A 57318-nucleotide genomic window follows, 5' to 3' on the forward strand; every position below is an offset into this window, starting at 1 on the left:
TGGCGCGCCACCTGTTCGAAGTGGCTCTGCGGCGTCGGGGCCGAGATTACGGTGCCGCCTTCCAGGAACTGAACGATCTGCAGTGGGGCGAACTGGGCGGTGAGTTGCAGCAGGAATACGTCAGGGTGGTCGGCACGGACAGTGCCAATGGATGGGACAAGTTCCGACACTTCACCTTCACCGCTTACCTGCAGTATCGCAGTGGAGGCTTCCTGCTTCCGGAGGCGTTCACGTACGGAAAGGAGATCTGGGATTCACTCGAAGGCTTGTTGGGTTATGACCCGGAGGGCTACAGCGTGCCTGACATCCGGGCAGACAATCGCGGCGAGCTGTTTGGCGAGCACATGCGCGCCCGGGAACTCGCGGAGGTGCGCACCCATTCGATGAATGAGCTCCGGCGCGTTCGGCGGGTGTTCATCGACCAGGATCCCGCTGATGTCATGTGGTTCATCCAGAATTTCCATCCGTGACTGAACCAGGTCGTGCTCTCGTCGCCTCCCTCGGGATCTCTGCCGGTCCGGGGCCCTGGTGACCGAGAGGACAACCTTGACGGTGCGTGTGGCACGGACGAGCTGGTGCCGGATCGCCGGCCAGCCGCGCCACCTGATGGACCACGCGCAGCGTCGCGCCGACGCCGTCGTGAGTGTGCTGAGCGTGTCGGCGTCCGCCACGTCGAGCGGTGGAGCGCGCAGTCCGGAGCTACCCCGCAGCGGGTACCCGTACCAGCGTGCGGTCGACGTCACCGTGACGGTCTGCGACAGACCGCACCGCCGCAGGTCGAGATCCCGGGCGGGCGGGGAGAAGCCCTCGGGGGGTGTTCGTCGGACGCGGTGGACAGGACGAACTGCTCGACGGCGGCGGCGCCCGCGAGGGTTTCGAGGACGCGATCGAGGAGATCGACGCTCCGGATCGGAGCGAGGGTCCACCCAGGCTCGGGATCGACCCCGAAAACCACGTGGAAGGTGTGGGGGGAGGTGCGCAAGCGGTGCCGGCGCCGACGCCGCCGCGGAGCTCGGCGCTGCACGGTCGCACCAGAGCCGACGGCAGGAGCTCCAGCTCGAGATCCAAGCGCAGATCGAGGCCCTCCGGCCGCAGGCCGAGCGGATGTCCGCGGACGACCCGACGCGCTCGGCCGACGCGGTCGTGCACCGACGGCGTCGAAGACCCAGGTGAACACGGGCAACGAGTAGAGGAAGACCGACCCCCCGGCACCGTTGCGCTCGTAGGACCGGTCGGGCTGTCGCGGGAGCATTCGTCCCGGAGTGCGGAACCCCTCCGTCGGCCGGTACCTCGATGGTGGAGGTCACCGACGAGCACCCCATCGAGTCGATCGAGATCACGCCTGTAACGCCGTAGGCCGCGACGATCGCCCACCCCGCCGTCGAGGCCGCTCGTGGACGTCATCCCCGCGGCAGGAGCGGTGCGTCGGTGAGTAGGTCGAGCGGTCACGAGGGGAGTCGGCGTCGTCAGCGCGTGGCGGTGACCCAGGCGGCGGCGGTCACCAGCCGGGCGATGTCCGCCGCGTACCCGCCGTTGACCGAGACGTCCGTGGGCATGTGGTACTGCGGGTTCATCTCGGCCGGAGGGGCACCGGGACCGGGGCCGGCGAACAGGTCCTCCGAGGCCAGGCAGGCGGTGTATCCCTGCAGCTGGAAGCTGTGGTGGTCGCTGCGGCCCTCCGCCGGGTCCCACTCGCCGTCGTGGGGGTAGAGCTGGGGAGCCGGCAGCGTGGGGGAGACCTGGGGGACCAGTTCTGCGATGGTCCGTGCGAGCGCCAGTGACCGCTCCTCGACCGCCGTCGAGCCGCTGAAGCCGGCGTGCAGCTCGAAGGTCCGATCGGGCAGATCGTCCCAGCCGATCATGTCCATCTGGAGGACGCCGACGATCGGGGTGCCGAGGAGCGCCTGGTCGCGCGCGTAGGCGAGGCTCCCGACGAGCCCGTGCTCCTCTGCGTTGAACAGGACGAACCGCACGGCCCGGCGCGGCACCCCGAGCGCGGCGTCCAGCGCCCGGAACGCGCCGGCGGCGGTGAGCACCCCGGCGGTGCCGCTGCCGTCGTCGTCGGCTCCCGGGGCCGGGTCGACGTCCGGCCGGTACCCGGGGTGCCGGGCGCCCGTGGAGTCCATGTGCGCCGTCACCAGCACGACACCGTCGAGCCCGGCAGCGGGAAACTCGGCCTCGACGTTGGCCAGCTGCTGCCCCTCGTGCGGGAAGCAGTGCCGACGGACGACGAAGCGCCCCTGCCCAATCCCTTCCAGGTCGGCGGCGAGCGCGGAGACGGCCACCCCGTTGTCGGGGTGTTGCACGTGCCGGCTGGTGATGACGGCACCTCCGTCGGCGGGTTCGGCTCCGGTGTACCGCGCGAGGTGGCCGGTGATCTCCTGCGGCCGGACCGTCGCCTCGAGGATCCGCTGCTCCTCGGCGGTGACCCTTGGCGGGACGGTGGTCGCCGCTGCACGGGCGGTGAGGTCCCCGACGCGCCCCGACGCCGGGGCGGGCGCCGTCAGCTTGAGGTGGTGCCCGTGCCGGGCGGTGGGGAAGTGGTAGGTCTCCACCGATCGCCCGGCCGGGACGGCGACCACCAGCCCCTCGTCGGTCGAGGACAGGACGGTGCGTGCCAGGGGCCCGGTCCCGAGGACGTCGCTCGAGCTCCCGTCCGGGACGAGGAAGCCGCTGCTGAGCTGGCGGTCGTCGCGCAGGAGGTACAGCTCCGAGGTGAGCGGTTCGTCCTCCACTCCCAGGCGGTCCACCCGGAAGCCCAGGGCGTCGAGTCGCGCAGCGGCCGACGTCGTCCCGATCGCGTAGACCGTGGTGCCGTCCCGGCCGGTGAGGTGCACGGGCAGGAGCGGCAGGTCGCGGAGCGCGGCCGGCCAGTCCTCGCCGACGCCGGCCGGGGGAACGGTGACGCGGAGGTAGCGCAGGGGTGCCTGTCCGTCGAGGACCGCCAGCGCGAGCCGGGGATGCGGCGCCACCAGGAGCCCGGCCCGCACGGCCTGCCCGCGCTCGGCGGCGTCTTCGCCGACGAACAGGACGCGGTCGACGACGCCTGCACGCTCCCGGGCCTGCTCGAAGATCGCGGGGGAGTCCTTCGGGCCGTAGAGCTCCAGCTCCGGGGTGAGGAAGCGGCGCAGGCCGGCGAGCTCGAGGGCGCGGCCGATGTCCTCGGGAGTGAGTGGGCCGGGATCCGAGACGACCCCCAGGCGGACGCCGCGCCCGCGGAGTTCCTCCAGCACGCTCCAGACGTGGGGGTACACGAGGAGTCCCTCGACCCGGTCCCCGTCCGGGGACAGTGTGACGGAGGCCAGGGTGCCTCCGATGTCGAAGAGGACGACCGTGCCGGCCAGCGGCTCCATCACCACTCCTGACGGCTCGGGGACGGTTCCCGTGACCCTGGAGGTCCCGGGTGCGGCTCCACGGCACGCGGTGCCCGGACCGACAGGGTGCGGGAACCGCCGTCACGGACGCGTCACGGCTCGCCGCTCGCCTGCCGGCCCATCCGGGATGCGGTCGGCCGGCGCTGTGGTCCTGTCCCGTCGCGCCGGTGATGCGGCGATGACGGTGCGGTAACGCCTCCTCGGGACGCTGTCCTCGCACGTGACGGGAGCCCGGGGTGACCGGGGCGCGTGCGAAGCGGCCGTCGTGCGGGTGCCCGAGGTCCGAGCGCGGCCATCACCTCTCCGCCTGCAGGAGGCCGTCCATGTCCAGCCGTCAGAGTCAGGTGCACTGCTCCTTCGTGCCGCCCATGGTGCTCGAGCACCTCGCGCGAGCCAGCGGGACCGACACGCCGGATCCCGGTGCGGCGCAGCGCACCGCGGTCGTCAGCCAGCAACTGCGCGGGCTGCGGCAGAGCGCGTCGCCCGATCTGCCCTCGGCGCTCACCGGGGTGGTGCAGCCCCGTCCCGGCAAGGGGGACCGCGCCATCTACGACGACCAGAACACCTGGGAGTTCGACAAGGAACTGGTGCGTGGCGAGGCGGATCCGGCCGTCGGGGCCCAGAACGTGAACCAGGCCTACGACTACTCCGGAGCGGCCCGCGACTACTACAAGACGAGGCACGGTCGTGACTCGCTCGACCACAACGGGATGACGGTCAACGTCAACGTCAACTTCGGTGTGGACTTCCTCAACGCCTTCTGGGACGGCATCCGCCTCGTCCTGGGCAACGGCGACGGGCAGATCTTCGTCGACTTCGCCGCGTCACCGGACGTCCTCGGTCACGAGTTCTCCCACGGCGTCGTGCAGTTCACCGCCAACCTGGAGTACTGGGGCCAGTCCGGCGCGCTGAACGAGTCCTTCGCGGACGTGTTCGGCAGCCTGATCGAGCAGGACCTCAAGGGTGAGGACTTCGAGTCGGCCAACTGGCTCGTCGGTGACGAGATCATGGCCCCCGGCCTCTACGGCGAGGCACTGCGGTCCATGGCGCACCCGGGCACCGCCTACGACAACCCGCTCATGGGGAAGGACCCCCAGCCCGACCACATGAACGGGTACTACTCCGGACCCGAGGACAACTACGGCGTCCACATCAACAGCGGCATCATCAACCGCGCCTTCTACCTCACCGCGCAGGAGCTGGGCACCGAGGGCGCCGGCCGCATCTGGTACGCGGGCCTGCAGAACCTGTGGCCGACCGCGGTCTTCACCGACGCGGCCCAGGTCCTGAGCGCCCAGGCCCGCATCCTGGCTCGGGACGGGGTCGTCGAGCGTCAGGCGACCCAGGTGGTGCGCGGCGCGTTCCGGACCGTCGGCGTCCTGTAGCCCCGCCGCGGGCTACGTCCGCTGGAGCACGAACTGGATCAGCGGACGTAGCTCCGCGGGGACGTCGGGGTCGTGGAGGCGGAGGCGGACGTGCTCGCCCGCCCGCGAGATGGAGATGTCGTACTGGAAGGCGTCGGGCACCGGCCGGGTCCGTCCTGGTGGGATCCGGAGCGCCTCGAGATCGAGTCCGTCGACCAGCTCTGCGAGCCTCCGTGCGTCCTCCGGGGGGAGTGCGTCGGTGTCCGCGGACCGGGAGGTCATCAGCCCGCCGAAGCCACCCGTCCGTGTCACCTCGACCTGGATCCGCTGCGTCACGACCTCGTCCACCTCCGTCGGGGATGCACCGACCAGTACGCCGCAGCCGGTGGCCGACCCGAGTGCGATCAGCACCGCCGCGAGGCGGGGCAGGAGCCGGTGCGTCGCTCCCCGTCGCCTCGCCCTCGTCCCGGCGTTTCCCCGCCGTCCGTCGTGGGCACCGTGCTCCCGGTGTGTCAGCCGGCCCGCGGAGAGCAGATGTCGATCGAGCCCCCGACCGATGACGCCTGGGTGCTCCGGACGGTGGTCAGCTCGCCGTGCTGGTCGTGCGGCACCGCCGTGACACGCAGCATCCGGCGTCGTCATCAGGACCACCGCCACCTCAGCTGGTCGTGCGACTCCTGCCACACCACCTGGTCCGGTCCGGGCGAGTGCACGCCAGGGTAGCGGTGGATCCGCCACCGGCCCGGCGCTGCTGACGCGGCCGCCGCCCGTCTCCCGACGCGCTCTCATCCCGGTCCCGACCGCGCCGTCCGTGGGACGGGGACGGGCGGCTCGATGAGGAAGGGCGTCAGCGGCCCGTCGACCGGCTCGAAGCGCTCGCGGTCGCCGGGGGCCCAGTCCCCCCGGCGGTCCCAGTCGCGGGGGACCCGCGGCAGGCCGATCGGGTAGACGGTCAGCGTGCCGTCGGGTTGCAGGCGCAGGCGGAGGAAGTCGCGGCGGTCGGGGATGGCCTGGCCGGCGAAGAGCTCGTTGCTGTTGAACCTCCACCGGTCCACCACCAGGAGGTACACCGCCACCAGCTCGGCCGCCAGCACCCCGCCGACCACGAAGACCAGCGGGACGACGGCGAGGAGCAGCCAGCCGCCCGGCACCACAAGCGCGGCCAGCGCGGTGACGGCCCGGATGACCAGCACGGCCAGGGCCAGGTGCAGCAGCCCGTGCACCAGGCCGACCACCCGCCCGCGCCACCGCCGCGCCTGCTTGGTGAAGGCGACGGCTCCGCCGAGGACCACGCCGCAGAGGACGAGCGCGGCCACGCTGTCGACCAGGCCGCCGGCGAGGCGCCCCAGGCCGGCCTCGCGGAGCGCCAGGGCCATGGCCCGCAGGTCGTCGACCAGGCCGCGGGCCGGTTCCCGCAGCGCCGCGCCGACGGCCAGGGCGAGCAGGACGTGGACGCCGCCCAGCAGGGCGGCGAACGACGGCGTGCTGAACGGCAGCCGCAGGATGCCCCGGCCGAGCCGCCGGGAGTCGTCCTTCTCGGGGTAGACGCGGTGGCACGCGTACCCCGTCGAGGGGCTCTTGCTCCGCGCGGTGCTCTTCTCCGGCGGCACGACGATCGACTCCGGCAGGTGGTGGGTGGGAGCGAGGAAGGCGCCGCCGCCCCCGGCCGTGATCTTCTGCGCGCCGTCCTCCGCGCCGTAGCGGGAGTAGTGGTGCCTGTCGCCGGTCAGCGCCAGCCGCACGCTGGCGCCGCGGGGGCGGACCACCGTCCGCTCGAAGAAGTCGAGGGTCGCGTAGGCCTCGACGTCGTCCTCGGACGCCGCCACCCAGCTGGGCTTGGCCGTGCACAGGAGGACCGCGTCGCCCGGGCACAGCTCCCGGGCGATCTCCTCGAAGTAGGCGAGCTGCGCCTCGTCGAGGTAGGTGTCGAACTGGATGTCGATGCCCCACAGCCACCAGCCGGCCGACAGCTTGGTGGCGAAGTAGCTGCGGGCCTGGCCACTGCGCCATCCGCCGATCGACCGGCCCTGGCAGAAGGTCCGCATGAACGCCGTCAGCCCGTCGTACCAGTCGTGGTTGCCCGGCACGGCCTGCAGGTGGAGCGTCTCGCCCGCGGGCGGCTGGGGGAGCGCGGCCCGGTAGGGGCCGATCAGCCGGTTCTCGTACTCGTCGACGTCCGCGGCCGGATAGCACTCGTCGCCGCCCATGACCAGCAGCCGGCCGCGACGGGTGTGTTGGGCCGGGCGACCCGGTGGCGCGACCTCGAGCTCGGGGCGGGAGAGCAGGGCGGCCACGGCGTAGGTGGCGGCGAACCCGTCACCGAGGTCGGAGACGTAGTCGATCCACAGGTCGCCGTCGGCGTCGCTGAGGTCGAGGTAGCCGTGGGCGTCGATCCTGCCCATCAGCTCGCGCTTGTCGTTGTACTCGCCCAGCACGGCGCTGACGACCACCTTCAGGCTCGTCTGCAGCAGCAGGCGCGGCTCCAGCCAGCGGGTGGCCGGCCGGCGCGTGAACGAGTCGGCAGGGTCCTCGGCTGCTGCCGGGGGCGGCGGCAGGTGGCATGCAGGCGCATCCGCGTCGGCAGGCTGCTGCCCGTCGTCGGTGGTGGCCATGTGCGGCTCCTGGTGTCCTCGGCGGACGGGGTCACCCGGTGGAGCGGGGACGGCGTGGAGTCTGCTCGCGGGGAGGACCGCCGTGGATGATCGCCCGCCCTGCGTCACGGCGGCGCCACCGCCCGGTCACCGGGACCGGCGGTGGCTCGGCCGACGGTCTCGCGCGCGGGGGCGCCGGTGACGGTGCGGTGACGCCTCTCCTCCTAGCGTCCGTCCGGACGGATCGGACAGTGCGGTGATCGGAGTGCCTCGTGCTCGGACGCCGCGCCGCCTCCCCTCGGAGTCGCGATGGACGCCAGGCCGCCGCACGGGATGCGGGAGCTGCGGTGGTGACCGGTGACCGGACCGACTTCGACGTCGTGGTCGTCGGGTCCGGCTTCGGTGGCTCGGTGATGGCGTGGCGTCTGTCCGACGCCGGCCTGGACGTCTGCGTCCTGGAGCGCGGCAAGGCGTATCCGCCCGGCTCCTTCCCGCGCTCGCCCCACGACATGGCCCAGAACTTCTGGGACCCCAGCGAGGGCCGGCAGGGGCTGTTCGACGTCTGGTCGTTCTCCCGCATCTCGGCGGTGGTCAGCAGCGGGCTCGGTGGCGGCTCGCTGATCTACGCCAACGTCCTGCTGCGCAAGGACCCGGAGACGTTCGTCTCCGAGCCGCTGCCCGGCGGTGGCTCCGAGGACTGGCCGGTCACCTACGCGGACCTGGAACGCCACTACCGCGCGGTCGAGCAGATGATGGACGTCCACCCCTACCCGTTGCAGGTGGCGCCCTACGACCGCACCCACAAGGCGACGGCCATGCAGCAGGCGGCCGGCACCCTGGGGCTGGACTGGCAACTGCCGAACCTCGCGGTGACCTTCGGCAGGGACGCGGACCGGCCGGTGCCGGGCGAGCAGATCCTCGACCGCGGGTACCCGAACCTGCACGGACTGCCCCGCTCGACGTGCCGGCTGGTGGGCGAGTGCGACATAGGCTGCAACTCCGGCAGCAAGAACAGCCTCGACCACACCTACCTGTCCGCTGCGGTGCACCGGGGCGCCGTCATCCGCACGCGCTGCGAGGTGCGCGGCTTCCAGCCGGTCGAGGGCGGCTACGCGGTGGACTACGTCGAGCACCACGACACCGACGAGGGACTGCCCGTCCCGAGCGACCGGCTCCCGGTGCACCGGCTCACCTGCCGCCGGCTCGTGCTCGCCGCCGGCGCGCTGGGCAGCACGTACCTCCTGCTGAAGAACCGTTCGGTGTTCCCCCGGCTGTCGCCGATGCTGGGCGCCCGCTTCTCGGGCAACGGCGACTACCTCGGCTTCGCCGCGAAGGCCCGGTCCCGGGACGGCGGAGTGCGCCGGCTGGACCCCACGTTCGGTCCGGTCATCACCACGGCCACCCGGCTCCCGGACGGGGCCGGCGGGCGCGGGGCCTACGTCGAGGACGCTGGGTATCCCGAGTTCGTCAACTGGCTGGTCGAGGAGGGCCTCCTCTCCCAGACGGCCGGGTTGGGACGGTTCCTCCTCGAGCGTGGGATCGCCCGCCTCACCCGCCGGCCGAGGACGTCGATCGGTTCCCCGCTGAGCCGGGTGTTCGGACGCAACACCCTCGGGGTCACGTCGCTGCCCCTGCTGGGCATGGGCCGTGACGTCCCGGACGGGTGGATGCGCCTGCGCGGCGGCTACCTCGACGTCGACTGGCGACCGGCGGCCTCCCGCGCCTACCTGCGGCGGGTCGACGGCGCCATGCGCGACCTCAGCGCCGCCATGGGTGCCCGGTACGTCAACCCGCTGTGGTGGCTCAACCTGCTGGTGACGGTGCACCCGCTGGGTGGCTGCCCGATGGGCACCGGCCCCGACCGCGGCGTGGTCGACTCCCACGGGCGCGTGTTCGGACATCCCGGCCTCCACGTCGCGGACGGATCGGTGATGCCGGGGCCGGTCGGCGCCAACCCGTCCCTGACGATCGCGGCGCTCGCGGACCGCTTCGCCGAGCGCCTGGTGGACGAGGCGTCGCACCGACCCGGGAGGCAGCCGTGAGCACGACCCGGACGGCGGACCGGCCGAAGCGGGCGCTGATCCTCGCCGGCGGAGGACTCAAGGTCGCGTTCCAGGCCGGCGTCCTGCAGGTGTGGCTGGACGAGGCGGGGCTCACCTTCGACGACGCCGACGGCGCCAGCGGCGGCGTCTTCAACCTCGCGATGTACTGCCAGGGGATGACCGGCCGCCAGATCGCCGACAACTGGCGGCTCGCCGACCCGAAACGGGGCATCGCCCCGAACTGGAGGGGGCTGGCGCGCGGGCCGTTCGCGCCCTCGCTGTTCACCCTCGACAAGTACCGGCGCAACGTGTTCCGGGACTGGGGACTGGACTGGGACCGCATCCGCTCCAGCCCCCACCGCGCCACGTTCAACGCCTACGACTTCAGCCGCAACCGGCTGACCGTGCGGGAACCGGCCACGCTCGACGAGGACTTCCTGGTCGCCGCCGTCTCGCTCCCGATGTGGTTCCCGCCGGTCGTCATCGACGGGGACACCTACATCGACGCGGTGTACATCACCGACGCCAACCTGGAGGAGGCCATCCGCCGCGGCGCCGACGAGCTCTGGGTCGTCTGGACGGTCAGCCAGCAGCGGGTGTGGCGTCCCGGCTTCCTGGCCCAGTACTTCCAGGTGATCGAGACCGCCGCCAACGGCCACTTCCAGCGGGTCCTCGACCGGATCGCGGCCAGCAACGCGCTCGGGGACAGGGGCGAGTTCGGCCGCCACGTCGAGGTGAAGGTGCTGCAGGCCGAGGTGCCGCTGCACTACCTGGTCACCTTCAGCCAGGACAGGGTCGCCGAGGTCGTCAACAGGGGGGTGCGGGCCGCGCGGGCGTGGTGCGCCGAGAACGGGATCGCGGTCACGCCGGCGGTGGAGGCCCCGGCACCGCGCACGCGGCTGTCGTTCACCGAGGGCATGTCCGGGTGGTTCGGCTTCGGGGAGACCGACCCCCGGCGTGGCGCCCTCCACGGCCGGGACCGGGGGACCCGGCTGGCGTTCCGGCTCACCATCGACGTCGACGGGGTCAACCGCTTCCTGCTCGACCCGCTGCACGAGGCCGCGGTGCACGGCCGGATCGACTGCGAGGCCCTGGGCGGACGGCTGCCCGTGACCGGTGGTGGCTTCAACCTCTTCGTCCAGCAGGACGTGACCGGGCACCAGCGGATGTACTACCGGCTGCACTTCGCGGACTCCGCCGGCCATCCGCTGACGCTGCTGGGGCACAAGGACGTCCGGGACGACGCCGGACGCGACCTCTGGGCCGACACGACGACGCTGTACCTGCGCATCCTGCAGGGCCACGTCGTCCCCGCCGACCCCGGCCACGCCGACGGGCCGGCGCAGCCGGGCGGTGCGGACGGCGTGGTCGGGGCGGGTGTGCTGCGCTTGACGCCGCTGGACCTGGCCCGCCAGTTGACCACGGTGCGGGCGTACGCCCCGACCGCCGGGGAGCGGGTCGAGGTCGTGCGGCGGTTCGGGCAGCTCTTCCTCGGCAAGCTGTGGGACGTCTACGCCCAGGAGGTGCTGTCCTCGTCACCGATCTGACGGACCGTCAGAGGAGGTGGATCTCGGCGACGAGCTGCGCGTGGTCGGAGGCGATCCGGTCGCGCCGGTCGTTGCTGAGCTGGCTGTCGACCAGGTGGTCGTTGAGGTAGCGCAGGTAGCTGACCTCCGCGATGCGCTGCGGATTGCGCTCGTAGAACTCCTGGCTCACCAGGACGTGGTCGAGGTTCTCGTAGTGCCCGTTGAAGACGTGCGTGTAGCTGACGTCGCGTCCGGTGCGGCGAACGGTCAGTTCGTGGGCCGAGTAGAGGAGCCGGTCCCAGTAGGCCCTGCGGTCCTCGGGGTCGCTCGGCCAGAACCTCGAGGGCGAGTCGCCCATGATGACGTCGGTGGTGACCGCACGGACGGCGTCGTTGAGGTCCCCGACCACGATCGTGGGTCGCGCGTTGCCGACGATCTCGTCGAGCACGAGGAAGCGCAGGGCCGCGGCCTCGGCGGCCCTGCGGATGAGCGCGCGCGCCTTGCCGAGGGCCTCCTCGCGGGGATCGTGGTCCGGTGCTCGCGGGTCGCGGATCGGCCGCTTGGACTTCAGGTGGGCGACGAAGACCGTCGAGGTCGTGCCCTCCGCCGGGTCGAGGACGACGGGCGCACGCAGGACGGGACGACTGAACGTGCCGACCGGCAGGCCGACGCCGTCGACCGCCACGTCCGTTCCCGGCGGGAAGTCGGTCACGGCGGTGACCGGCCCGTCGAGCGGCAGCCGGGTGACCAGGCCGAGCCGTGGACCGCTGGAGCCGTCGGCGCCGGGTGCCACGACGGTGGCGTCGGGGAACTGCCCGGACCGCGCGCACACGTCACGCAGGGCCTCTTCGTGGAACACCTCCTGGAAGCCGACCAGGTCCGCGTCCATGAGGCGCAACTGGTTCGCGATCCACGCCGCCTTCTCCTCGTACTCGGCGGCGGAGTACGGCCTCTCGTCGGGGTAGAAGCGCTCGCCGGGCCGGGCGAGGTTGAGGACGTTGAACGTCCCGATCTTGACGTCCACGCCCGACCTCCTCCTGCTGTGACCGGATCGTCGGCCGGATCCGTCACCGCCACGTCACCGCGCAGATCGGCACCGTCCCGACACAGCCCGCCCGCCTCCCGCACGACGTCCCGGGCGGTGGGCGCGTGCGGGTCGACCGGCCCGGTCCGCCGGCGATGACCGGCCGCCTACTGCTTGTCCGGGTGTGGGACGACGTGCTGGGGCTCGGGACGGGGCGGATGATCGCCGCAGTCCGCCTCCGCACCTGCCGCGGTGGTGTTCGGGCAGGACGCGTACATCCTCGGGTAGTCGACCGTGTCCCAGGTGCAGCCGTCGAGCCAGTTGTCGTACTCGAGGCGCCACCTCTCGAACGCCATCCAGTCGTCGATCAGGCCCACGAGCTGGACGCCGGTGATCGACGTCGGCGTGGAGCGCCGCGGCCAGGTCCCCGCCGTGTCACAGATCGCCCGCTCGGCCTCCGCGGCATTGGCCCGGAAGTCGTCGTCGTGCCGTCGCTCGTGCCGCTCCAGATCCCGCGATTCGCAGGACCCCTCGGCCTGCTCACGGGTCAGGAAGACGCGGATCGACGGGGCGGAGAAGTGCACGCGGACGTCGGTGACCCACGAGCGGCCCTCTCGCCACTCGACCCTCCGGTCCCAGCGCAGGTCGGCCCGGAACCTGGTGAGTCCCGCCGTTCGGCCGCTGGCGTCCCCGGCCATCGCCGAGATCTGCGCCGTGGTCCGGGAGCGGTCCGGTGGAGGCGTGGCCGGGATGCCCAGGTCCACACGTACCGGGTAGCCCACGTCAGCGGACGGGCGGGCGCAGACCCGCTGGACCACGGGTGGGCCGTGCAGGGGTGAGATCCCTCCCACCGGCTCGGCGGCCCCGAAGGCCTGGTCGATCTCGACGCCGTCTTCCGCCCGGAGCTCGGACCCGCTCGCCTCGACGCCCTCGACCGCCTGGCGCTGCGGGTGGCTGCGGTCGCCCTGCTGCAGCACGTGAGCCAGCTCGTGGGCGAGGAGGTGCCGGCCGGCCCACGTCGTGGGCTCGTACTCGCCGCGAGCGAAGGTGATGTCGTGTCCGACGGTCAGGGCTCGCGCCTGGTGTGCGGCGGCGACCCGGGCGGCGTGCACGTCGGTGTGTATCCGCACGCGGCTGAAGTCGTGGCCGAAGCGGGACCCGAAGAAGGACCGTGCCTCCGCAGGGAGGGGGCGGCCCCCTCCGGCCGAAGCGGAGGCACCGGACGCCGGAGACGACGTCCCCGGACCATCCGGGATCCGCTCGGGTGCGCTCATGACGAGGTCGGCGACGTGGTCGGCCTCCCGCTCCAGTGGGTCCCCGGGGTGGCTCCCCGAGCGCTCCGCCGCCGTGCGCTCCCTGCTGCCCCAGGTCCGGGCCGTGGGTTCCGGCCTCGTGGGCGGAGACGTCGCGAGCTCCCTCACCGCCGTACACCCCTCGATGCGGACACGGCACGCCTCCGATGCCGGCGACGCCGCTCGGCCTCCCGCGGGCCGGCCGACGTCCGCCGACCTCCAGCATGCTCCTCGTCCGGACGGCACGGGCCCTTCTCCGCGCGTGCGCGGGAGGGGAGTTCCGGGGACAGCTCCAGGAGGTGGCAGCAGGCGGATCGTGACCGTCTCCGTGGCGGTGGGCGGTGGGCGGGACGGGTCCCCCGTGGTCGGGACGCGCTACGTCGTCCCGACGCCGATGTCGAGGCGAGCGGCGGGGGCGGCGCGGCCCTCATCGTCGCGACGGTCACGCAGCATGCCGTCGGGGGTGCGTCGTACCGCGGCCTGATGGTCGGCAGTGAGGTCGGAGACCATCAGCCCGACGATCGGGTTGCTGCGCCACATGGGCTGCCTGCAGTCCCTCGGCGCACAGGGGGCACGCTCTAGCGTCGCCGTCGTGGAGATCGGTCCTCTGCTTGCTTCAGGCCGCGACGCGGACGTCTTCGAGTACGGGCCGGGACGAGTGCTGCGGCGCTATCGCCGCGGTGGCGACACCGCTCACGAGGCCGACGTGATGCGTCATGTCGCTGCGTACGGCTACCCGGTGCCGACGGTGCTCTGGGCCGGCGGGCCGGACCTCGTACTGGAGCGGCTGCACGGGTCGACGGCGTTGCACGCGCTGCTCGACGGCACGGTGGGGCCCGAACCGACAGGGGCCCAGCTGGCGGACCTGCACCGGCGACTCCACGTCATCCCGGCGCGGACCTCGCCGGCGCCGGGACGTGTCGTGGTGCACCTCGACCTGCATCCGGACAACGTCATGTTGACCGCGCGCGGTCCGGTCGTCGTGGACTGGCGGAACGCGGACGACGGCTCAGCTGACGTCGACGTCGCGCTGACCGCCGTGATCCTGGCCCATGTCGCGGTCGACACTCGCCAACCGCGGGCGCCGTTGGCGCGCCGTTGCTTGCTGGCGTTCCTGGAACAGACCGAGCAGTGGCCTGCACGCGCACTCACTGCTGCCGCCGCCTTCCGAGCCGCCGACCCAGCGCTCGCCTCGGACGAGCGCGCTCTGCTCGACCGGGCGATCGACCTCGTCGCGAGCTCCTGCCGCCACTGAACCTGTCCGTCCCACCCTCCCGCTACCGCGACGCCGCCGACGCCGGGTGGCCGGCTCCGAGTGGAGCGCAAGGGGACCCGCGAGAGGCCCGGCGATCCTCGGGCGCGGAGGCATGGGCAGGGCCCGAGGTGCTCGCGCTCCGCTTCTGTGGTTGCGGTGTCCGTCAATCCCGGCGCGGTTCACGGCTCGCCGGCTCGCCATGGCTGCCGGCGAGCACTCCGGGTGGAGCGCGCCAGAAGGCGATGATGATCTGAGCGAGCAGCGGGGCCGACCGGAGCAGCGGCTCCACGTGCCCGCCTCCCGGAACGGTGATCGTGGTTGCCCGGTGCATGGCGCGGACGGCGGCTCGTGCCTGCTCGGGCCGCCAGAGCGGGTCGTCGGCAGCGGCGATCATGAGGGTCGGGACCGTCACCGCCGGCAGCATCGGCGTGAGATCGGTGCGTCGGAGCGAGATGCACGTCATCGCCCGAGCCATTCCTCGGCGGTCGGCGCGCCGGAACGCATCGGCCACCAGCTGCGCGTCCTCGGGGTCGGGGTGCGGGCTCAGCAGTCCGCCGTGCGTGAGGGTCTCGACGAAGGGTCGGATCGGCCCGAGGAGTCGGTAGACCGGGATGCTCGCGCGCATCTGTCGCCGTACCGCCGGCTCCAGGGCATGGACGGGGGCGCAGACAGCGGTCAGGGTCCGGCAGCGATCCGGCTCGGACGCGGCGAAGGCGGCACCGACGTGACCACCCCAGGCGTTCCCGAGCCAGTCCACCGGCTCCGTGACGCCCGACTGGTCGAGCACGTCGGACGCGGCGCCGGCGCAGTCGTCGAGCGTGTAGTCGTGACCGGCATCCCCGCTCGAGCCGTGGCCTGGACCGTCGACGACGATGAGCTGCCGCTCCGCGGCGAGTCGGCTCTCCATCCGTTGCCAGGTGGTGGAGTCGACGAACAGGCTGTGCCAGAGCACGGCCGGCGGGCCCGAGCCGACTTCCCGCACGCGGAGGGCTCCCAGCCGCGTGGCGATCCTCCGGCCGCTCGGCGTCTCGGTGTCGTTCGGCGACATCCCCACCATCTCCTTCGGCAGCCGAAGTTTCGGTGTCCGAACTATCGTGTCGAACCGTGCCGACGTCAAGAGATCTCCCGAGCGACCGCCCGGCCATCGGCCAGCTGCTGGTGAAGCTGCTGGGTGAGTTCCGGAAGGAGCTGTCCGCCGCCGGCGAGGACCGGGGCTACAACGATCTGCGGGAGCCGCACATGCACGTCTTCGGCAACGTGGGCATCGACGGAATCCGGCTGACCGAACTCGCCGCTCGTGCGCAGCTCGGCCTTGCCACCATGTCGGAACTGGTGACCGAGCTGGAGCGATCGGGATACCTGGAGCGCCGTCCCGATCCCGCCGACGGCCGCGCCCGTTTGATCTACCCGACGTCGCGGGGGCGGCAACTCCTGGACGACGCCGGTGACCGGGTGGCCGAGATCGAGCAGCACTGGGCAGCGGTGGTCGGACGAGCGGAGTTCGAGCGCACCTGCCGCGTTCTGGCCCGACTGCTCGGCTCGCTGACCCTCGCCGGACGAGAAGCGCAGCGCGGAGGAGACCCCACGGGCTGACCGGCACCGTCGGTCCGCGTTGTGCACCCGGGTACCAGCATCGCTCCTGTCGGTCGCCGGTGCACCCGTCAGGGACGGGCACGGCCCCGAGATCCGCGTCCGACCTCCACAGTCCCGTCCAGCCGGTGCGCTTCGTGGCGGCGGCCAGCCTGTTCGACGGCCACGACGCCGGGATCGAGGGTCGTGCGGCGCCCGCTCCAGGGCCAGGGCGTCGAGGTGGCGGACCTGGGGCTGCTGGAGCAGATCGGCCCGTGACGCCTCGCTGAGGCGGTGCTGCGGCCCCGGAGGAAACGCGTCCGGACGGGACCGCCGGGTCAGTATCCGCTCCACACCGGCTGCTGCTTCTCCGCGAAGGCGGTGGCGCCATCCAGCGCGTCGGCGCTGGAGAAGACGGTCCGCATCTCCTGCTCCGGCAGTCCGTACACCGCACGGTCCCACTCGGCGCCGGCTCCGGTGGCGGCCCGTGCCAGACGCTTCGTCGCGCGCACGGCCGGGGTGGGGGGCGTTGGCGACGATCTCCGTCGCCAGCCCGAGGGCGGCGTCGAGGACCTGCGCCGCCGGCACCACCCGGTTCACGAGTCCGTACCGCTCCGCGACGTCCGGCGGGACGGGGCGGTCGGTCATGGCGTGCTCCATGGCGAGCTCGGGCGGCAGCTGACGGGGCAGCCGGATCAGACCGGCAGCCTCGGCGAAGAGCCCGCGCTTGACCTCGGGCAGACCCAGGGCGGCGATGGCCTTCAGGTCGGCTCCGGCGCAGAAGGCCCGGCAGGAGCCCGTGACGACGCACACCCGGACGTCGTCGTCGCGCTCGATCTCCTCCAGCGCCGCGCCGACCGAACTGGCGAGGTCGGCGTTCACGGCGTCCATCGCCTTCGGCCGGTCCAGGGTGAGGATCGCGATCCCGTCGCGCTCCTCGAGGGTCGAAGCGGCGTCGTCGTCCGTGAGGTCCCGTCCACTGGTCGTCGGGGCGCGGGCCGGCAGGGCTCGTGGAAAAGGGGGCTCGTCGCATCAGAGCAGGGCGAGACCGGCGGCCGCGACGGCGTGCACCTCGTGGTCGAGATCGCCGAACGACTGGCCACCCATGGCGCCGGCTCGCGCACGGACCGACACCCCTTGGGCGATCACCGCGAACTTGAAGTGCGCGAAGGCGGTGTAGAAGGCCAGGTCGCCGAGGTCGGTGCCGGTGGCGGTGGCGTACCGCTCGGCCACCTCGCCGCGGCCGGGGAAGCCCGGGAGCTGGGTGATCCCCGGGGTGAGCGAGGAGACGTTGGGCTCGCCGGGGTGCCGCCAGAACAGCAGGAGCATGCCGAGGTCGGCGAGCGGGTCACCGAGGGTGGACAGCTCCCAGTCGAGCACCGCGTTCACCCGGCCGGGATCGGCCGGGTCGACGACGACGTTGTCGATGCGGTAGTCGCCGTGGACGATGGTGGCCGCCTGCTGCGCCGGGATGCGGGCCGCCAGCCGGCGTCCCAGCTCCTCGACCTCAGGGACGTCTCGGGTGCGCGACTTCTCCCACTGACCGGTCCACCGGCGCACCTGCCGCTCCATGAAGCCGGTGGGGCGGCCGTAGTCGCCGAGCCCCACGGCGTCCTGGTCGACCTGGTGGATCGCCGCCAAGGTGTCGACGAAGCCGAAGGAGAGCGCGCGCCGCTCCTCCCCGGTGCAGGCGAACCCGTCCGGCAGGGTGTCGCGGATGACGTGCCCGCGGACGCGCCCCATGACGTAGCACGGGATGCCCATCAGGTCGCCCGGATCGGCGAGCACGATGGGAGCCGTCGGTACGGGTGTCCCGGCCAGCGCGGACTGGACCCGGGCCTCGCGCAGCATGTCGTGGGCGCTGGGCAGCAGGTCGCCGGTCGGCGGACGACGGAGCACCACCTCACCGGCGGGGCTGCTCAGCAGGAAGGTCAGGTTGGACTTCCCGCCGCTGATCAGCTCCGCGCGCACGTCCGACCAGCGGGGATCGCCCGTCGCCGCGACCAGAGCCGGCCCGAGCCGGCCGGTCGGCACCAGCTCCGACGTCGCCGTCGACGTCCCGGTCGCCGGGCCCACCTCAGATCCGTCCCGACGCGATGCTGCGGCCGATGACGTGCTTCGTGATCTCGTTGGTCCCGCCGAAGACCTTCTGCACCCGGGAGTCGCGGAAGGCCCGTCCGACCGGGTACTCCAGCATGAAGCCGTAGCCGCCGTGCAGCTGGACAGAGCGGTCGACGATCCGGCTCTGCATCTCCGAGGCCCACCACGTGGCCTGCGCGGCGTCGACGTCGGTCAGCTCGCCGGCGTTGTACGCCTCGATCGCCCGGTCCACGAACGACCGGGTCACGTTGAGCTCCGTGGTCATCTCGGCGAGCTCGAAGCGGGTGTTCTGGAAGTCGATGATCGGCTTCCCGATCGCCGTGCGGGTCTTGGTGTACTCGACCGTGTCGGCCAGCACCGCGGAGGTGAGCCCGGCGAAGCCGCGCTCGACCACCAGCAGGGTGAAGCCGCGCGGGCCGCCCTCGGGGTCGGTGCGGCAGACGGTGACGACCACGTCGGACTGGATGCCGGAGGTGATGAACGTCTTCGCGCCGTTGACCACCCAGCCGCCGTCCACCTCGGCAGCCGAGGTGCGGATGCCCTGCAGGTCGGATCCAGTGCCCGGCTCGGTCACGGCCACCGCCATGATCAGCTCGCCGGCGATCATCGGTGGCAGCCAGCGCTGCTGCTGCTGCTCCGTGCCGAGCTCCCGGACGTAGGGGATGAGGATGTCGTCCTGCAGCGAGAACGACGAGGCCAGCGAGCTCGCGAACACCCTGCCGAGCTCCTCGTGCACGACCATCCGGAACCGGTAGTCACCGCCGCCCCCGCCCAGGTGCTCGGGCGCGGTCAGACCGAGGATGCCCTGCTCGGCCGCGGCCAGCCAGACGTCGCGGTCGTTGAGTCGCTGCTGGTCCCACCGCTCGAGGTCGGGTGTCACCTCGCGGGCGACGAACTCGCGGACGACCCGGCGGAACGCCTCGTGGTCCGCGTCGAACAGGTCACGCTTCACCGTGGTACTCCTCCAGGACAGCCGGGTCGAACGCCGGCTCGGGCATCGAGCGGAAGATGTCGGGCAGGTCGGTGCCGACCCGGCCGGGGAAGACGGGGGAGCGCTTCTCCAGGAAGGCGGTGAAGCCCTCCTGCAGGTCGGCGCTGATCCCACGGAGGTTGATGGCCAGCGTCTCCACCTGGTGGGCCGTCATGGGGTGGGCGGCCTCCTGCATGCGCCAGAGCATGCGGCGGGCCAGCGACGCGGAGACGGGGGCGGTGTTGTCGGCGATCTCGCGGGCCAGCGCGCGGGCGGCATCGAGCAGGTCGCCGGGGGCGTGCACACTGCGGACCAACCCCTGCTCGAGCGCCTCGGCCGCCGGGAAGACCCGGCCGGTGAGCACCCACTCCAGCGCCGTCTGCATGCCGACGACCCGGGGCAGGAACCACGAGGAGCACGACTCGGGCACGACCCCGCGCCGGTTGAAGACGAAGCCGAACCGGGCGTCCTGGCTGGCGAGCCGGACGTCGCAGGGCAGCAGCATGGTCGCGCCCACGCCGGTGGCCGGCCCGTTGACGGCGGCGATGACCGGCTTGTGGGACGAGTAGACGCGCAGCACCACCCGGCCGCCGCCGTCGCGACGCATCGGCAGGGACTCCCCGGGGACCTCGTACGTGGTGCCCTCAGGGGCGGTCGCGGAGGTGCGCCAGTTCACGAAGGCGGCGTCGCCGTCGCTCACGTCCATGCCGGCGCAGAAGCCGCGCCCGGCGCCGGTCAGGATGACCGCCCGCACGTCGTCGTCGGCGTCGGTGCGGTCGAAGACCTCGACGAGGCCCGCCTCCATCTCGTCGGTGAAGGCGTTGAGCACCTCCGGCCGGTTCAGCGTGACGGTCGCGATGCCCTCGTCGATGTCCAACTGGACGACGCTCACCCGGTGCTCCTGTCCGCCCGACGCACCGGGCCGCTCAGCGCGCTAACCAAACGCTCGTTCGGGAAATGAAAGCAGCCGTGCCTCCTGATGGCAAGCCGCCGGTCCGACGTCGCCAGCAGGATGCGCCGCCACCCGGAGGGCCGTCGGACGAGCGCTGCCTCCCCGGTGCCGGTAGACCGGTGCCCGTTCCCGGTGGGACGCGGACCTGGCCTCGGCGACGTCCTCGGTCAGGGCGGCTCCGATCTGATCCGGACGCGCGGTCGCGTCCTGGTACCGCATCGGTGGGGACACCACGCCCGACCAGATGTCCGAGCGCTACGCCGGACTCGCGCTCGCCACCGTCCGCGGTCCCGCCCGCCGCGGCGCGCCCGTCTGACCTCGCCCCCGCGTCACCTCGTTCTTGACAGTGGGGACGCGGACTGCCATGTTCCATCAGCCGATCGATCGTTCAGTTTGGTGAGCGGGTGTCGTGTCCTTCCTCCTGCCCGACCGGCGCCTCGTCCTACGACCGGCCCGGAGCGCGCCGACGCCTGAGCGGGATCGCACTCCCGTCGGCACGCACGCGACCACCTCCGTCCTGGAGGGTTCCGGCCTCCTCGCGCGCGTCACCTGCGCCGACCCCGGCGACACCGCGCCCGCACCGGTCGGCTGAGCCGGCCGTACGCGCCCCCGGCGCCGACCGCCTCCGCCCTCCACCACGCCATCGGGAGAGACCATGATCCGCACCGCGTTCACCGAGCTGTTCGGGGTCGAGCACCCCATCTCCTGCGGCGGCATGACTGCCGTGGGCACGGCCTCGCTGATCGGCGCCGTCGCCAACGCCGGAGCGCTGGGCTTCCTCACCGCGCTCACCCAGCCGACCCCCGAGGGCCTGGTCAAGGAGATCGCCCGCACCCGCGACCTCACGGACAAGCCGTTCGGCGTCAACCTGACCATCCTGCCGACCATCGAGCCGGTGCCCTACGAGGAGTACCGGCAGGCGATCATCGAGTCGGGCATCACCGTGGTGGAGACCGCCGGGGCCAATCCGGGACCGCACGTGGAGCACTTCAAGGCCGCCGGGGTGAAGGTCGTCCACAAGGCGGTGTCGGTGCGGCACGCCCTGAAGGCGCAGGCGCTGGGCGTGGACGTGATCAGCATCGACGGCTTCGAGTGCGCCGGACACCCGGGGGAGGACGACGTCCCCGGCCTCGTACTGATCCCGGCCGCGGTGAGGGCCCTGGACATCCCGGTCATCGCCTCGGGCGGCATCGCGACCGGCGCCGGCCTGGTGGCCGCGCTCGCGCTCGGCGCGGTGGGCGTCAACATGGGCACCCGCTTCATGGCGACCGACGAGGCGCCCGTCCACGACAACGTCAAGCAGCAGATCGTCCGCAACACCGAACGCGACACCGTGCTGGTCTTCCGGGAGTTCAGCAACACCGGGCGGGTCGCCCGCAACTCCGTGTCCGAGGAGATCGCCGAGATCTCGCGGCGCCCCGGCGCCACCTTCGACGACGTCGCGCACCTCGCCAGCGGGGCCCGTGGGCGCGAGCGGGTCCTGGCGAGCGGCGACATGGAGGACGGTCTCTGGTGGGCCAGCCAGGCCCAGGGCCTCATCGACGAGGTGGCCAGCTGCCAGGAGGTCGTGGCCCGCATCATGGTCGACGCCCGGACACTGCTCGACGACCGCCTGGGCGTCGTCGGCTGACCGGGCAGGGGTGCGGACCGTGGTGCGGACACGGCCCGGTGGACCGGTCGACCGCCTCGGCCCGATCGGGGTGGGCGCGCTCCTCGGCACGCTCATGGGCACCAGCGGGATGGGCAGCGCCGCGGCCGCGGTGGCCGTCCCGGCGGTCGTGGACCACTACGACGTCCCGGCGGGGCACGGCGTGTGGGTCCTCGCGGCGTACACGCTGATGGTCGCCGTCGGGACGGCGCTCTACGGACGGCTCGGCGACAGCCGGGGCATCCGGGGGCCGCTCGGTCTCGGCGTCGGGCTGCTCGCCGCTCGACGTGCACCGGCACGACCAGCTCAGGCGCCGGTGTCACCGGTCGTCGCCGTCCATGCCGGCAGGTGCCCGCTGGGGAGACGGCGGAGACGGGGCGGGGCTGGCGATGGCACTCCAGGGTCCTCCGGCGGCGGTTGGAGGGATCGACAACCGCGCGATGGGTGACCGGTGGCGACTCCGGACGTCGCCACCCACGCTTGGCCTCGACGAACGCACCGCCTCCGGGGACGCGTTGCGGTCTGGAGCGGCGGAGCACGGTGAGCACCTCGAGGGAGACGCCCGTGAGCGAGAACGACTGCACCTTCGGCCTGTGGTACGACTTCCGGAATCCAGCGCGCTGGGAGCGCTCGTTCAGTTCCCTCTACGCCGAGGCCCTGGACCAGATCGCCTGGGCCGAGTCCCTCGGGCTGGGCTCGGCGTGGCTGACCGAGCACCACTTCGTCGAGGACGGCTACACACCGTCCCCCTTCGTCCTGGCCTCGGCGATCGGCCAGCGCACGAGCAGCATCCACATCGGGACCAATCTGATCGTCGCTCCGCTGCACAATCCGATCCGGCTCGCCGAGGACGCGGCGACCGTCTCGCTGCTCACCGGCGGCCGCTTCGATCTCGGCCTGGGCCAGGGTTACTGGGCGCCGGAGTTCGCCGCCTTCGGTCGCGAGCTCAAGCAGCGCCCCAGCCTGCTCGAGGAGAGCGTCGAGCTGATCCGGCGGGCCTGGTCCGGCTCGCGGGAGCCCTACGCAGGCAAGCGGTTCACCTTCCCCGACCTCGCGGTCACGCCAGTACCGGAGCGGACCCCCCGCCTGCTGGTCGGCGCCATGGCCGACCCGGCCATCGAACGGGCAGCCCGCATCGGTGACGGGTTCCTGAGCACACAGAACGCCCACCAGCAGTCCTACCTGGACGCACTGGGGCGACTCGGCAAATCGGTCGAGGACGCCCGCATCTACGCCGGCCAGTGGGCTGTGATCGCCGAGGACCCCGAGCGCACGTGGGCGCGCATCGGGGAGCACGCGCTCTACCAGATCAACAACTACGTGGCCTGGGGCGCGTTCGGTCCCGCCGACCAGGTGCCCCAGTTCGCCGATCCCGACCAGCTGGTCGCCGGTGGCGCCTTCACGCTGTGGGATCCGGCCACGGCGGTCGACGAGCTGACCGCGCTGCTGCGCGCGCGCCCCCAGATCAAGGACGTCCACTTCTGGGCGCAGCTGCCCGGCGAGTCCGTCGAGAGCGGGTCGGAACGGATCGAGATCCTCGCCACCAAGGTCATGCCGCAGGTGCGGGAGCGATTGGCGGCCGACGCCGTGGACGCCGGGTGAGCACTTCGCTCCTGACCACCGGGCTCCTCTGCCGAGCCTGCGACGTGTCCGGTGCGCGGGAGATGGTCGAGTTCCACGTCGGCGTGGAGGGGTGCACCACACCCACCGGGCAGGACGGGCCCGAGCGGGCCGACTGGCCGAACCGGTGGTCTGCCTGGGGGGCCGCCCCGGCGGTCACCACGTCCGTCTAGACCACCGCCGCCGGCATCTCAGGTCGCACCTCGCGGTCCCGCCGGGGGGACGCGGCGCTGCCCACCGCCCACCTCGGCCTCGAGCAGGGGTGCCGGACGTCGCCGTGCGGGCCGAGGGCCGGGTCATGGTTGCGGACCGGTCGCTGTCGCCCCTGATCGGCGAGGTGGCGGCCGCGGCGCCCGGATCTCGTCGTCGCCACGGACTCCGACCCCGATCCGCCGTGCCGGGCGACGGCCGCAGTCTCCGTGCCCCACGAGCATCGGCACGGACGATCGCTGGCTCTCGTCGCTCACCGGAACGGCTTCGCGCTCCACCTGGACTCGTCCCCGCAGAGCGCTGGCACGCCCCTGCGTCGCTCGAGCGGCTGTCCGAGCACCTGCGTGAGGTAGCCGAGGTGTCCGCCACCGGCGTCGACAGGCTCGACGGGAAGCACGTCCGTGGGCTGTCCCCGGCCTCGGTGTCACCGGCGGGGCGATGCGAGATTGTGGAGATCGACAACCTCCTGCCCGGTGTCCACTGCCTAGTGCGCGCCGACGCCCCTAGTGTCCGACGCAGACCGTTGCTGCCGTTCCGAGCGTGGAGGGAAACCGTGGGCTACCTGGAGGTCGAGGAGACTCGGCGGATCTACTTCGAGCACTACAAGGGATCCGGCCGGCCGGTCGTCCTGATCCACGGCTGGGGGATGACCGCCAGCTGCTGGGACACTGTGGTGCCCGCACTGCTGGCCAACGGCAATGAGGTCGTCACCCTCGACCACCGCACCTGCGGCCGGTCGGACAAGGACTTCGACGACGTCAGCATCGCCGCGATCGGCTCGGACGTCGCCGAGCTGTGCGCCCACCTCTCCCTGGACCGGCCTGTGCTCAATGGCTGGTCCCTCGGCGGGGCGGTGGCCGTCGAGGCGGCATCGCGGCTGGGTTCGGAGATCTCTGGCCTGGTCCTGACCGGTGGAGCCTCTCCGCGGTACACCGCTGCGCCGGACTGGCCGCACGGTGGAGGCGTGGCCGACGTCGAAGGCGTCCTCGCCGGAGTGGCGAGCGACCGTGCCACCACGTTCAAGGCCGTGTCCTCGTCCGTGTGTGCCGTGCCCGTCAGCCCCGAGGTCGTGGACTGGATGTGGGCGATGTTCATGGCGATGGGCCCCCGCGGCGCCGACACGCTGCGGAGTCTCGCCGACGTGGATCAGCGGAAGACCCTGGCGACCATCGAGGTCCCCGTCCTGTTGCTGCACGGCCGCCAGGACGCCTTCGTGCCGTTCTCGGGAGCCGAGGCGGCCGTCGGCCTGTGGCCGGACGCCCGGCTGGTGGAGTTCGAGCAGAGCGGGCATGCCCCCTTCGTCGAGGAGCGGGACAAGTACCTCTCGGAACTGGTCGGCTTCCTGAACCGGTGACCTGTCCGGGGGACCACGTCCGCCCGTGAGTCATCCCGGCCCCGTGCGGCCACTCCACCGCGGCTGTGGTCGCACGGCGCCGCAACATCCGTCCGGAGAAGACCGCGAACACCCTTCCGAGAAGGAGAGAAGGCAAGCATGGGCTCACTGGAGCAGCGCGTCGCCATCGTCACTGGTGGCGCCCAGGGGATCGGTCAGGCGACCGCCCGACGCATCGCTCGAGACGGCGCCGTGGTGCTCGTCGCCGACCTCAAGAGCGACGAGACCACCGTCAAGTCCATCCTCGACGAGGGTGGGCAGGCAGAACACCACGTGATGGACGTCCGGCGGGCCGGGGACTGGAAGGGGCTGGTCGAGCACGCAGTCGCCGCCCACGGCAAGGTCGACCTGCTCGCGAACATCGCTGGCGTGGTGAACATGGAGTCCACCGACGAGGCCGTCGAGTTGACCGAGGACGCCTGGGGCACCGTCCTGGACACCGACCTCAAGGGCGTGTGGCTGGGGATGAAGCACGTCATCCCCTCGATGATCGAGGCAGGCGGTGGGGCCATCGTCAACGTGTCCTCGCTGGCGGCGCTGAAGGGGATGCTCAACCTCGCCTCCTACTCCGCGGCGAAGGCTGGTGTCATCGGTCTCACCCAGCAGGTGGCCTACAGCTACGCCGAGAAGAACATCCGCGTGAACGCCGTGGCGCCCGGCACGATCGACACTCCGATCCTGCAGGACATCACATCCGAGCAGAAACAGATCAATGCGAACGCGCACCTCATCAAGCGGCTCGGCCGAGCGGACGAGGTCGCTGCGGCCGTGGCCTTCCTGCTGTCGAACGAGTCGTCGTTCGTGACCGGCCAGACGCTGCCGGTCGACGGTGGGTGGGCGATCAACGGCCGCAGTTACTGATCCTCGATCAGCCGGTCGACCCTGTCGCTCTGCCTCATCTCGGTCCGACGTGGCGCGCGCAGTGGAGCCCTGTTCACCGTCAGCGACAGCGAGGTGGGCGTCCCTCCCGACCGGGCTCGTGACCACCTGGACACCATCACCGGGGTCCCCGAGCGGGCAGCCGAGTGCGTTCCGTCGAGATCGGCGTCGACATGACCCGGTCTCCAGCCCCCTCGGGCGCTCGGTTGCCGGGCCGGCGCGGTGGCGGGCGACCACACGGTCGGCGGCGAACGGGGTCCCCGCACCCGCGGGGAGGTGAGGGGCACGCGGGTGCGCGCTGGGCGACCGAGCTCACCTGCGGCGGAAGGCCTCGACCTGACCGGGCTGACGGCGTGCCTTCGCCCGTGACCGCGTTCGGTCGAGGACCACGGCGACCGGTGTCGTTCCCCGGTCGGGCTCGACAGGATCTGAACCGCCCAGGAGTGATGGAGGCACGGAATCCGGGGCGGTTCACATCCCGTGCGGGCCACGTGCACCCCACGGATCCGGTCGGTCACCCACACGTGTCGGACCGCCCGCGCCGGAAGCGGCCAGATCAGCGATGCGTCACAGCCTGATCCGGACACACCCAGCACGTGGGCGGCCTGGGCAGCGAGCGGCGGACTGTTGCCCTGCGGGGCGGTCTCCGTCGACCTGGGTGTTCCTGCCGGCGCATGGACGGCCGGCGTGGCCCCCGCAACGTCGAGGCAGGCCGTGCGCTCAGCCTCCGCCGGTCGAGCGACACCCCGTCAGTGTCAGCTCCTGGCGACCGGACGCGCCGGCGTAGCTGTCTCGGGTGCGGTGGACCCTCCAGACGCCGGCTCACCGACGATGTCGATCACCTGGAGCGCAAGGCGCAGGTCGAGGAGGCTCTCGAAGCGCTCGGGGTCGACGAACGACAGCTTCGAGACCCGCGCGAGGCGGTACCGAACCGTGTTCTCGTGGACGCCCAAGGCCTTGGCCGTGTTCCTGACCTGCCCACCGTGGTCCAAGAAGCAGCGCAGGGTCGACACGAGGTCGCCCTGTGTCTCGCGGTCGTGCGCCATCAGCGGAACGAGCAGGTCCCGGGCGAAACCCAGGAGTTCACTCTGTGACGCCGCCGTGGCGAGCAACCTCAGCACCCCGAGTTCACTGACGAGATCGACCCTGCCTCTGCTGGCGAATCGCTCGAGCATCTCGGTCATCTTGCGGGTCTCGGCGTGCGCCTTGGCGTAGTCGGCAGGGCAGCGGCACACGGAGGAGATGACGGTGGACAGGGACCCGTCCGGACGGACTGCCAGCAGGGCCTCCGTCACGAGTTGCTTCGCCTCGCGCATTGCGTCGACGTCGTTGCACCCGTGGGGAAGAGGGAGCAGCACGACGAACCCACCCGGCACACCCGTCGTCAAGACCTCGTCCAGGCCGGACTCACGAGCCAACAGCCGGGCGAGGTGAGCGAGCAGCTCGCCCTCTGCCGCGTCCCCGACCGAGGCTCCGCTGACGTGCACGACGAGGTGGGGAGCCCGGGTGTCCACGCCGAGGACCCGGCCCCGGCGGTGTAGCGACTCGACGTCCCGGCCGCCGTGGAGGAGGTCACCCAGGAACTCCGACCTGGCGCTGGTGCGCGCGGCGGCCTGGCGGAGCTCGTTGAACAACTGCAGTGTCAGCACGGTGGCGCCGTGCTGACCGATGCGGTCATCGAGGGCGGTGAACGGGGCCCCCTTGTCGAGGACCACCAGGTAGCCCACGACGTGACCTTGGACGAGCATCGGGCACACGAGCCTCCGGTACGGGCATCCCAGGTCCCCTGCCGGGGGCAGGATGACGGAGGACTTCGTCCGCACCACCCGCCGCACCGCCATGCTGACGAGCGCCTCTCCCGCCCCCCTTGCCGCAACCAGCCACGCCGGCTGTACCGGAGCCTGGTCCGGCGCAGCCACTGCCATCGGCTCCAACCGGTCGCTGAGCGCGAGGACTGGTCGGCGTAGGAGGTCAGCCAGCAGGCCGACGATGTCATCGGCGCCGAGGCCCGACAGGACGGCCCGTGTCAGCCGTTCGTGCGCGTCGGCAGCCTGCTGCAGGGTCTCACGCTGCCGTGCGATCACCGCCGACCGTCCGCTCAGCTGCGCTAGCAGCGAAGCCTGGTGGATGGCCGAGGCAGCCAGGCTCGCGAACGTCTGCGCGACGTGGAGCTCCCGATCGCTGTAGACGTGGTCACGGTCGAGCTTGTCGATGTAGATGATCCCGATGACCGTGTCGTCGACGACCAGGGGCACCCCCAGCATGTCCTGCACGCTCCAGCGCCGCATCGTCCGCTGCAGCGTCCGCGCGTCGTGCCGGGCATCGGTGACCAGCACCGGTGCCCTGGTCTGGACGATCTCCTGCGTGAACCGGTCCTCCTCGACGCCGGCGACGAGCGGCTTGATCCGGTCGTCGATCCGGCCCGAGGCCGAGTAACCCACCTGGCCGTGGAAGAGCCCGCCGTCGGCGCGCAGGTAGACGGAGCAGCGGCCCGCGTCGATCAGCTCACAGATGCGCCGGCCGACGAGCCGCAGTAGTTCGTCCACCGACTCGGGCGACCGCACCTTGGTCGCCTCGCCGGCCACCTCCTTGAACGCCTCGAAGACGCTCGCATAGTTCACCAGCGCAAGGCTGGCGGTGACCGGCGAGGGCAAGACCTCGGCGTCCATGACCACGGCCTCCCAGGTGAATGGAGCGATGACACCGCGAGGTCGTGAACATTAGCCCTCGTAGGGAAGGGGTGTGGCCATGTCAGGGTGCGAGGAACACCGCGGTGGTGTGCTCGGTGTCCAGGTACTCCTTGATGGACGCGATCTTGTCCCCCCGAACCTCGAACACGAAGTGGTAGAGGTTGTTGTAGACCCGCCCGTTGAGCAGTTCGGCGTAGGACTCGGTCTCGACGGCCACACGGTTTCCCTGACAGGTCCACGCGAGTGGGGTGAGCGAGATGGCCCCGGCCTTCGTCAACGCGGAGAGTCCGCGGAGCATCTCGCCGAAGCCCTCCCGGTCCACCTCGCCGGATATCCCGGGCATCGAACCGGCGACCCACCAGGTGGCGTCCTCGGTCATGCTCCCGAGGATCGCCTCGACGTCGCCCGCCGAGAACACCTGCATGAACCTCTCGACCAGCTGCTTGTTGTCATCCTCGAGGCTCATGCACTCACGGACACCTTGGCGCCGAGCTCGCGCAGGGCCGGCGCGACCTCCTTGCCGATCAACGTGAGGCTCTCCCGCGCGAGCTCGAAGGGCATCCCCGCGTAGGACACGGCCAAGGCTGGCCTGAGCTCGCCGCTCATCTCCACTCGCCGGGTCCACTTCTCGATGATCTGGTCCGGCGTCCCCCACGCCTGCGTCTGCACGAAGCCCTCCGCCGCTGCATCGACGCCGACGGCGTTGATGGCGTCTGAAGCTCCCTGGTAGGAGGTGTAGCCCTTGGTGTCACCCCAGTGGGAGCCGTCGAAGTCGTAGTGCCGGATCACGGTCTTGTAGTACTTGGTGAGGTACTTGTAGGCCATCTCCTCCGCGTAAGCCGCGTCGGCGTGGCAGAAGGTGAAGTCGGAGAACACCGGGGCGCGGAGCTCCTTGTCGGGGTGCACCTCGGCGAAGCGCGTCCGCCAGGCCTCGACGGCCTCGTGGTGCTGCTCCCACGGCAGCTGCACGAACGACATCATCGTCCCGCCGAGGTCTGCGGCCGCGATGGTGGAGTCGGGGGACATCGCCACCGAGTAGAAGCCCCGGTCGCGGAAGCCTCGCTCCGGCCGGGGGTGGATCTCCGTACGAGGCTGGGTGAAGAACTCGGTGTCCCACTCCGCGACGCCGGTCTCGAGCGCGTCGAGGATGAGGGGCACGGCCTGGTCGAAGCGCTGGCGCGACTCGTTCATGTCGACGCCGAACGTCTCGTACTCCTTCCGGGCGAGGCCACGACCGAAGCCGAGGGTGAAGCGGTCACCGAGCAGGATGTCGAGCATCGCGATCTTCTCGACGACCCGCAGGGGATTGCCCCACCACGGCACGATGATCGCGCCCGTGCCGACCTGGATGCGGCTCGTCTTCGCCCCGATGTAGGCGATCCACTGCATGCCGTCGGGCATCATCGAGTAGCCCGGGTCGAAGTGGTGCTCAGGAGCCTGCACGAAGTCCATGCCGACCTCTTCGGCGAGGATCGCGAGATCGGTCTCCTGGCGGAACATGTCGGCGTCCGACATGTTCTCGTGCGTGTTCTGGAAGATGAACTGCAGTCCGACCTCCATGGTCAGGCCCCTTTCCTCGAGTTGACAAACGTGCCGGTGATGCGGGTCACCACGGGTAAACCTACGCACGGCGCACGTCTCGTGCGTCCCGCCATTGCAGACGGGTTGTAGACATCTCCAACGCGGGCCCCGGCGGAGGCCGTCACCCGTCTCGCAGCCTTCTCGCAACAGGTCCTGACGGGTGTGCGGGGCAGTTGGTCCGGAGGTCGTGTGTGACCTGAGCAGCGAACTCGTGCCGGGACGACGCACCCCGAGGTGGAGGAGGACGTCTCGGCCTCGGCTGGTCGACGCAGACCCCACCATGCCCGTCGACTGGCGGATGCCCCGCCGGCCACACGGGGCGGCGGACTTCGCGGCGGTGCAGGTCGAGCCACGGTCGGTGTGGAGGATGACCCCGGCGACCTGTCTGGCCCCCCGCGAGCCGCCGCCGCCTCGTGATCGCCTCCCAGGCCAGATGCGCGCCCGGATGCGGACCGGTGGCCGCGTCCGACGCCGGCGGGTGCAGGTCGAGGACGGGGCCCGGGGCGACCTGCCCGCCGCGGTGGGGATCCCGGCCGTGTCTCCCGCGCAGCGACGGTTCGGCGCAGTCGCGGTGACGTGCCTCTTCAGCGGACCGGGGAACTCCGGCGCGGTCTCGTCCCGCAGGGTCAGCCCGTTGCGACGCCTGATCTCGCGAGCGACCAGGTCCTGGCGGCGCATCGAGTCAGCGACCGTCTCCTCCGACACCGTCCGGCCTGCCTCGCGCGGATCGTCGTGCGGCCACGGCCGCGTCAGGAACAGGAGGCCGACTCGCCAGCAGCGCGCAGGTGGCCCCGTGCGGCACGCGGTAGTCGCCCCACTGGTCGGCGGCGGAGCGGGCCACGCTCACCTCGTCGCCTCCGTCACCCGCACGACCACCGATCGCCCGGAGCCCTCACGCTCCATCCGCACCTCGGCGTCCTGCGCGCAACCGCTCCAGCTCCGCGATGTCGCCCTGGAACAGGCCCTCGGTGGCTTCTGGAGCCCCCCGACCCGGTTCTCCCCGTTGCCAGGGTGACCTCGGGGACCCCGAGGTCCCGGGTGACCCGGGCGATCGGCGTCCCTCTCCCCTCGAGGATCTGGACGGCGCCTCGCGGAACTCCCGGTCGTACTACGTGCGTACCTCTGGCATCGCCAGTGCTTCGGCTGATGCCTCCACGGTCTCCAGGGGACGCAACTCGGCGGCATCGGGCAGGTGGTGGCCCATGCGTTCCCGTTTGGTCCGCAGATAGCGGACGTTGTGTGCGGTCTCCACGACGGGGAGTGCGACCCGACCGACGATGGTGAGCCCGTAGCCGTCGAGGCCACCGTATTTCGCCGGGTTGTTGGTGATCAGCCTGATGCGAGTGGCGCCGAGATCACCCAGGATCTGGGCACCCACGCCATAGGAGCGGGAGTCCACCGGCAGACCTTGGGCAGTGTTGGCGTCGATCGTGTCCAGACCACGCTCCTGCAGGCTGTACGCACGGATCTTGTGTCCGAGACCGATGCCGCGGCCCTCGTGGCCGCGCAGGTAGACCACGGCACCGACACCCTCGGCGGCCACGGCGGCCAGGGCCTGTTCCAGTTGGCCTCCGCAGTCGCACCGGAGGGACCCCAGTATGTCTCCGGTGAGGCACTCCGAGTGGACCCGGACCAGGGCCCCGGCCTCGCTCTGGGAGGCGCCGGCGAGGTCGCCCATCACCAGCGCCAGATGCTCTGTGCCATCGAGCCTGTTGCGATACGCCAGGGCCCGGAAGTCACCGAACGCGGTCGGCATCTGCGAGGAGCCCACCAACTCGACGAGGCGTTCGGTGGCCCGTCGGTGCCGGACCAGGTCTGCGATCGCCAGCACGGGCAGACCGTGACGGGCGGCGAAGTCGCTGAGGGATCTCCCGCTGCGCATGGAGCCGTCCTCGTCGACGACCTCCCCGATCACCCCGACACCGGACAGGCCCGCCAACGTGGTCAGATCGACGGCCGCCTCGGTGTGGCCGGCCCGCACGAGCACTCCACCTCCGCGCGCGACCAAGGGGAACACGTGGCCGGGACGGCGGAAGTGACCGGCCGAGGACGTGTCGTCGGCCAGCGCACGAACCGTCGTAGCGCGGTCGGCGGCGGAGACCCCGGTGCTGGTGTCGCGGTGGTCGACAGTGATCGTGAAAGCGGTGCAGTGGAGGTCGGAGTTGTCGGTGACCATCGGTGGCAGGCGTAACGCCTCGGCCCGCGCGGCGGGCATGGGAGCACAGATGATCCCGGTGGTGTGCCGGACGAGGAAGGCCATCTGCGCGGTGGTGATGGATTCTGCAGCGACGATGAGATCGCCCTCGTTCTCCCGGTCCTCGTCGTCCACGACGACGACCATCCCCCCGGCGGCCAGCGCAGCGACGGCGGTCTGCACCGCCTCGGCCGACGTCTGACGGGTCACAGCGACTCCTCCTCCTCGACCTCCAGCACGGCGTGGGTGCCGAATTCCCGCAGGTGGTACGTCAGCGGTTTCCCGTCGGTCGTCTCGGCTGCGAGCACCCGGCCCAGCGCGACGACGTGGTCACCGCCGTCGACCAGCGCGGCTACGTCGCAGGCGAGCCAGCCCGGCGCACCAGGCAGGCGGGGCAGGTCGTCGGACACCTCCCACGGGATGCCGTTGAACTTCCCCGTTCCAGTCTTCTTCGCGAAGGCCAGGGCGAGGCGCGACTGCGTCGACCCGAGCACGTTCACCCCGAAGCGTCCGGTCTCTCGCACCAACGCCAGGAGCTCCGAGCTGCGGTCCAGGGAGACGAGCACCATGGGCGGGTCCATCGACAGCGAGGCGAACGCACTGACCGTCGTCCCGTGCGGCAGACCGTCACCCATCGACGTCACGACCGACACCGGGGTGGCGACCCCGGCCATGACCTTGCGGAACCTCTGCTGCAAGTCCTCGGACATCAACGTCCCTCTCCGTCTGCACTGTCGGATGGGTGCGGCGTGACCCGTCAGCCGAGTCGGACCGTGTCATCGGTCGGTTCCAGTACGCGTCGGACTCCCGAGCGGTGCCAGTCGACGAGAGCACGCTCCCCACGCCGGCCTCTGGGGCCACCCAGGGCGGCCCGGTCAGGAGGCGCTGATAGCGATCCTCGTCGTCGTCCGTACTGACGCTGCCCGACCGGCTGTGAGGTGACGCCCGAGGAGCGGCGCATGCACTGGTGCGCAGCTAACGTGCTGAAGCCTCTCTTGTCAACCGTTCGTTCGCTCGGATCGGCATCGGTCTCGATGGTGGAGGAGACCGCCGTGGGCTCGGGATGACGGGGCCTCGCCGACGTGGCGGCGACTCCTCCGAGGCTCGTGCGGACGGGTCGGCCACGGTCTCCTGGCCGAACGCTCGTTCGCCCGAATGGGTCGGCCGGCATGTCCTCCGAGGCGTGTCGCCGCGTACAGTCCCTCGATCGCGCTTACGAAGCGAGGAGCGAGGCATGGAGGGCAGGGCTGCGGCGGCGAGGCCGCGCGTCCGCGGTGGCAAGGAGGTCGTGCTGCGGGCGGCGATCGCCAACTTCACCGAGCGCGGTTTCCACGGCACGTCGATGCGTGACATCGCACGGGACGCCGAGGTGACGGTGGCGTCGATCTACCACCACTACCCCTCCAAGCAGGAGATCCTGGCCGAGATCATGGCCAAGACGCTGAGCGACGTGATCGCCTCCACCCGCCAGGCGCTCATGGCCGCCGGGTCGTCGCCGGCCGACCAGCTGCAGGCGGTGGTCCGGGCGTGGATCCAGTTCCACACCACCCGGCAGGCGGAGGCGCTGATCGGCGCCTCCGAGCTGCGCAGCCTGGAGTCGGCGGGGCGGCGGTTGGTCGTCACGCTCCGCGACGAGCAGGAGAGCCTCTTCCGCGACATCGTCGAGCGCGGCGTCGAGATGGGCGAGTTCGCGACGCCGTGCCCGCGGGAGGCGGCCCGGGCCGTGATCAACATGGGACGCGCGGTCGCGTCCTGGTACCGCATCGGTGGGGACACCACGCCCGACCAGATGTCCGAGCGCTACGCCGAGCTGGCGCTGGCCATCGTCCGCGGCCCTGCCCCCAGCGTTGCCTGCACCGAACACCCCGCGCCGGCGCCGCACCGCCCTTGACGTCGCCACCACCGGGTGGCCGCTCCCGGCCGACCTCTCGATCGCCGGGTGGGTGACTGGTGCGATGTGCATCTCCGCCGAAGCCCCGCCGGGCGCGCGGGGGGCCGAGGGGGTGAGGTGCTCGGCGACCTGGTGGGTACGCGCCGCGAGACGGTCGGGGGTCCTCGGGGTGCGCGGCCGTGTCGGCGGGCGCGCCGGTTCCGCCCGGGCGACCTCCCTGTCCTCCGCTCGTCGGGTGGGCGCGCCGTCGGCGGCCCGTGTCCGTCACCTCTCTCCCGAGAGCGCCCATGATCCGAACGGCGTCCACCGGGTCGTCCGGGGCCGGGCACGGCGACTCCTGCGGCGGTGTGACCGCCATCGGCACGGCCCGTCGGATCGGCGCCGTGGCGCCGATGCGGACCCCTCGGGTTCCTCGACCCGGCCGACTCCCGAGAACCGGGTCGAGGAGGTCGGCCGCGTCGTCGTCGGGCGCAGCCTGGGTGTCGCGGTGGCCGGCCTGGGGGTGGAATCGCGCTGGGGGTCGCCCTCCTCTCGCTGGTCGTGACGCCGGCGGCGGCCGCGTCCTGACCCGAGGGCGGCCCGCGGCCGCTGAGAGTTGCGGCTGTGCGGCGGGTCCCTCAGGCGCGGACGCTCATCACGCCGCACACGGGCGGGTCGAGCACGGCCGCGTGCCGCTCGACCAGGGCGTCCAGGGCCTCGCCGACGTCGGCGGGGAACGGCACCGAGCGCCGGGTGTCCACGTCGACGTGAACCAGCACGACCTCGAGCGTGTTCGCCAGCCGGTCGTCGGTGGCGTCGACCAGGCAGACCATCGCGTGGGTGGCGCGGCCGGACCGGCCAGCAACTGGGGATGGACGGTGATCTTCTCCCCGAGGTGCATCTCCGACCGGTAGGTGAGGTGGTGCTCGACGGGGAAGCAACTCAGCCGCCGGTGGTCTCGGTGGTCGTCGTCCATACCGGCGGCGCGCAGGGCGAGGTCCACGGCCTCGGCGCCCCACCCGAGGTACTGCGTGATGTCCATGTGGCCGTTCGCGTCGACGAAGTCGGGGGTGACCTCGGCGTCGTGACGGATCGGCAGGGTCCGGACGACCTCGACGTCCGGTGTGCTCTCCATGTCGGCTCCTGATCTCGCGGAGGCCAGAACGAACGACCGTTAGGATGCCGTCATGGCGGAGGCGGCCGCACGGATGTCTCGCGCGCCCCTGCCCCGGTCGCATGCGTGAAGGGCGCCGCTCCCTGCGGATCGACCGCGAACACCCGACGGAAGGACACCATGGCCGACCCCACCTCCACCGGCCGCCTCTCCACGTTGTCGCGATCGGTCGCCGGCCGGCGGGTCGTCGTCACCGGAGCGGCCAGCGGCATGGGACGGGCCACGGCTCACCTCTTCGCTGACGAGGGGGCACGGGTCGTCGTGGCCGACCTCGGCGCGCACCGGGTCGAGGCGGTGGTCGCCGAGATCCGCGAGGTGCACGGCGACGCGGCGGCGCACGGCGTCGTCTGCGACGTGGCACGCCCCGAAGACCTCGCGCGCCTGGTGCAGGAGGCCGTCGCCTGGGGCGACGGCATCGACGTCGTGATCAACAACGCCGGGATCTCGGTGCCCAACGACTGCGTGCAGGACGAGGCGGAGTTCGAGGAGACGTGGGCGCGGTCCCTGGGCGTGAACCTCACGGCGCACGTCCGGCTGGTCCGGTACGCGCTACCGCACCTGCTGCGGTCCGACAGCCCGCGCGTCGTGAACATCGCCTCGACCGAGGCCGTCATGGCGATGCCCGGCCTCGCGGGCTACGCGGCCAGCAAGGCGGGCGTGGCGGGCCTGACGCGGAGCCTCGCCGTGGAACTGGGCCGTTCTGGGATCACCGTGAACTGCATCCTGCCCGGGCCCATCGAGACGGCCATGACCCAGCGCTTCGCGGCCGACGAGAAGCAGGCCTACGCTCGCCGCCGGGTGCCTCTCGCCCGCTACGGTCTCGCCGAGGAGGTCGCGCAGATGACGCTCAACCTGTGCCTGCCGGCATCGGGTTACGTCACGGGGGCGAGCATCCCGGTGGACGGCGGGCTCACCATCAAGCACATGTGATCCATGCGTAGCCGGCTCAGCCGGCCGGGGCGGCCCAGCGCGGCGTGCGCTTCGCGAAGAAGGCCGCGATGCCTTCGGCTCGGTCGGACGACGCCGCGGCCTCGGCGGCCGCACGCTCGGTGAGCCGCCACTCCTCGGCTTCCCGACGGGAGCGGGAGGCGAAGGTCGCTCGCAGGGTCGCGGCGACGGCCTGGGGGCTGGCCCCGCACACGTCGGCTGCGAGGCCGAGTGCGGCGTCGAGGGCGGCGCCCGGAGCGGCGAGCCGGTTGACCAGACCCAGCCCGTGCGCGCGCGGCGCGGGGAGCCGGCTGCCGGTGAGCAGCAGCTCCATCGCGACCTGCGGGCCCAGCCTCTCCGGTGCCCGGAACAGGGCGCCGCAGTTGGCGACCACGCCGCGCAGTGTCTCCGGCAGCCCCAGCACCGCGTCCTCGGCGGCCACCACCATGTCGCAGGCCAGGACCATCTCCATGCCCCCGCCGAGGGCGAACCCCTCCACGGCGGCGATGAGCGGCCGCGTCCTCGACCGTCGCACGAAGCCGTACTCGCCGCCGTCCGCGGTGGTCGGGCTGGCATCGAGCGTCAGGTCGGTGCCGGCGGAGAAGTACCCACCGCCCCCCGTGAGCACGCCGACCCGCACGCCGTCCTCGTGCTCGAGCCGGTGCATGGCGGCGTCCAGGGCATCGGCCAGCGGCTGATCCACGGCGTTGCGCCGCTCCGGCCGTCGCATCGTCATGACGAACACCCCGCCGTCGCGGCGTTCCACGTGGAGTGTCTCCACGGCGTCGGGACTGTTCACGACTCCTCCTCGTCGGCGCGGCACCTGCGCGCCCGAAGTATGCCGCTCGAGGGGGTTTGTGATGCACCCGCTGTGGTGTTTAATGCATCTGACTCAACTGTCAGCGAGAGGGGCGCTCCATGTGGGGCTTCGAGACCGAGCCCGAGTTCCAGGCGGAGTTGGACTGGATCGAGACGTTCGTCCGGGACAAGGTGCAGCCGCTGGACTACATCCTCGGCAGTCAGTGGGACATCCACGCCCCGGAGTTCCAGCGGCTCGTGCGTCCGCTGCAGCGGGAGGTCAGGGAGCGGGGGCTGTGGGCCTGCCACCTCGGGCCGGAGCTGGGCGGCCCCGGCTACGGGCAGCTGAAGCTCGCCCTGATGAACGAGAAGTTCGGGATGTCCCGGTTCGGGCCGATCGTGTTCGGGTCCCAGGCTCCTGACACCGGCAACTCCGAGATCCTGGCCCACTACGCCACGCCGGAGCAGCGGACGAAGTACCTCGAGCCGTTGCTCGCCAACGAGGTGGTGTCCTGCTTCTCGATGACGGAGCCGCAGGGCGGGGCCGACCCGACGGCCTTCACGACGAGTGCGGTGCTGGACGGCGACACCTACGTGATCAACGGGGAGAAGTGGTTCGCCTCCGAGGCCGACACCGCTGCCTTCCTGATCATGATGGTCGTCACCGACCCCGACCACCCGAACCCCTACAAGCGCTCCTCCATGTTCATCGTGGACAGGGACACGCCGGGGATCGAGAACCTGCGCAACTACGGCTTCTACGGCGAGCCGGAGCCCACCCATGGGCACCTGCGGCTGACCGACGTGCGGGTGCACGAGTCGCAGATGCTCGGGCCGCGCGGTGAGGCGTTCGCGGTCGCGCAGACGCGGCTGGGCGGCGGCCGGATGCACCACGCGATGCGAACGCTGGCCCAGGCCACCCGGGCGTTCGACCTGACCTGCTCGCGCGTGCTGTCGCGCACCACCAAGGGTGAGCTGCTGGCGGACAAGCAGATGGTCCAGGAGCGCATCGCCGACATGTGGGTGCAGATCCGGCAGTTCCGGCTGCTGGTGCTGGAGACCGCATGGCTGGCCGACCAGGGGCACGACTGGAAGTCGCTGCGCAAGAACGTGTCGGCGGTCAAGATGGTGATGCCCAAGGTGCTGCACGACATCGCCTCGACCGCACTGCACCTGCACGGATCGCTGGGCCTGTCCCACGACATGCCCTTCGCGGAGTTGGTGATCAACTCCTTCCACGTCGGCCTGGCCGACGGCCCCACCGAGGTGCACAAGACGGTGGTCGCCCGGCAAGTGCTCAGGGACTACGAGCCCGCCGACGCCGACATCCCCTCCTACACCCGCCCCGAGCAGGAACGGCGGGCACGGGCGCTCTACCCCGACGGGGTCTGACCGTGGCAGGCGCCATCTCGCCCCGCGGCCGCGCGGTCGAGGGCCGGCCACCCGGCACCGGGGTGGCGGACCTGGTCGACGTGGCCGCGCTCCAGGAGTGGATGCAGGCGCAGGGCGTCACCGACGGCCCCGTGCGCCTGGGGGAGACGCTGGGGGGCGGCACGCAGAACGTGCTGGTGACGGTCCGCACCGACGAGCGGGACATGGTGCTGCGTCGCGGCCCCCGCCACCTCCGGCCGCGGACCAACGACATGCTGCGCCGCGAGATGCGGGTCCTCGAGGCGCTGGGCGGGACCGACGTGCCGCACGCCCGGCTGATCGCGGCCTGCCCCGACGAGCAGGTGCTCGGCGGAGCCGTCTTCTACCTGATGGAGGCGGTGGACGGCTTCAACCCGGCCGTCGGGCTCGCGGGGGCGGCGTCCCGATCGATGGACGTCCGCCGCCACCTCTGCCTGTCTGCGGCGGCGGCCGCCGCCACCCTGGCGGCCGTCGACCACGAGGCGGTCGGCCTGGGGGACATGGGCAACCCGGCCGGGTTCCTGGAGCGCCAGGTCGGCCGGTGGCGTTCGGAACTGGACTCCTACGGCGCGTTCGAGGGGTACGACGGGCCGGACCTGCCCGGGGTCGAGGCGCTGGGGGACTGGCTCGACGACAACCGCCCCGGGCAGTGGCGACCCGGCATCCTGCACGGCGACTACCACCTGGCCAACGTCCTGTGCGACCACCGGACGGGCTCGGTCGCCGCGGTGGTCGACTGGGAGATGACCACCATCGGCGACCCGCTGCTCGACCTCGGCTGGCTGCTCGCCACCTGGCCGCGGGGCGACGGGCCCGAGATCCTGTCGGACGGCGTCCGTGCGCTCGCCGGTGTGGTCGCCCGCGACGACCTGGTCCGGGAGTACGCCGATCGCTCCACCCGTGACCTGTCCTCGGTCGACTGGTACGTCGTCCTGGCCTGCTACAAGCTCGCGATCGTGCTGGAGGGCACCCACGCCCGCGCGTGCGCCGGTCTCGCCCCCCGCGACGTGGGCGACCGCCTGCACGCCAGCAGCCTCGTGCTCCTGGCGCGCGCCCGCGAGATCACCGGAACGTGATGACCGGCGGAGAAGGAGCACACGAGTGAACCGACCCCTGGACGGCGTCCGGGTCGTGGAGATGGCCGGCATCGGACCAGGCCCGCACGCCTGCATGATGCTCGCCGACCTGGGTGCCGAGGTCGTCCGCGTCGAGCGCCCGGGACGCCGGGAGGCCGCCACCGACCGGCACACGCTGCGAGGGCGGACGGTGGTCGAGGCCGACCTCAAGTCGCCCGACGACCTCGAGCGGGTCCGGGCCCTCGCGGCCCGCGCCGACGTGCTGGTGGAGGGCTTCCGGCCCGGGGTGATGGAGCGGCTGGGGCTCGGGCCGCAGGTCCTGCTGCCCGGCAACCCCCGGCTCGTCTATGCCCGGATGACCGGGTGGGGCCAGGACGGCCCGCTCGCTCCCCGCGCCGGCCACGACATCAACTACATCTCGCTCACCGGGGCGCTGCACGCGGTCGGGCCGGCCGAGCGGCCGTTCCCGCCGCTGAACCTGGTGGGGGACTACGGGGGCGGGTCGATGATGCTCGTCGTGGGCGTGCTCGGCGCGCTCGTCGAGCGCGCGCGGACCGGCGAGGGCCAGGTCGTGGACGCGGCGATGGTGGACGGAGCGAGCGTCCTGGTCCAAGCGCTGCTCGAGCTGCGGGACGTCGGCATCTGGAACGACACGCGCGGCGACAACCTTCTGGACGGCGCCGCGCCGTACTACCGGACGTACCGGTGCGCCGACGGCCGCTTCATGGCCGTGGGATCCATCGAGCCGCAGTTCTACGCGCTGCTGGTGCAGGGGCTCGGGCTCCCGCTCGACGAACTGCCCGACCGCGACGACCGGGCGAACTGGCCCGAGCTGGCCACGCTCTTCGCCGAACGGTTCGCCGAGCGGGACCGCGACCACTGGGTGGCGGTGTTCGAGGACACCGACGCCTGCGTGACGCCGGTCCTGACCTTCGCCGAGGCGCCGGCCCACCGTCACGTGGCCGCCCGCCGCTCGCTCGTCGACGCAGGCGACGGCTCGGTGGTGGCCGTACGGGCGCCGCGCTTCGTCCCCGCGGCCGGGTCGGGGGCCCTCGCGGCGGACCGCTTCACCGAGGTGCCGCCGCGCGAGGCCGTCCTGTCCGACGTCGTCGCCGCCTGGGGCGCCGGGGAAGGCTGAGCGGCCGGGCTCAGTCGTGCTCGGTGCGGCGCTGCTCCAGCAGGCGGCTCGTCTCGTCGGACAGCTGGGCGCCGAGCACCGCCCCGACCAGGTCGGTCAGCTGGCTGGCGAACAGCTCCGCCGGCTGCCCCGGAGCGATCCGGGCACGGCGGCCCAGCTCGATGTGCGTGAACCGCAGCGCGGCGAACCGCCGGTGCAGCGGGGGACCGGCGGTGCCGGCGGGCATCAAGGGCTCCACCAGGACCGACCACCGCTCCAGGCTCCCCTCCGGGTCGTAGACCAGGGCGCCCAGCGCGTCGTGCGGGTCGACCAGCGCCTCCGAGCGGTTCACCAGCTGGGCGGCCACCTGGAGGAAGTCCGAGCCCTCCTCGTCCTGCAGCTCGGTCACCAGGGGATCCACCAGGATGGCGGCGGCCTCCCGCAGGGTCACGCCTCCCCGCGCGGTGAGGTGGTCGAGCAGCGCGTGCCGGCGTACCGACACGCGCGGGACGTGCGAGTCCATGAGCGCCCGGAGCAGGCCCTCCCGGTCGCCGAAGTGGTACTGGAGTGCGGTCGTGTTCCGGTGCCCGGCGGACCGGGTGATCTCGCGCAGGGACACGCCCTCGAGGCCCTTCACGGCCAGCAGCCCGGCCGCCGCCCGCAGGATGCGGGTCCGGGCGTCACCGCCGGGCGGGCGGTCGGCCCGCGACCGGAGGGCGCCCGCCTGGTCGGCCGCGCGCGGCGATGCGTCCGTCATGCAGTCACGGTAGCAAGGTAAGTCAGTAAAGACAGGCGCTGAAGCAGCGGCGCTACTCCTTGTGGCAGACGACTTAATGCGCTTAGCTGCCTGCGACTGATCGACATGGCGTGGATCACACCTCAGGAGGATGCGCATGAGCAGGATCGGGTCGATGCACAAGGCTCTCGGCGTGGCCGTTGCTTCGGCACTCGTGCTCACCGGCTGCGGCGGCGGCACCGACGACGGAGGTGCGACCGGCAGCGCCGGCGAGGACGGCGTCATCACGGTCAAGCTCGGTGTCGTCGGTCCCAAGACGGGCCCGGCGTCCCTCTACTACGAGTACATGGACCAGACGTTCGAGACGTTCTTCGACGACTTCGAGGAGAAGTACGACGTCCGGTTCGAGGTCGTCAGCGAGGACGACCAGGCGTCCCCGGAGGAGACCGCCCGTGCCGTCAGCCGGCTCATCAACGAGGAGGGCGTCCACGCCCTGATGGGTCCGCCGCTCTCCGGCAACTCCCTCCAGGTCGCCGACGTGGTGCAGCGGAGCCAGCTGCCGTGGCTGCTCCCCGGGCCGAACGCCGACGAGATCATCAACTACGACATCCAGCCCAACTGGGCCTTCATGACGAACTTCACCAACCAGCAGATCATGGCGGTCCTCGGTGAGCGGCTGTGGGCGAACGGGCAGAAGGTCGGCATCGTCTACTCCGCCGACGGGTTCGGGCAGTCCAACCGCGAGCACCTGACGTCCTGGGCGGAGGAGAACGGCCACGAGCTCACCGCCGAGGAGACCATCCAGCCCGGCGCGAGCGACGCCAACGCCATCATCCAGCGCTTCCAGGACGCCGGCGTCGATTCGGTGTTCATGGGCATCACCCAGGGCGCGGACACCGCGACCGTCACCCGGGCGATCGAGCAGGCCGGCTTCGAGCCGAAGACGATCATGACCACGGGCACGATCCTCACGAACTACAGGGACGTCGCCGACCCGTCGCAGTGGGAGAAGATCCAGATCGTCGACCCGCGGAACTTCCTCGAGGGCGGCGACGCCGAGGTGCTGGCCGCGGTCCGGGAGGCGACGGCGGAGGACCCGGCGATCCCGACGAACAACATCAGCACCTACGCGATGCTGGACATCTACGCGCAGGCCGTCCAGGAGGTCGGTGACGCCACCGACTTCGGGGCGGTGCGCCAGGCGATGGAGGACATCGAGACCGTCCACATCGGCGACAGCCTGACGATCGAGAACCCCTTCTCCGAGGACGACCACGTCCTCTACGACGACGACCCGGCGAACTGGCACACCTACGGCTTCGACGAGAGCTTCGAGCTGGTGCGTCTCGGCACGGCCGCCGAGTGCCTGCAGAACGGCTGCTGACGCAGGCCGTCGGCGAGGACTGGAAACCATGGACGCCCTGGTTCTGGGGCTGGTGCTGGGAGGGCTCTACGCCCTCCTGGCCCAGTCCTTCGTGCTGACCTTCATCACCACCAAGACCCTGAACTTCGCCGTCGGGGAGTTCGTGGCCCTGGGTGCCTTCGTCGTGCTCGCGGTCGCCGGCTGGTCGTGGTTGCCCGACGTCGCCAAGGTCGCCGTCGGGGTGCTCGTCGCCGCGGTCGTCGGCGCGGCGGCCTACCGGTTCCTGGTGCTGCCCTTCATGACCGAGGGCGAGCACGACGTCCGGTGGCTGCTGTCCACCGTCGCCCTGTCGTTCGTGATGCTCAACCTGATCACGAACGTCGAGGGCCCCTCGCCGCAGCGGTCGGAGACGGCGCGGCTGTCCGGCGCCGTCGACGTGCTCGGGGCCGGGGTCAGCAAGCAGCAGCTCCTGATCGCCGCCCTCGCGGTGGTGGTCACGGTGCTGCTGGTCGTGGCGTCGAAGAAGACGTCTGCCGGGCTGGTGATGCGAGCGGTGTCGCAGGACCCCGAGACGACCTCGCTCATGGGCGTCTCGCCACGGCTGGTCGGCATGGTGACGTACGCCGTCGCCATGGGCATCGCAGCGCTCACCGGCACCCTCTACGCCGCCACCGTCGGGGCGTCACCGGTGATGGGGGCCCCGCTGCTGGTCGCCTCGATCGCGGTGGCGGTGGTGGGTGGCCTGTCCTCGCTCTGGGGCCCGTTGCTCGGCGGCGCCCTCTACGGCGTGCTCAGCGAGGTCACCAGCTACGAGTTCGGCGCCATCTGGGGCGAGACCGCCGGCCTGCTGCTGGTGATCGTCGTCCTGGTGTGGCGGCCCCAGGGACTGCTCGGACGACGCACGGAGGTCAAGCTGTGAGCCTGCTCGACCAGGAGTCGCGCAGTGCGCCTCCGACCAAGGAGTCCTCCCGTCGGCCCTCTCGCTGGGCGTCGCGCCCCTGGGTGCGGGATGCGCTGTTCGCCGTGGCCGCCCTCGTGGTCGCCTTCCTCGCGATCCTCCCCGGGCGTGACGGCGCCGGCCCCTCCATCTCCCTGATGCAGTTGGTGGCGTCGATGGCGGCGATGACCGTCGCCGCCGTCGGCCTCAACCTGCTGATGGGGTACGCCAAGCTGGTCTCGCTCGGTCAGGGCGGCTTCTACGCGATCGGCGCCTACGCGACCGCGTGGCTGGTGCTCGACGGCGGCTGGCCTCCGCTGCTCGCCATCGCCGGCGCACTCGCGCTCTGCGGAGCCGTCGGAGCGGTCGTCGCCGTCGCGTCGATGCAGCTGCGCGGACCGCAGTTCTCCGTCATCACCCTGGTGCTCGCCATCCTGGTGGAGCGGATCCTCAACGAGGGCGCTCCCTTCGGCCGCCTCGCCGGCTACCCCAACCACGCCCAGCACGGCACGACCGCGCTGCCGCCCATCGAGATCCTCGGGTCCACCCTCGAGCCGCCGATGATCGCCAACACGGTCGCGACCGTCATGGTGCCCGTCGTGGTGGTCACCGCGCTGGTCGTCATCGCCTCCCGCAACATCGCCCGGTCGCCGTGGGGGAGCTCCCTCAGCGCCATCGGCGAGAGCGAGATGCTCGCCTCGCACCTGGGCGTCGACGTCTTCCGCCGCAAGATCTCGGTCTTCGTCCTCGCGTCCGTCTTCGGTGGGCTCGGCGGCGTCATCACGACGCTCTCCTTCGCGCACCTGCAGCCGGAGACCTTCGACATCTTCCTCACCATCACGATCGTGCTCGCCGTCGTGTTCGGGGGCAGCGGCACGGTGCTGGGCCCGCTGGTGGGAGCGGTCGGCATCGTCTGGCTCGAGCAGTCCGACATCCTGGCGCAGCTCGGCGACCTCCAGCAGGAGTACATCTCCCCGCAGTGGTACCTCTCGACGCCGGGCCTGGTCGGCGTCCTGTTCGTCCTCACCCTGTTCCTCATGCCCAGGGGCATCGTCGGCACCCTCGGCGGACTGGTCGTCGGGCGTCGGCAGCGGGCCGAGGTGGCGGAGGACGACGGCGCCGGGCTCCAGGGGACCGCAGGCCTGCCCGCCGAGGCCGACGCGGTCTCCGACGCCGCGGTCGACGGCCACTCGCCGGCCGGGCGCACCGGCGAGCCGCTGCTCGTGATGAGCGGCGTGGGCAAGAACTTCGGCGGGCTGAAGGCCGTGGCCGACATGGACCTGACGGTCGACCGGGGGGAGATCCACGCGGTCATCGGGCCCAACGGGGCCGGCAAGTCCACCCTCGCCAACCTGCTCACCGGCGTCTACAGGCCCAGTTCGGGCACCGTGCGGTTCGCGGGCCGCGCCATCACGGCCCTGGCACCGCACAAGGTGGCGCGTGCCGGGGTGGCGCGCACGTTCCAGACGCCTCAGCTCTTCCACGACGCGACGGTGCTCGACAACGTGCTCGCCGGGTTCCCCGACACGGGCCGCACACCGCTGTGGGCAGCGGCGCTCAAGCCGCCGTCGCGCTACCGGCGGGACGCGGAGATGCGTGCGGAGGCGGAGCGCCTCCTGCACCTGGTGGGGCTCACCGAGTTCGCCGGGCTCCGGGCCGGTGAGCTGCCCTACGGCAAGCAGCGTGCGCTCGAGATCGCCCGGGCCCTGGCGAGCCAGCCCGAGCTCGTCGTCCTGGACGAGCCGGCCGCCGGACTGCTCGCCACCGAGACCGCCGGCCTGGGCGACCTGCTGATCTCGCTCCGGACCCACGGCTACGCGCTGATCGTGGTGGAGCACCACATGGACCTCGTGGCGAGGATCGCCGACCAGGTCACCTGCATGGACCAGGGGCGTCTGCTCTCGCGCGGGACCCCGCAGCAGGTCCTGTCCGACGAGGCCGTCGTCTCGGCATACCTCGGCAAGCCGATGGAGGAGCACCCATGAGCCTGGAGGTCGACCGGCTGGAGTGCGGCTACGACCGCGCGCCGATCCTGCACGGTGTCAGCCTGCAGGTCGGCCCGGGGGAGCTCGTCGCCGTCGTGGGCTCGAACGGGGCGGGGAAGACCACGCTGGTGCGGACCATCGCCGGTCTGCTCACCGTCCGCTCCGGCGACCTGCGGGTCGACGGCAGCTCCTTCGCCCGCACCTCCGCGGCGCGGCGCGCACGCACCGGCATCGTCATGGTGCCCGAGGGTCGCCGGCTGTTCCCCCAGCTGACCGTGGGGGAGAACATCGAGATGGGCCGCCGCGCCGCCCGCGGGCGCACCGGCGGGGAGGACCCGGTCACCGCGCTGCTCGAGGCGTTCCCGATCCTCACCGAGCGGTGGGACCAGCAGGCCAACCTGCTGTCGGGCGGCGAGCAGCAGATGGTCGCGCTCACCCGGGCGGTGGCCGCCCGGCCCCGGTACCTGCTGCTCGACGAGCCGTCCCTGGGGCTGAGCCCGCTGAAGACGCTGGAGGTCTTCCGCCTCATCGAGATGATCCGCGAGCGCACCGGTGCCGGGATCCTGCTGGTGGAGCAGATGGCCGACCAGGCCCTGCAGGCCGCCGACCGCGCCTACGTGCTCGAGCTCGGACGGGTGTCCATGGAAGGCGAGGCCGCCGAGGTGCGCGCCTCCGACGAGGTGCGCCGGGCCTACCTCGGCGTGGCCGGCTGAGGAGCAGACGATGTTCGACCTCGGACCCCGTTCCCAGGAGCTGGTCGTGCGCATGCACGACTTCCTGGCCGACCACGTCTACCCGGCGGAGGCGGTGTTCGCCCAGCAGGTGGAGGACGGCGGGTATCCCCGTCCGACGCCGCCGGTGCTCCAGGAGCTCAAGGAGACCGCACGCGGGCTGGGGCTGTGGAACCTGTTCCTCCCGCACCCGGAGAAGGACCACGAGCCCCTCTCCAACCTCGACTACGCGCCGATCGCGGAGCTGAGCGGCCGGAGCCTGGAGCTCGCGCCGGAGGCCATGAACTGCGCGGCCCCGGACACCGGGAACATGGAGCTGCTCTCCATGTTCGGGACGCCGGAGCAGAAGGAGGAGTGGCTGTGGCCGCTCATGGCCGGCGCGATCCGGTCGGCGTACGTGATGACCGAGCCGCAGGTCGCGTCGTCCGATGCCGGGAACATCGAGACGACGATCGAGCGGGACGGCGACGAGTGGGTCGTCAATGGACGCAAGTGGTGGATCTCCGGGCCGATGCGCGAGGACTGCCGGCTGCTGATCCTGATGGGGATCACCGACCAGGATCCCGGCGCGTCCCGGCACCGTCGGCACAGCATGGTCCTGATCCCGCGCGACACCCCCGGGGTCGAGGTGGTGCGTGAGCTCGAGGTGCTCGGCTACCACCCCTTCGAGACGCACGTGGAGATGCGGTTCACCGACGTCCGGGTGCCGGTGGGCAACCTGCTGGGCGAACCGGGGGCCGGCTTCGCCATGTCGCAGGCGCGCCTCGGCCCGGGGCGCATCCACCACTGCATGCGGCTGATCGGTGCCGCTGAGCGCGCGCAGGAGCTGATGATCGACCGGGCCGGGCGCCGTTCGACGTTCGGCAGCCCGCTCGTCGAGCGCGGGGTCATCCGGGAGTGGATCGCCGATTCCAGGATGGAGATCGACCAGGCACGCCTGTACACGCTGCGCACGGCGTACCTCATGGACACCGTGGGCAACCGCGAGGCGGCCAGCGAGATCTCGGGCATCAAGGTGGTCGTGCCCAACGTGGCCCGCCGCGTGGTCGACCGCGCGATGCAGGTCTTCGGCGGCGCCGGTCTCTGCCAGGACACCCCGCTCGCGCGGATGTACGCGGAGACGCGGATCGTCCGCATCGCCGACGGCCCCGACGAGGTGCACCGTCGGGCGCTGGCGCGGACCGAGCTGCGTCGTTTCGAGGGGGCCACGACCCCGGCGCCGCGCGGCGCCACCAGCCACCTGGCGCTCTGAGCGCCAGCAACACGAGGGGAGCAGACGCGGGCCATGGGTCTGTCACGCAACGTCTTCGGGATGCTCGAGCGCACCGCCGAGTCGCACGCCGGGGACCGTCCGGGGTATGGCTTCGAGGGGGAGGTGCGCACGTTCCGCCAGATGCGCGACGCCGCCCTCGCGGTGGCCGGCGGGCTGCACGCCCAGGGCGTCCGTCCCGGCGACAAGGTCGCCGTGATGATGGGCAACCGGCTGGAGTGGGTGGAGGTCTACTTCGGCCTGGCCGCGCTCGGCGCGGTCTGCGTCCCGGTGAACGTGCTGCTCACCGGTCCGGAGATCGCCCACGTCTGCCGCGACAGCGCATCCCGGTGCCTGGTGGTGGACGAGGTCGCCTCCCGCGGGCTCGCGGGGCTCGAGCACCAGTTCGACCTCGTCGTCACGGTGGGCGACGTGGCCGTCCCCGGAGAGGCCCAGCAGGTGACCTGGCAGGAGGTCGCGGCCGGCCACGCCTTGCCCGAGGAGCACGCCGGGCCGGATCTGGACGACACGTTCCTGCTCTACTACAGCTCCGGTACGACCGGGTTGCCGAAGGCGGCCGAGCACAGCCACAACGGCGTGCTGTGGAACGCGATGGGCCAGCTGCAGGGTTTGTCCCTGCACAGCCAGCACCGCTACCTCGTGATCCCGTCGCTGTCCTGGGCAGCGGGGTTCCACAACCTCGTGATGGCGCTGACGTGGAACGGCGGGTACGTCGAGCTGCGCCGGACCGGTGGCGCCTCCATGGAGAGCATCGTCGACTCCGTCGAGGAGCACCGGATCACCCACGTGATGCTGGTGCCGAGCCTGCTCCGGGAGCTGGTCAGCCGGCCCGACCTCATGCAACGGCTCTCCGCCAGCACCCTGGAGTGGATCGTCACCGGAGCCGAGCCCGTGCCGCGCAAGGTCATCGAGACCGTGAGCCGCGGCGTCCCCGGCGTCGACGTCTGCCAGGGCTACGGGCTGTCGGAGTTCCCGACCATCACCACCGTGCTGATGGCGGACGAGGTCTTCGACCACGAGGGGTCCGCCGGGCGCCCGCTGCCGCACACCGAGGTGGCGGTGCGCGACGACGAGGGACTGATCCGCCGCCACGGCCGCGGGGAGCTGCTGATCCGCTCGCTGGCCTCGATGAAGGGCTACCACGACCGGCCGGAGCAGACGGCCGAGGTGTTCCGCGACGGCTGGCTGCACACCGGCGACCTGGTCGAGCTCGACGAGGAGGGCTTCGTGACCATCGTCGGCCGGACCAAGGACATGATCATCTCCGGGGGCCTGAACATCTACCCCAAGGAGATCGAGGACGTCATCCACAGGATCCCTGGCGTCCAGGAGTGCGCGGTCGTCGGCGTTCCGGACGAACGGTTCGGCGAGTCGGCGGTGGCCATCGTGGTGGCCTGCGACCCGGAGTTCGACGAGGCCGAGATCCGGCGAGCGTGCGAGGCGCAGCTCGCCTCCTACAAGCGGCCGCGCGAGGTGATCGTGCGGGTCGAGCCGCTGCCGCGGAACGCGAACGCCAAGCTGCTCAAGCGCGAGCTCCGCCCCTGGGCGGCCGAGCGCCTCGGCGTGGCCGAGTGACGACCGCGTGAGCACCGCGCAGCGGTGGGGGATGACCCTTCCACTGGAGGGGCTGCCGCTCACGGAGCAGGCGGACGTCGCGCGCGAGCTGGAAGACCTGGGGTACACCGACCTCTGGACCGCCGAGGGCATGGGCACCGACGGCTTCACCCCGCTGGCGGTAGCGGCGGCGGTCACCACGACGGTGCACCTCGGGGTGGCCGTGGCACCCGCCTTCACCCGCGGACCGGCGCTGCTGGCGCAGACGGCCGCCACCATGGCGGCGAGCGCGCCCGGGCGGTTCACGCTGGGCATCGGCGCGTCGTCCGACGTGATCGTCGAGCGGTGGAACGGCATCCCCTACGAACGGCCGCTGTCCCGCTGCCGCGACCTGCTGCGCTTCCTCCGCGAGGTGCTGGCGGGCCACCAGGTCGACCAGCGGTACGAGACCTTCGAGGTGCAGGGCTTCCGCCTCGGGGTGGTGCCCGACCCGCCACCGCGCCTGCTGCTGGCCGGTCTGCGCGACAAGATGCTGGGTCTGGCCGGCGCGGAGGCCGACGGTGCGGTGCTCAACTGGCTCTCCGCCACCGACGTCGCCCGTGTCGTGCCGCAGGTGCACGCCGGCGGGCCGGGCAAGGACGTGGTCGCACGGGTCCTCGTCGCACCCACCGCGGACGCCGAGCAGGCCCGCGCCCTCGGCCGGCGGCTGATCACCGCCTACCTGAACGTGCCGGTCTACCGGGCGTTCCACGGCGCGCTCGGCCGCGACGAGCTGGAGCCGATGTGGAAGCTCTGGGCCGAAGGCGACCGCAGGGGCGCCGTGGACGCCGTCCCCGACCACGTCGTCGACGAGCTGGTCGTGCACGGACCGCCGGAGGCGTGCCGGGAGCACATCCGGCGGTTCGTCGACCGCGGCGTCACGGTGCCGGTGGCGCACCTGCTGCCCGTGGGGGGAGATCCGGTGCAGGCGTGCCGCGACCTGGCCCCGCCCTGAACCGGGTCGCGCGCGAGCCGCGACCGACGAGCTGACCGATCGACGCAGACCGACGAGGAGGAACAGGGTGCAGGAGTTCGCGGGCAAGGTCGTGCTGGTGACCGGCGGCAGCCGGGGGATGGGCCGGGAGATCGTCCACGCCTTCGCCGAGCGTGGTGCCGACGTCGTCGTCGCCAGCCGGAAACGGGAGAACTGCGAGGCGGTCGCCGCCGAGGTCCGGGACGAGCACCGGGTGCGCGCCCTGGCGCTCGGCGCCAACGTGAGCTCGTGGGCGGACTGCGACCGTCTGGTCGACGACGTCTACGGCGAGTTCGGCCGGGTCGACGTGCTGGTCAACAACGCCGGGGCCTCGCCGCTGTACCCCAGCCTCGACCGGGTCTCCGAGGAGTACTTCGACAAGGTCATCGGGATCAACCTCAAGGGCCCGTTCCGCCTCACCGCGCTGATCGGCACGCGCATGGCCGAGGCCGGCGGCGGCTCCATCGTGAACATCGGGTCGATCGAGGCGATCCGGCCCCAGCCGATGGCGCTGCCGTACGCGGCGGCCAAGGCAGGCCTGCACACGCTCAGCGAGGGCTTCGCCCAGGCGTTCGGCCCGACGGTGCGGGTGAACACCATCCAGGCCGGGGCCTTCCTGACCGACATCTCCCAGGGCTGGCCCGAGGGGCTCAAGGAGGAGATGGAGGGGAAGGTGGCGCTCGCCCGGTGCGCCGAGCCCTCCGAGATCGTCGGCGCAGCACTGTTTCTCGCCGGCTCCGCCTCCTCCTACGTCACCGGTGCGGTGCTGCGCGTCGACGGGGGGTGGCGGTAGGCCGCCCGGGCGGACAGCGGCCCGCGCCATGGCCGCGCCGCCGCCCCGGCGCCCCGGCGTGCGCCCTGGGGGCCCGCTCCGGAGCAGCCGCCGCGACGTGATCCTGCGGTCGGCGATCGACCGGCTCACCGCCGTGGGGTAGCACGGCACGTCGCTCCGCGACACCGCCGACGGTGCCGGCGTCTCGACGACCTCGATCTCCCAGCACTCCGGGTCGAAGGAGGGGGTCCTGCGCGAGATCATGCTCGCTGCGATCACCCAGGCCGTGCAGTTGCGCACCCGCTGCTCCTGCCGGGCCTTCCGCCCCGACCCGGTGCCCGGCGACGTCGTCGACGAGGTACTCCGGCTCGCCCAGGCGACGCCGTCGTGGTGCGACACCCAGCCGTGGCAGGGCCACCTGCTCAGCGGCGAGGCGACCACCCGGTTCGGCGAGGAGCTCGGGGAGCACGTGCTCAGCGGCGCCGGGAGGTGGCCGACCTCGGCGTGCCGGCGTACACCGGCATGCACGCCGAGCGGCGCCGGTCATCGGGCCACGGCCTCTACGCGGCGCTCCGCATCGCGCGCGAGGACCGGGCCGCCCGCGCGGTCCGGATGCTCGAGGACTCCTCGTTCCCCGGCGCCCCGCACACGGCGGTGGTGACCTCCGACCGGGCGCTGGGCACCACGGGGCCGTGGACTGCGGCGCGTACGTCGGCACGCTGGTGCTGGCGGCCCAGTCGGCCGGCCTCGGCGTCATCGCGCAGGGCGCCGTCGCGATGCGGTCGGACTTCGTCCGCCGGTGGCTCGGCCTCGGTGACGACCGGCTCGTCGTGTGCGCGGTCTCCTCCGGCTCCGCCGACGACGCCGACCCCGTCAACCGCTTCCGGACCACCCGCGCCGACCTCGACGCCGTCGTCCACCGGGTGGACTCCTGACGCACCCGCTCCCTGCCGCCGCCCGGGACGCGGCACGGCCCCGGCTCGACGAACCGGGGCGTGCCGCCGGGCCCTACTTGGGTGGCATCCGGATGCCACCGTCGACGCGCACCGTCGCGCCGTTCATGTACGAGTTGGTCACGCACTCCACGACCATGCTGGCGAGCTCGTCGCCGGTGCCGAGGCGGTGCGGGAAGAGCACGGACTCGCCGAGCTTGGCCTTGAACGTCTCCGCGTCCTCGCCCTGGCCGTAGATCGGGGTGTCGACGAGCCCTGGCGCGACGGTGTTGACGCGCACGCCGATGGCGGCCAGGTCACGGGCCACCGGCAGGGTCATGCCGACGACCCCGCCCTTGGAGGAGGAGTACGCCGCCTGGCCGATCTGGCCGTCGAAGGCGGCGACGGAGGCGAGGTTGCAGACGGCGCCGCGCTCGCCGGACTCCAGCGGCTCGGTGCGGCTCATGGCGGTCGCCGCGAGCCGGATGGCGTCGAAGGTGCCGATCAGGTTGATGGCGATGACCCGCTTGTAGGCGTCGAGGTCGTGCGCGGACCCGAACTCGCCGTCCCGGCCGACGGTGCGCTGCGCCCAACCGACACCAGCGGAGTTCACCAGTACCCGCAGCGGACCGAGCTCGACGGCGGCGGCGACGGCCGCCGTCAGCTGCTCGGTATCGGTGACGTCGACGTGCACGAACGTGCCGCCGATCTCGTCGGCCAGCGCCTGGCCGGCCCCGTCCTGCACGTCCGAGACGACGACGCGGGCGCCGAGCCCGGCGAGCCGACGGGCGACAGCGGCGCCGATGCCCGACGCGCCCCCCGTGACGATGGCGGATGCTCCGGTGATGTCCATGCGCGCAGCCTAACGAAGCGAACGTTCGGTCGGTACGGTGTCGGCATCGACGGCCACCCAGCACGGTGGTCCCCATCCGGGCCGGCCGCTCGACCCGGCGCCCGCCGTCCACCTCCGGCGAGGGTCGGCCCCGGACCGCGAGGGCGAGAGGGGCACCTCATGGTCATGTGTCGGGTCCTGGCCCGCGAGTTCGGCCCCCCGGAGGGCCTGGTGGTCGAGCAGGCCGCCGTTCCGTTCCCCGACGAGGGCCGCGTGCTGGTGGAGATGCGCGCCGGCGTCGTCAGCTTCGTCAACTCCCTCCTGGTCCGCGGCGCGTACCAGGTGAGGCACCCGCTGCCGTTCGTCCCCGGCACCACGGGTGTGGGCGTCGTCCGCGCGGTCGGTCCCGGGTGCAGCGCCTCCTGGGTGGGCAGGCGGGTGGCGATCACCCAGATGGAGGGCGGGTGCCTGGCCACCCACGCCCTCGTCCGGCGCGATGCGCTGGCGTCCGTGCCTGACGACGTCCCCGACGCGGTCGGCGCCGCCGTGCTGGAGGCTTGGTCCACGATGCAGCTCGCCCTGACGCGCCGGCACCGGCTGCAGCCCGGCGAGACGATCCTGGTCCTCGGTGCCGGCGGCGCGATCGGCCGGGCTGCCGTCGACGTGGCGAGCGCCCTCGGCGGTCGGGTCATCGCCGCCGGTTCGAGCCGGGCCCGGCTGACGTGGGCGGCCGATCGGGCGGACGTCGACCTGGTCGACCTCTCGGTCTCGGGCCTCGGCGACGGCGTGCGCGCGCTGGCACCGGGTGGCGTCGACGTCGTGGTGGACCCGGTGGGCGGCCCGCTGGCGACGGAGGCCCTCAGGTCGCTCGCGCCGTTCGGGGCCCACCTCGTCCTCGGCTTCGCCTCGGGGGACGTCCCGCGCTTCGGCGCGAACCGGGTGCTGATCGCGAACAAGACCGTCGTCGGAGTCGACCTGGGGCACGCCCTCGGTGCCGACCCGGCCCTCGCGGAACGTCTCATGTCCGAGGTCCTGGAGGCGGTGTCGACGGGACGCTACCGACCCTGCGCGCCCGTCGAGTGTGCGTTGGAGGAGGTTCCTGGCGTGCTCGCGGAGATCGAGCGCGGTACGCGCACCGGGCAGGTGGTCGTCACCATGCGGGCTCCGACCGGCTAGCGCCCCGTCCCGGCTGCCGGCCGTCCCGTCGTCCTCAGCCGGGTGGCAGCAGCGGCCTGCGGCCCAGCTCGCCCTTCGCGATCGAGCGGAGGTGGACCTCGTCCGGCCCGTCGAACAGCCGCATCGCACGGTGCCACGCGTACGTGCCGGCCAGCGGCGTCACGTCCGTGACGCCGGCGCCGTGCAGCTGGATGGCCCGGTCGATGACCCGCGTCGCGGCCCGGGGAACGCTGACCTCGGCCATCGCCACCAGGTCGCGGGCGGCCTCGTCGCCCTGGGTGTCGATGACGTGGCAGGCGTGGTGGCACACCAGCCGGGCCTGCTCGATCTCGAGCCGGGACTCGGCGATCTGCTGCTGCACAACAGCCTGGGCGGCGAGCGGCCCGCCGAAAGCCACCCGCTCCCGCGCCCGCAGCGCCAGCGCCAGCGCCCGCTCGGCTGCGCCCAGCGCGCGCATGCAGTGGTGGATGCGTCCGGGGCCGAGGCGTGCCTGGGCCCCGGCGAAACCGCCGCCCTCCTCACCGATGACGTTCGTGACCGGCACGCGCACGCCGTCGAAGCGGACCACGGCGTGGCCGTGCTGGTCGTGGTGCCCCATGACCGGGTAGTGGCGCACGACCTCCACACCGGGGGTGTCGCGGGGCACCAGGACCATGGTCTGCTGCCGGTGCGGCGAGGCGGTCGGGTCGGACTCGGCCATCAGGATGAAGAAGGCGCACCGGGGATCCATGGCGCCGCTGGTCCACCACTCCCGGCCGGTGATGACCAGCTCGTCGCCCTCCCGCTCGATCCGGGTGGCGATGGTGGTGGCGTCGCTGTGGCGACGTCCGGCTCGGTCATCGCGAAGGCCGAGCGGATCTCGCCCTCGAGCAGTGGCTCGAGCCACTGACCCTTGTGCTCCTCGGTCCCGAGCAGGTGGACCAGCTCCATGTTGCCGGTGTCCGGTGCGGCGCAGTTGATCGCCTCGGGGGCCAGCTCCAGGCTCCAGCCCGAGAGCTCCGCGATCGGTGCGTACTCCAGCTGTGTCAGGCCGGACTCGGCCGGGAGGAAGAGGTTCCACAGCCCCCGGGCCCGGGCCTCGGCCCTCAACCGCTCGACGACCGGCGGGACGTCGTGCCCGTCGGGGCCCGAGGCTCTCCGGTGACTCCGGTACTCGGTTTCCGAGGGCAGCACGGTGTCCCGCATGAACGTGACCATGCGCGCGCAGCTCGTGCGCCTCGGGGGAGGGGGAGGGGGAGGGGGAGGGCCTACTCAAACACCGGCACTCCTGAACGAACCGATCACTCGGTCGGTCTGAACCCAGGGCTCCGGTCGGCACCGGTCAACGCACGGCGCGGACGAGGTCCCGGGCGAACTCGACGTAGTCACGCGCGACCACCTCGGGGGACGAGGGGCCGGCGGGGGACCACCACGTCGGCAGGGCGGTGCACATCGTGACGACGGCACGCGCCGCCTGGCGCGGCAGCGGCGTGGCCATGAGGCCGCGCCGGCAGCCCTCGGAGACCTCCTCGTCCACCATGCGCTGCACGTCCAGTCGCGCGGTCGCGATCCGGCTGCGGTCCGGCTCGTCGACGCTACGCATCTCGCTGGCGCCGATGAAGCCGAGTTCGCGGCGGTGGGTGTGGAACAGCGCCAGGCACTCGACGAGTCGGGCGAAGCGCTCGACCGGCCCGTCCCCCTCGGCCCGTGCGGTGCGGGCGCGATCGAGCAGGTCGTCCATCGTGAGGTCGAGCAGTGCGACGAGGAGGTGCTGCTTGGTCGGCCAGTGGTGGTAGATCCCCGCGACCGACAGCCCGGCGCGCTGGGCTATGTCCCGGATGCCGGCGCCGTGGTAGCCGAGCTCCACGAAGGCGCTCAGCGCGCCGGCGAGGGGTGACGCCAGGTCCAGCGGGGGGAAGTCGCGCCAGGTCCGCTCCGGCTCCGGGCGACGGGGTGGGGGAGGGCTCAGGTCGTCGGGTTCGGCGCCGAACAGCCTCGCGGCCGCGGCCAGTCGTGGTCCGCTGATGCCGGTGTGCCCGTTCTCGACGGCGCTCCAGGTGGCTGCGCTGACGTGCAGCGCCCGCGCGGTGTCCCGCAGGGTGAGGCCGGCGGCGCGGCGGGCCTCCCGCAGGCGCAGCCCCAGCGGCTCGCGGGCCGCTGCCGTGCTCGTCTCCTCGGACGGTCGCACCCTGCCGCCTCCTCCCGACGCGAGCCCGTGGGCGGCTTGACAAGCCCGCCCGGCGAGTGGAAGGTACCAGCCATCTGTTCAGGTCTACCGATCGCTCGATCGCTCCCTGGGGAGGGTGGCGTGCCGGTCGCGAGGTCGCCTGTGCCGTCGACGTCCGTGACCACGACGGCCCGCGGCGTCCGGATCCGCCCGCGGGGGACGATCCGCGTGACGCCCCGCTGACGCCCTGCGCGGCACGCACCCTCCACCGACCGGCTCGTACGAAGGACCGCCATGTTCCCGGGTATCCACGCAGCGCAGGCGCCGGACCGGCCGGCGGTCATCATGGCCGGCCGGGATGCCTCTCTGACCTACGGCGAGCTGGAGGAGAACTCCCGGCGGCTCGCGCACCGACTCCGCGCCCAGGGCTTCCGGCGAGGGGACGTCATCGGCCTGCTCTCGGGCAATGACGTCCGGGTCTTCGAGGTCTACTGGGCCGCTCAGCGCACCGGCCTCTACGTCACCGCGATCAACAAGCACCTGAGCCCCGGCGAGATCCGGTACGTCCTGGAGGACAGCGGCGCGGAGGCCCTGTTCGTGGGCCCGGGGATCGGGGAGCTCGCGTCGGGTCTGAGCACCCACGCAGGAGTGCGCTACGCGGTGGCCATGGACGGGACACCGGACCACGGCGGCACCTGGCACGGCTACGCGGACCAGCTGGCCGCCGCCCCGGACGAGCCGCTGGCCGACCAGCCACGGGGTGGCGACATGCTGTACTCGTCGGGCACGACGGGGCGGCCGAAGGGCATCCGCCCTCCGTTGCCCGACCGGCAGGTCGACGAGGCCGGGGACACCATGGTCGCGCTCTTCGGGGACCGCATCGGTCTGGGGCCCGACACGGTCTACCTGTCTCCGGCGCCGCTGTACCACGCCGCGCCGCTGCGCGTGTGCGCCACGGTGCAGGCCTTGGGGGGCACCGTGGTGGTGATGGAGAGGTTCGACGCGGAGCAGGCACTGGCCGCCATCGAGCGGTACCGGGTGACCCACAGCCAGTGGGTGCCCACCATGTTCGTGCGCATGCTGAAGCTCCCGGACGAGGTCCGCGGCCGCTACGACGTCTCCAGCCTGCGGGTCGCCGTGCACGCGGCCGCGCCGTGCCCGGCCGAGGTCAAGCGCCAGATGATGGACTGGTGGGGGCCGATCCTGCAGGAGTACTACTCCTCGAC

At 72.1% G+C, this 57318-nt stretch carries 49 protein-coding genes and 2 pseudogenes (2 of these 51 cut by a window edge); 27 read left to right on the forward strand and 24 right to left on the reverse strand.

What is annotated here, in order from left to right; genetic code table 11:
• Nucleotides 1-470: the 3' end of an eCIS core domain-containing protein gene (locus tag HLV61_RS11150; protein WP_369255316.1), read on the forward strand. Its footprint begins 1219 nt before the window's first position; only the last 470 of its 1689 coding nucleotides appear in the window; the start codon falls outside the window, past its left edge; the stop codon is at nucleotides 468-470.
• 996 nt (nucleotides 471-1466) lie between these two features.
• Here HLV61_RS11150 and HLV61_RS11155 read toward each other — a convergent pair.
• Nucleotides 1467-3353 carry a M28 family peptidase gene (locus tag HLV61_RS11155; RefSeq protein ID WP_369255318.1) on the reverse strand — a complete coding sequence of 629 codons (1887 nt, stop codon included), beginning with the start codon at nucleotides 3351-3353 and terminating at the stop codon, nucleotides 1467-1469.
• 344 nt (nucleotides 3354-3697) lie between these two features.
• On the opposite strand from HLV61_RS11155, the gene HLV61_RS11160 reads away from it, so the two are divergent.
• Complete coding sequence (locus HLV61_RS11160; RefSeq protein ID WP_369255320.1) at nucleotides 3698-4759, forward strand: M4 family metallopeptidase; 1062 nt, start codon at nucleotides 3698-3700, stop codon at nucleotides 4757-4759.
• 12 nt (nucleotides 4760-4771) lie between these two features.
• Here HLV61_RS11160 and HLV61_RS11165 read toward each other — a convergent pair whose 3' ends face one another.
• Nucleotides 4772-5074 (reverse strand): protealysin inhibitor emfourin, encoded by a 303-nt coding sequence (locus HLV61_RS11165; RefSeq protein ID WP_369255323.1) that lies wholly within the window; start codon nucleotides 5072-5074, stop codon nucleotides 4772-4774.
• Between the two features lie 449 nt (nucleotides 5075-5523).
• Nucleotides 5524-7350, reverse strand: a complete 1827-nt coding sequence (locus HLV61_RS11170; protein WP_369255325.1) for a hypothetical protein — start codon at nucleotides 7348-7350, stop codon at nucleotides 5524-5526.
• A gap of 329 nt (nucleotides 7351-7679) precedes the next feature.
• Between HLV61_RS11170 and HLV61_RS11175 the strand changes: the two genes are divergently transcribed.
• Together HLV61_RS11175 and HLV61_RS11180 are read left to right on the forward strand one after the other, a co-directional pair.
• Nucleotides 7680-9371 (forward strand): GMC oxidoreductase, encoded by a 1692-nt coding sequence (locus HLV61_RS11175; protein ID WP_369255326.1) that lies wholly within the window; start codon nucleotides 7680-7682, stop codon nucleotides 9369-9371.
• Complete coding sequence (locus HLV61_RS11180) at nucleotides 9368-10918, forward strand: patatin-like phospholipase family protein (RefSeq protein ID WP_369255328.1); 1551 nt, start codon at nucleotides 9368-9370, stop codon at nucleotides 10916-10918. The genes HLV61_RS11175 and HLV61_RS11180 overlap by 4 nt, the downstream gene beginning before the upstream one ends.
• Nucleotides 10919-10925: 7 nt before the next feature.
• Here the strand turns inward: HLV61_RS11180 and HLV61_RS11185 are convergent, their stop codons facing one another.
• The 3 genes from HLV61_RS11185 to HLV61_RS11195 all read right to left on the reverse strand — a co-directional run bounded on the left by HLV61_RS11185 (nucleotide 10926) and on the right by HLV61_RS11195 (nucleotide 13753).
• Nucleotides 10926-11921 carry an endonuclease/exonuclease/phosphatase family protein gene (locus tag HLV61_RS11185; RefSeq protein ID WP_369255330.1) on the reverse strand — a complete coding sequence of 332 codons (996 nt, stop codon included), beginning with the start codon at nucleotides 11919-11921 and terminating at the stop codon, nucleotides 10926-10928.
• Nucleotides 11922-12088: 167 nt separating this feature from the next.
• A complete protein-coding gene (locus HLV61_RS11190; protein ID WP_369255332.1) occupies nucleotides 12089-13195 on the reverse strand; it encodes an eCIS core domain-containing protein in 1107 nt (368 codons plus the stop codon).
• Between the two features lie 393 nt (nucleotides 13196-13588).
• On the reverse strand, nucleotides 13589-13753 hold the full coding sequence (locus tag HLV61_RS11195) for a hypothetical protein (RefSeq protein ID WP_369255334.1): 165 nt from the start codon (nucleotides 13751-13753) through the stop codon (nucleotides 13589-13591).
• Between the two features lie 52 nt (nucleotides 13754-13805).
• On the opposite strand from HLV61_RS11195, the gene HLV61_RS11200 reads away from it, so the two are divergent.
• Nucleotides 13806-14468, forward strand: a complete 663-nt coding sequence (locus HLV61_RS11200; RefSeq protein WP_369255335.1) for a phosphotransferase — start codon at nucleotides 13806-13808, stop codon at nucleotides 14466-14468.
• Between the two features lie 163 nt (nucleotides 14469-14631).
• Here the strand turns inward: HLV61_RS11200 and HLV61_RS11205 are convergent, their stop codons facing one another.
• Nucleotides 14632-15516, reverse strand: coding sequence for an alpha/beta fold hydrolase (locus tag HLV61_RS11205; protein WP_369255337.1), 885 nt, complete (start codon nucleotides 15514-15516; stop codon nucleotides 14632-14634).
• A gap of 56 nt (nucleotides 15517-15572) precedes the next feature.
• Here HLV61_RS11205 and HLV61_RS11210 point away from each other — a divergent pair, with 56 nt between their 5' ends.
• Entirely contained in the window at nucleotides 15573-16061 is a 489-nt protein-coding gene (locus HLV61_RS11210) for a MarR family winged helix-turn-helix transcriptional regulator (RefSeq protein ID WP_369255339.1), read from the forward strand.
• A gap of 507 nt (nucleotides 16062-16568) precedes the next feature.
• Here HLV61_RS11210 and HLV61_RS11215 read toward each other — a convergent pair.
• The 4 genes and pseudogenes from HLV61_RS11215 to HLV61_RS11230 form a co-directional block, all read right to left on the reverse strand.
• Nucleotides 16569-17042, reverse strand: a pseudogene (locus HLV61_RS11215) (enoyl-CoA hydratase-related protein); the annotation flags it as partial.
• A gap of 27 nt (nucleotides 17043-17069) precedes the next feature.
• The gene (locus HLV61_RS11220; RefSeq protein ID WP_369255341.1) at nucleotides 17070-18113 is read right to left on the reverse strand and encodes a phosphotransferase family protein; all 1044 of its coding nucleotides are present in this window, start codon (nucleotides 18111-18113) and stop codon (nucleotides 17070-17072) included.
• A 1-nt stretch (nucleotide 18114) separates the two neighbouring features.
• On the reverse strand, nucleotides 18115-19089 hold the full coding sequence (locus tag HLV61_RS11225) for an acyl-CoA dehydrogenase family protein (protein ID WP_369255343.1): 975 nt from the start codon (nucleotides 19087-19089) through the stop codon (nucleotides 18115-18117).
• Complete coding sequence (locus HLV61_RS11230) at nucleotides 19079-19999, reverse strand: crotonase/enoyl-CoA hydratase family protein (protein WP_369255345.1); 921 nt, start codon at nucleotides 19997-19999, stop codon at nucleotides 19079-19081. Before HLV61_RS11230 ends, HLV61_RS11225 begins: the two co-directional genes overlap by 11 nt.
• A 715-nt stretch (nucleotides 20000-20714) precedes the next feature.
• Between HLV61_RS11230 and HLV61_RS11235 the strand changes: the two genes are divergently transcribed.
• The 4 genes from HLV61_RS11235 (at nucleotide 20715) to HLV61_RS11250 (ending at nucleotide 25791) form a co-directional block, all read left to right on the forward strand.
• Nucleotides 20715-21689, forward strand: a complete 975-nt coding sequence (locus HLV61_RS11235; protein WP_369255347.1) for an NAD(P)H-dependent flavin oxidoreductase — start codon at nucleotides 20715-20717, stop codon at nucleotides 21687-21689.
• A gap of 582 nt (nucleotides 21690-22271) precedes the next feature.
• A complete protein-coding gene (locus tag HLV61_RS11240; RefSeq protein ID WP_369255349.1) occupies nucleotides 22272-23309 on the forward strand; it encodes an LLM class flavin-dependent oxidoreductase in 1038 nt (345 codons plus the stop codon).
• A 586-nt stretch (nucleotides 23310-23895) separates the two neighbouring features.
• The gene (locus HLV61_RS11245) at nucleotides 23896-24891 is read left to right on the forward strand and encodes an alpha/beta fold hydrolase (protein ID WP_369255351.1); all 996 of its coding nucleotides are present in this window, start codon (nucleotides 23896-23898) and stop codon (nucleotides 24889-24891) included.
• Nucleotides 24892-25029: 138 nt separating this feature from the next.
• On the forward strand, nucleotides 25030-25791 hold the full coding sequence (locus HLV61_RS11250; RefSeq protein ID WP_369255353.1) for an SDR family NAD(P)-dependent oxidoreductase: 762 nt from the start codon (nucleotides 25030-25032) through the stop codon (nucleotides 25789-25791).
• A 773-nt stretch (nucleotides 25792-26564) separates the two neighbouring features.
• Here the strand turns inward: HLV61_RS11250 and HLV61_RS11255 are convergent.
• From HLV61_RS11255 to HLV61_RS11275, 5 genes are all read right to left on the reverse strand, one after another.
• The gene (locus tag HLV61_RS11255; protein WP_369255355.1) at nucleotides 26565-28478 is read right to left on the reverse strand and encodes a helix-turn-helix domain-containing protein; all 1914 of its coding nucleotides are present in this window, start codon (nucleotides 28476-28478) and stop codon (nucleotides 26565-26567) included.
• Nucleotides 28479-28560: 82 nt separating this feature from the next.
• Nucleotides 28561-28965 (reverse strand): nuclear transport factor 2 family protein, encoded by a 405-nt coding sequence (locus tag HLV61_RS11260; protein WP_369255357.1) that lies wholly within the window; start codon nucleotides 28963-28965, stop codon nucleotides 28561-28563.
• On the reverse strand, nucleotides 28962-30059 hold the full coding sequence (locus HLV61_RS11265; protein WP_369255359.1) for an LLM class flavin-dependent oxidoreductase: 1098 nt from the start codon (nucleotides 30057-30059) through the stop codon (nucleotides 28962-28964). The genes HLV61_RS11260 and HLV61_RS11265 overlap by 4 nt, the downstream gene beginning before the upstream one ends.
• A 1129-nt stretch (nucleotides 30060-31188) precedes the next feature.
• Nucleotides 31189-32484, reverse strand: a complete 1296-nt coding sequence (locus HLV61_RS11270) for a bifunctional 3,4-dihydroxy-2-butanone-4-phosphate synthase/GTP cyclohydrolase II (protein ID WP_369255361.1) — start codon at nucleotides 32482-32484, stop codon at nucleotides 31189-31191.
• Nucleotides 32481-32984, reverse strand: coding sequence for a flavin reductase family protein (locus HLV61_RS11275; RefSeq protein ID WP_369255363.1), 504 nt, complete (start codon nucleotides 32982-32984; stop codon nucleotides 32481-32483). Before HLV61_RS11275 ends, HLV61_RS11270 begins: the two co-directional genes overlap by 4 nt.
• Nucleotides 32985-33508: 524 nt before the next feature.
• Here HLV61_RS11275 and HLV61_RS11280 point away from each other — a divergent pair.
• A complete protein-coding gene (locus HLV61_RS11280; protein WP_369255365.1) occupies nucleotides 33509-34165 on the forward strand; it encodes a TetR family transcriptional regulator in 657 nt (218 codons plus the stop codon).
• Between the two features lie 617 nt (nucleotides 34166-34782).
• Here HLV61_RS11280 and HLV61_RS11285 read toward each other — a convergent pair.
• Nucleotides 34783-34977 (reverse strand): hypothetical protein, encoded by a 195-nt coding sequence (locus HLV61_RS11285; protein ID WP_369255415.1) that lies wholly within the window; start codon nucleotides 34975-34977, stop codon nucleotides 34783-34785.
• 86 nt (nucleotides 34978-35063) lie between these two features.
• Nucleotides 35064-35279, reverse strand: a pseudogene (locus tag HLV61_RS11290) (thioesterase family protein); the annotation flags it as partial.
• 159 nt (nucleotides 35280-35438) lie between these two features.
• Between HLV61_RS11290 and HLV61_RS11295 the strand changes: the two are divergent.
• A complete protein-coding gene (locus tag HLV61_RS11295) occupies nucleotides 35439-36248 on the forward strand; it encodes an SDR family NAD(P)-dependent oxidoreductase (RefSeq protein WP_369255366.1) in 810 nt (269 codons plus the stop codon).
• A 16-nt stretch (nucleotides 36249-36264) separates the two neighbouring features.
• Here HLV61_RS11295 and HLV61_RS11300 read toward each other — a convergent pair whose 3' ends face one another.
• Nucleotides 36265-37044, reverse strand: a complete 780-nt coding sequence (locus tag HLV61_RS11300; protein WP_369255368.1) for an enoyl-CoA hydratase-related protein — start codon at nucleotides 37042-37044, stop codon at nucleotides 36265-36267.
• A gap of 119 nt (nucleotides 37045-37163) precedes the next feature.
• On the opposite strand from HLV61_RS11300, the gene HLV61_RS11305 reads away from it, so the two are divergent.
• The 3 genes from HLV61_RS11305 to HLV61_RS11315 are packed head-to-tail and all read left to right on the forward strand — an operon-like array spanning nucleotide 37164 to nucleotide 40667.
• Nucleotides 37164-38435, forward strand: coding sequence for an acyl-CoA dehydrogenase family protein (locus HLV61_RS11305; protein WP_369255370.1), 1272 nt, complete (start codon nucleotides 37164-37166; stop codon nucleotides 38433-38435).
• Nucleotides 38436-38437: 2 nt separating this feature from the next.
• Complete coding sequence (locus HLV61_RS11310; protein WP_369255372.1) at nucleotides 38438-39529, forward strand: phosphotransferase family protein; 1092 nt, start codon at nucleotides 38438-38440, stop codon at nucleotides 39527-39529.
• Between the two features lie 25 nt (nucleotides 39530-39554).
• Entirely contained in the window at nucleotides 39555-40667 is a 1113-nt protein-coding gene (locus tag HLV61_RS11315) for a CaiB/BaiF CoA transferase family protein (protein WP_369255374.1), read from the forward strand.
• Nucleotides 40668-40677: 10 nt separating this feature from the next.
• Here the strand turns inward: HLV61_RS11315 and HLV61_RS11320 are convergent, their stop codons facing one another.
• The gene (locus HLV61_RS11320; protein ID WP_369255376.1) at nucleotides 40678-41403 is read right to left on the reverse strand and encodes a TetR/AcrR family transcriptional regulator; all 726 of its coding nucleotides are present in this window, start codon (nucleotides 41401-41403) and stop codon (nucleotides 40678-40680) included.
• Nucleotides 41404-41539: 136 nt separating this feature from the next.
• Here HLV61_RS11320 and HLV61_RS11325 point away from each other — a divergent pair, with 136 nt between their 5' ends.
• The 10 genes from HLV61_RS11325 (at nucleotide 41540) to HLV61_RS11370 (ending at nucleotide 51941) form a co-directional block, all read left to right on the forward strand.
• Nucleotides 41540-42766, forward strand: a complete 1227-nt coding sequence (locus tag HLV61_RS11325; protein ID WP_369255378.1) for an ABC transporter substrate-binding protein — start codon at nucleotides 41540-41542, stop codon at nucleotides 42764-42766.
• A gap of 28 nt (nucleotides 42767-42794) precedes the next feature.
• Nucleotides 42795-43664, forward strand: coding sequence for a branched-chain amino acid ABC transporter permease (locus tag HLV61_RS11330; protein WP_369255380.1), 870 nt, complete (start codon nucleotides 42795-42797; stop codon nucleotides 43662-43664).
• The gene (locus HLV61_RS11335) at nucleotides 43661-45667 is read left to right on the forward strand and encodes a branched-chain amino acid ABC transporter ATP-binding protein/permease (protein WP_369255382.1); all 2007 of its coding nucleotides are present in this window, start codon (nucleotides 43661-43663) and stop codon (nucleotides 45665-45667) included. Before HLV61_RS11330 ends, HLV61_RS11335 begins: the two co-directional genes overlap by 4 nt.
• The gene (locus tag HLV61_RS11340; protein WP_369255384.1) at nucleotides 45664-46380 is read left to right on the forward strand and encodes an ABC transporter ATP-binding protein; all 717 of its coding nucleotides are present in this window, start codon (nucleotides 45664-45666) and stop codon (nucleotides 46378-46380) included. The genes HLV61_RS11335 and HLV61_RS11340 overlap by 4 nt, the downstream gene beginning before the upstream one ends.
• A gap of 10 nt (nucleotides 46381-46390) precedes the next feature.
• Nucleotides 46391-47650, forward strand: coding sequence for an acyl-CoA dehydrogenase family protein (locus HLV61_RS11345; protein WP_369255386.1), 1260 nt, complete (start codon nucleotides 46391-46393; stop codon nucleotides 47648-47650).
• A gap of 33 nt (nucleotides 47651-47683) precedes the next feature.
• A complete protein-coding gene (locus HLV61_RS11350; RefSeq protein ID WP_369255388.1) occupies nucleotides 47684-49243 on the forward strand; it encodes a class I adenylate-forming enzyme family protein in 1560 nt (519 codons plus the stop codon).
• A 31-nt stretch (nucleotides 49244-49274) separates the two neighbouring features.
• The gene (locus HLV61_RS11355) at nucleotides 49275-50216 is read left to right on the forward strand and encodes an LLM class F420-dependent oxidoreductase (RefSeq protein ID WP_369255390.1); all 942 of its coding nucleotides are present in this window, start codon (nucleotides 49275-49277) and stop codon (nucleotides 50214-50216) included.
• 67 nt (nucleotides 50217-50283) lie between these two features.
• On the forward strand, nucleotides 50284-51027 hold the full coding sequence (locus tag HLV61_RS11360; RefSeq protein WP_369255392.1) for an SDR family NAD(P)-dependent oxidoreductase: 744 nt from the start codon (nucleotides 50284-50286) through the stop codon (nucleotides 51025-51027).
• Between the two features lie 241 nt (nucleotides 51028-51268).
• On the forward strand, nucleotides 51269-51667 hold the full coding sequence (locus HLV61_RS11365) for a nitroreductase family protein (protein ID WP_369255394.1): 399 nt from the start codon (nucleotides 51269-51271) through the stop codon (nucleotides 51665-51667).
• Nucleotides 51552-51941 (forward strand): nitroreductase family protein, encoded by a 390-nt coding sequence (locus tag HLV61_RS11370; protein ID WP_369255411.1) that lies wholly within the window; start codon nucleotides 51552-51554, stop codon nucleotides 51939-51941. Before HLV61_RS11365 ends, HLV61_RS11370 begins: the two co-directional genes overlap by 116 nt.
• 73 nt (nucleotides 51942-52014) lie before the next feature.
• On the opposite strand, the gene HLV61_RS11375 is transcribed toward HLV61_RS11370, so the two are convergent.
• Complete coding sequence (locus HLV61_RS11375; RefSeq protein ID WP_369255396.1) at nucleotides 52015-52791, reverse strand: SDR family NAD(P)-dependent oxidoreductase; 777 nt, start codon at nucleotides 52789-52791, stop codon at nucleotides 52015-52017.
• Nucleotides 52792-52956: 165 nt separating this feature from the next.
• Here HLV61_RS11375 and HLV61_RS11380 point away from each other — a divergent pair, with 165 nt between their 5' ends.
• Entirely contained in the window at nucleotides 52957-53946 is a 990-nt protein-coding gene (locus HLV61_RS11380) for a zinc-binding dehydrogenase (RefSeq protein ID WP_369255398.1), read from the forward strand.
• Between the two features lie 34 nt (nucleotides 53947-53980).
• Here HLV61_RS11380 and HLV61_RS11385 read toward each other — a convergent pair whose 3' ends face one another.
• From HLV61_RS11385 to HLV61_RS11395, 3 genes are all read right to left on the reverse strand, one after another.
• The gene (locus HLV61_RS11385) at nucleotides 53981-54748 is read right to left on the reverse strand and encodes an acyl-CoA dehydrogenase family protein (protein ID WP_369255413.1); all 768 of its coding nucleotides are present in this window, start codon (nucleotides 54746-54748) and stop codon (nucleotides 53981-53983) included.
• Complete coding sequence (locus HLV61_RS11390) at nucleotides 54646-55143, reverse strand: hypothetical protein (protein WP_369255417.1); 498 nt, start codon at nucleotides 55141-55143, stop codon at nucleotides 54646-54648. Before HLV61_RS11390 ends, HLV61_RS11385 begins: the two co-directional genes overlap by 103 nt.
• 124 nt (nucleotides 55144-55267) lie before the next feature.
• Nucleotides 55268-56113: a helix-turn-helix domain-containing protein gene (locus HLV61_RS11395; protein ID WP_369255400.1), complete on the reverse strand. Its 846-nt coding sequence runs from the start codon at nucleotides 56111-56113 to the stop codon at nucleotides 55268-55270.
• A gap of 273 nt (nucleotides 56114-56386) precedes the next feature.
• On the opposite strand from HLV61_RS11395, the gene HLV61_RS11400 reads away from it, so the two are divergent.
• Nucleotides 56387-57318: the 5' portion of an acyl-CoA synthetase gene (locus tag HLV61_RS11400; RefSeq protein ID WP_369255402.1), read on the forward strand. It continues 628 nt past the right edge of the window; 932 of the gene's 1560 nt are visible here — the first part of the coding sequence; it begins with the start codon at nucleotides 56387-56389; the stop codon falls past the right edge of the window.

This window comes from Geodermatophilus amargosae (assembly GCF_041028265.1).
Classification (GTDB): domain Bacteria; phylum Actinomycetota; class Actinomycetes; order Mycobacteriales; family Geodermatophilaceae; genus Geodermatophilus; species Geodermatophilus amargosae_A.

What these genes read in the sequence shown, in the direction of transcription:
- HLV61_RS11380 (WP_369255398.1), top strand. Translation starts at nt 52,957, where the DNA reads ATGTGTCGGGTCCTGGCCCGCGAGTTCGGCCCCCCGGAGGGCCTGGTG.
- HLV61_RS11325 (WP_369255378.1), top strand. Translation starts at nt 41,540, where the DNA reads ATGAGCAGGATCGGGTCGATGCACAAGGCTCTCGGCGTGGCCGTTGCT.
- HLV61_RS11345 (WP_369255386.1), top strand. Translation starts at nt 46,391, where the DNA reads ATGTTCGACCTCGGACCCCGTTCCCAGGAGCTGGTCGTGCGCATGCAC.
- HLV61_RS11390 (WP_369255417.1), bottom strand. Translation starts at nt 55,143, where the DNA reads ATGGTCACGTTCATGCGGGACACCGTGCTGCCCTCGGAAACCGAGTAC.
- HLV61_RS11195 (WP_369255334.1), bottom strand. Translation starts at nt 13,753, where the DNA reads ATGTGGCGCAGCAACCCGATCGTCGGGCTGATGGTCTCCGACCTCACT.
- HLV61_RS11170 (WP_369255325.1), bottom strand. Translation starts at nt 7,350, where the DNA reads ATGGCCACCACCGACGACGGGCAGCAGCCTGCCGACGCGGATGCGCCT.
- HLV61_RS11305 (WP_369255370.1), top strand. Translation starts at nt 37,164, where the DNA reads ATGTGGGGCTTCGAGACCGAGCCCGAGTTCCAGGCGGAGTTGGACTGG.
- HLV61_RS11235 (WP_369255347.1), top strand. Translation starts at nt 20,715, where the DNA reads ATGATCCGCACCGCGTTCACCGAGCTGTTCGGGGTCGAGCACCCCATC.
- HLV61_RS11255 (WP_369255355.1), bottom strand. Translation starts at nt 28,478, where the DNA reads ATGGACGCCGAGGTCTTGCCCTCGCCGGTCACCGCCAGCCTTGCGCTG.
- HLV61_RS11295 (WP_369255366.1), top strand. Translation starts at nt 35,439, where the DNA reads ATGGCCGACCCCACCTCCACCGGCCGCCTCTCCACGTTGTCGCGATCG.
- HLV61_RS11265 (WP_369255359.1), bottom strand. Translation starts at nt 30,059, where the DNA reads ATGGAGGTCGGACTGCAGTTCATCTTCCAGAACACGCACGAGAACATG.
- HLV61_RS11365 (WP_369255394.1), top strand. Translation starts at nt 51,269, where the DNA reads ATGCTCGCTGCGATCACCCAGGCCGTGCAGTTGCGCACCCGCTGCTCC.
- HLV61_RS11275 (WP_369255363.1), bottom strand. Translation starts at nt 32,984, where the DNA reads ATGTCCGAGGACTTGCAGCAGAGGTTCCGCAAGGTCATGGCCGGGGTC.
- HLV61_RS11155 (WP_369255318.1), bottom strand. Translation starts at nt 3,353, where the DNA reads ATGGAGCCGCTGGCCGGCACGGTCGTCCTCTTCGACATCGGAGGCACC.
- HLV61_RS11205 (WP_369255337.1), bottom strand. Translation starts at nt 15,516, where the DNA reads ATGTCGCCGAACGACACCGAGACGCCGAGCGGCCGGAGGATCGCCACG.
- HLV61_RS11285 (WP_369255415.1), bottom strand. Translation starts at nt 34,977, where the DNA reads ATGGTCTGCCTGGTCGACGCCACCGACGACCGGCTGGCGAACACGCTC.
- HLV61_RS11375 (WP_369255396.1), bottom strand. Translation starts at nt 52,791, where the DNA reads ATGGACATCACCGGAGCATCCGCCATCGTCACGGGGGGCGCGTCGGGC.
- HLV61_RS11160 (WP_369255320.1), top strand. Translation starts at nt 3,698, where the DNA reads ATGTCCAGCCGTCAGAGTCAGGTGCACTGCTCCTTCGTGCCGCCCATG.
- HLV61_RS11280 (WP_369255365.1), top strand. Translation starts at nt 33,509, where the DNA reads ATGGAGGGCAGGGCTGCGGCGGCGAGGCCGCGCGTCCGCGGTGGCAAG.
- HLV61_RS11250 (WP_369255353.1), top strand. Translation starts at nt 25,030, where the DNA reads ATGGGCTCACTGGAGCAGCGCGTCGCCATCGTCACTGGTGGCGCCCAG.
- HLV61_RS11260 (WP_369255357.1), bottom strand. Translation starts at nt 28,965, where the DNA reads ATGAGCCTCGAGGATGACAACAAGCAGCTGGTCGAGAGGTTCATGCAG.
- HLV61_RS11320 (WP_369255376.1), bottom strand. Translation starts at nt 41,403, where the DNA reads ATGACGGACGCATCGCCGCGCGCGGCCGACCAGGCGGGCGCCCTCCGG.
- HLV61_RS11330 (WP_369255380.1), top strand. Translation starts at nt 42,795, where the DNA reads ATGGACGCCCTGGTTCTGGGGCTGGTGCTGGGAGGGCTCTACGCCCTC.
- HLV61_RS11350 (WP_369255388.1), top strand. Translation starts at nt 47,684, where the DNA reads ATGGGTCTGTCACGCAACGTCTTCGGGATGCTCGAGCGCACCGCCGAG.
- HLV61_RS11340 (WP_369255384.1), top strand. Translation starts at nt 45,664, where the DNA reads ATGAGCCTGGAGGTCGACCGGCTGGAGTGCGGCTACGACCGCGCGCCG.
- HLV61_RS11355 (WP_369255390.1), top strand. Translation starts at nt 49,275, where the DNA reads ATGACCCTTCCACTGGAGGGGCTGCCGCTCACGGAGCAGGCGGACGTC.
- HLV61_RS11190 (WP_369255332.1), bottom strand. Translation starts at nt 13,195, where the DNA reads ATGAGCGCACCCGAGCGGATCCCGGATGGTCCGGGGACGTCGTCTCCG.